Source organism: Flavobacterium sp. W21_SRS_FM6 (assembly GCF_052119645.1).
Lineage (GTDB): Bacteria > Pseudomonadota > Gammaproteobacteria > Enterobacterales > Alteromonadaceae > Paraglaciecola.
Genome location: NZ_JBGQOM010000011.1, coordinates 115,343 through 159,555, shown reverse-complemented (window position 1 = coordinate 159,555; position 44,213 = coordinate 115,343). Strand labels below are relative to the sequence as shown.

The 44,213-nt window shown below is 41.4% G+C and carries 35 protein-coding genes and 1 pseudogene (1 of these 36 cut by a window edge); 17 read left to right on the top strand and 19 right to left on the bottom strand.

Translation table 11 applies throughout. The features are described 5' to 3' along the window. Window positions 1–77: 77 nt before the first annotated feature. A pseudogene (locus tag ACEN2L_RS17310) lies at window positions 78–341 on the bottom strand (transposase); the annotation flags it as partial. A gap of 110 nt (window positions 342–451) precedes the next feature. Here ACEN2L_RS17310 and ACEN2L_RS17305 point away from each other — a divergent pair. Then, a complete protein-coding gene (locus tag ACEN2L_RS17305) occupies window positions 452–1,156 on the top strand; it encodes an alpha/beta hydrolase family protein (RefSeq protein ID WP_441745366.1) in 705 nt (234 codons plus the stop codon). Window positions 1,157–1,420: 264 nt separating this feature from the next. On the opposite strand, the gene ACEN2L_RS17300 is transcribed toward ACEN2L_RS17305, so the two are convergent. Both ACEN2L_RS17300 and ACEN2L_RS17295 read right to left on the bottom strand, forming a co-directional pair. Beyond that, window positions 1,421–2,500, bottom strand: a complete 1,080-nt coding sequence (locus ACEN2L_RS17300) for a metalloprotease (RefSeq protein WP_441745365.1) — start codon at window positions 2,498–2,500, stop codon at window positions 1,421–1,423. 1,114 nt (window positions 2,501–3,614) lie between these two features. Then, window positions 3,615–4,211: a TetR/AcrR family transcriptional regulator gene (locus ACEN2L_RS17295; RefSeq protein WP_441745364.1), complete on the bottom strand. Its 597-nt coding sequence runs from the start codon at window positions 4,209–4,211 to the stop codon at window positions 3,615–3,617. A 105-nt stretch (window positions 4,212–4,316) separates the two neighbouring features. Between ACEN2L_RS17295 and ACEN2L_RS17290 the strand changes: the two genes are divergently transcribed. From ACEN2L_RS17290 to ACEN2L_RS17275, 4 genes are all read left to right on the top strand, one after another. Then, the gene (locus ACEN2L_RS17290) at window positions 4,317–5,393 is read left to right on the top strand and encodes an aldo/keto reductase (RefSeq protein WP_441745363.1); all 1,077 of its coding nucleotides are present in this window, start codon (window positions 4,317–4,319) and stop codon (window positions 5,391–5,393) included. A 363-nt stretch (window positions 5,394–5,756) separates the two neighbouring features. Further along, window positions 5,757–7,184, top strand: coding sequence for a 30S ribosomal protein S12 methylthiotransferase RimO (gene rimO, locus ACEN2L_RS17285; RefSeq protein ID WP_441745362.1), 1,428 nt, complete (start codon window positions 5,757–5,759; stop codon window positions 7,182–7,184). Window positions 7,185–7,210: 26 nt separating this feature from the next. Beyond that, window positions 7,211–7,660 (top strand): DUF2721 domain-containing protein, encoded by a 450-nt coding sequence (locus ACEN2L_RS17280; RefSeq protein WP_306023076.1) that lies wholly within the window; start codon window positions 7,211–7,213, stop codon window positions 7,658–7,660. Between the two features lie 354 nt (window positions 7,661–8,014). After that, window positions 8,015–8,755, top strand: coding sequence for a FlgO family outer membrane protein (locus tag ACEN2L_RS17275; protein WP_441745361.1), 741 nt, complete (start codon window positions 8,015–8,017; stop codon window positions 8,753–8,755). A gap of 101 nt (window positions 8,756–8,856) precedes the next feature. Here ACEN2L_RS17275 and ACEN2L_RS17270 read toward each other — a convergent pair whose 3' ends face one another. The 3 genes from ACEN2L_RS17270 to ACEN2L_RS17260 form a co-directional block, all read right to left on the bottom strand. Further along, a complete protein-coding gene (locus ACEN2L_RS17270) occupies window positions 8,857–9,519 on the bottom strand; it encodes a FlgO family outer membrane protein (RefSeq protein ID WP_441745360.1) in 663 nt (220 codons plus the stop codon). A gap of 119 nt (window positions 9,520–9,638) precedes the next feature. Beyond that, window positions 9,639–13,427 carry an autotransporter assembly complex protein TamB gene (gene tamB, locus ACEN2L_RS17265; RefSeq protein ID WP_441745359.1) on the bottom strand — a complete coding sequence of 1,263 codons (3,789 nt, stop codon included), beginning with the start codon at window positions 13,425–13,427 and terminating at the stop codon, window positions 9,639–9,641. Continuing rightward, the gene (locus tag ACEN2L_RS17260) at window positions 13,424–15,145 is read right to left on the bottom strand and encodes an autotransporter assembly complex protein TamA (protein ID WP_441745358.1); all 1,722 of its coding nucleotides are present in this window, start codon (window positions 15,143–15,145) and stop codon (window positions 13,424–13,426) included. Before ACEN2L_RS17260 ends, tamB begins: the two co-directional genes overlap by 4 nt. A 331-nt stretch (window positions 15,146–15,476) precedes the next feature. Between ACEN2L_RS17260 and ACEN2L_RS17255 the strand changes: the two genes are divergently transcribed. Both ACEN2L_RS17255 and ACEN2L_RS17250 read left to right on the top strand, forming a co-directional pair. Further along, a complete protein-coding gene (locus ACEN2L_RS17255) occupies window positions 15,477–16,235 on the top strand; it encodes an SDR family NAD(P)-dependent oxidoreductase (protein ID WP_441745357.1) in 759 nt (252 codons plus the stop codon). A 46-nt stretch (window positions 16,236–16,281) separates the two neighbouring features. After that, window positions 16,282–17,142 carry an amidohydrolase family protein gene (locus tag ACEN2L_RS17250; protein ID WP_441745356.1) on the top strand — a complete coding sequence of 287 codons (861 nt, stop codon included), beginning with the start codon at window positions 16,282–16,284 and terminating at the stop codon, window positions 17,140–17,142. Here the strand turns inward: ACEN2L_RS17250 and ACEN2L_RS17245 are convergent. Next, window positions 17,139–17,750 carry an outer membrane beta-barrel protein gene (locus tag ACEN2L_RS17245; protein WP_441745355.1) on the bottom strand — a complete coding sequence of 204 codons (612 nt, stop codon included), beginning with the start codon at window positions 17,748–17,750 and terminating at the stop codon, window positions 17,139–17,141. The two genes, ACEN2L_RS17250 and ACEN2L_RS17245, sit on opposite strands and share 4 nt — an antisense overlap. Before the next feature lie 216 nt (window positions 17,751–17,966). On the opposite strand from ACEN2L_RS17245, the gene ACEN2L_RS17240 reads away from it, so the two are divergent. The 3 genes from ACEN2L_RS17240 to fghA are packed head-to-tail and all read left to right on the top strand — an operon-like array spanning window position 17,967 to window position 20,437. Further along, window positions 17,967–18,392: a hypothetical protein gene (locus tag ACEN2L_RS17240; RefSeq protein ID WP_441745354.1), complete on the top strand. Its 426-nt coding sequence runs from the start codon at window positions 17,967–17,969 to the stop codon at window positions 18,390–18,392. A 54-nt stretch (window positions 18,393–18,446) separates the two neighbouring features. Continuing rightward, window positions 18,447–19,565: an S-(hydroxymethyl)glutathione dehydrogenase/class III alcohol dehydrogenase gene (locus ACEN2L_RS17235; RefSeq protein ID WP_306023084.1), complete on the top strand. Its 1,119-nt coding sequence runs from the start codon at window positions 18,447–18,449 to the stop codon at window positions 19,563–19,565. Between the two features lie 14 nt (window positions 19,566–19,579). After that, a complete protein-coding gene (gene fghA / locus ACEN2L_RS17230; RefSeq protein ID WP_441745353.1) occupies window positions 19,580–20,437 on the top strand; it encodes an S-formylglutathione hydrolase in 858 nt (285 codons plus the stop codon). A 73-nt stretch (window positions 20,438–20,510) separates the two neighbouring features. Here the strand turns inward: fghA and ACEN2L_RS17225 are convergent, their stop codons facing one another. Further along, window positions 20,511–20,870 (bottom strand): PilZ domain-containing protein, encoded by a 360-nt coding sequence (locus ACEN2L_RS17225; protein WP_441745352.1) that lies wholly within the window; start codon window positions 20,868–20,870, stop codon window positions 20,511–20,513. 213 nt (window positions 20,871–21,083) lie between these two features. Between ACEN2L_RS17225 and yghU the strand changes: the two genes are divergently transcribed. Then, entirely contained in the window at window positions 21,084–21,953 is an 870-nt protein-coding gene (gene yghU, locus ACEN2L_RS17220) for a glutathione-dependent disulfide-bond oxidoreductase (protein ID WP_441745351.1), read from the top strand. 92 nt (window positions 21,954–22,045) lie between these two features. Here the strand turns inward: yghU and ACEN2L_RS17215 are convergent, their stop codons facing one another. From ACEN2L_RS17215 to ACEN2L_RS17205, 3 genes are all read right to left on the bottom strand, one after another. Beyond that, a complete protein-coding gene (locus tag ACEN2L_RS17215) occupies window positions 22,046–23,254 on the bottom strand; it encodes a hypothetical protein (protein ID WP_441745350.1) in 1,209 nt (402 codons plus the stop codon). Window positions 23,255–23,262: 8 nt separating this feature from the next. Then, entirely contained in the window at window positions 23,263–23,964 is a 702-nt protein-coding gene (locus ACEN2L_RS17210) for an outer membrane lipoprotein-sorting protein (RefSeq protein WP_441745349.1), read from the bottom strand. 91 nt (window positions 23,965–24,055) lie between these two features. Beyond that, entirely contained in the window at window positions 24,056–26,332 is a 2,277-nt protein-coding gene (locus ACEN2L_RS17205; protein ID WP_441745368.1) for an efflux RND transporter permease subunit, read from the bottom strand. 447 nt (window positions 26,333–26,779) lie between these two features. Between ACEN2L_RS17205 and ACEN2L_RS17200 the strand changes: the two genes are divergently transcribed. Together ACEN2L_RS17200 and ACEN2L_RS17195 are read left to right on the top strand one after the other, a co-directional pair. Next, window positions 26,780–29,035 (top strand): acyl-CoA dehydrogenase, encoded by a 2,256-nt coding sequence (locus ACEN2L_RS17200; RefSeq protein WP_441745348.1) that lies wholly within the window; start codon window positions 26,780–26,782, stop codon window positions 29,033–29,035. A 192-nt stretch (window positions 29,036–29,227) separates the two neighbouring features. Next, entirely contained in the window at window positions 29,228–30,640 is a 1,413-nt protein-coding gene (locus ACEN2L_RS17195) for an MFS transporter (protein WP_441745347.1), read from the top strand. Between the two features lie 42 nt (window positions 30,641–30,682). On the opposite strand, the gene ACEN2L_RS17190 is transcribed toward ACEN2L_RS17195, so the two are convergent. Further along, on the bottom strand, window positions 30,683–31,858 hold the full coding sequence (locus ACEN2L_RS17190; RefSeq protein WP_306023091.1) for a mandelate racemase/muconate lactonizing enzyme family protein: 1,176 nt from the start codon (window positions 31,856–31,858) through the stop codon (window positions 30,683–30,685). A 33-nt stretch (window positions 31,859–31,891) separates the two neighbouring features. Continuing rightward, the gene (locus tag ACEN2L_RS17185; protein WP_441745346.1) at window positions 31,892–32,668 is read right to left on the bottom strand and encodes a class II aldolase/adducin family protein; all 777 of its coding nucleotides are present in this window, start codon (window positions 32,666–32,668) and stop codon (window positions 31,892–31,894) included. A 171-nt stretch (window positions 32,669–32,839) separates the two neighbouring features. On the opposite strand from ACEN2L_RS17185, the gene ACEN2L_RS17180 reads away from it, so the two are divergent. Then, window positions 32,840–33,934, top strand: a complete 1,095-nt coding sequence (locus tag ACEN2L_RS17180) for a Gfo/Idh/MocA family protein (RefSeq protein ID WP_441745345.1) — start codon at window positions 32,840–32,842, stop codon at window positions 33,932–33,934. Window positions 33,935–33,949: 15 nt separating this feature from the next. Here ACEN2L_RS17180 and ACEN2L_RS17175 read toward each other — a convergent pair whose 3' ends face one another. Then, complete coding sequence (locus tag ACEN2L_RS17175; RefSeq protein ID WP_441745344.1) at window positions 33,950–34,783, bottom strand: phytanoyl-CoA dioxygenase family protein; 834 nt, start codon at window positions 34,781–34,783, stop codon at window positions 33,950–33,952. A 32-nt stretch (window positions 34,784–34,815) separates the two neighbouring features. Then, entirely contained in the window at window positions 34,816–36,378 is a 1,563-nt protein-coding gene (locus tag ACEN2L_RS17170; RefSeq protein WP_441745343.1) for a sensor domain-containing diguanylate cyclase, read from the bottom strand. 287 nt (window positions 36,379–36,665) lie between these two features. Here ACEN2L_RS17170 and ACEN2L_RS17165 point away from each other — a divergent pair, with 287 nt between their 5' ends. Beyond that, entirely contained in the window at window positions 36,666–37,346 is a 681-nt protein-coding gene (locus tag ACEN2L_RS17165) for a hypothetical protein (protein ID WP_441745342.1), read from the top strand. Window positions 37,347–37,445: 99 nt separating this feature from the next. Here ACEN2L_RS17165 and pnp read toward each other — a convergent pair whose 3' ends face one another. Continuing rightward, window positions 37,446–39,557, bottom strand: a complete 2,112-nt coding sequence (pnp, locus tag ACEN2L_RS17160; protein WP_306023097.1) for a polyribonucleotide nucleotidyltransferase — start codon at window positions 39,555–39,557, stop codon at window positions 37,446–37,448. A gap of 366 nt (window positions 39,558–39,923) precedes the next feature. Here pnp and ACEN2L_RS17155 point away from each other — a divergent pair, with 366 nt between their 5' ends. Next, window positions 39,924–40,319 (top strand): DUF3718 domain-containing protein, encoded by a 396-nt coding sequence (locus tag ACEN2L_RS17155; RefSeq protein WP_441745341.1) that lies wholly within the window; start codon window positions 39,924–39,926, stop codon window positions 40,317–40,319. A 139-nt stretch (window positions 40,320–40,458) separates the two neighbouring features. Here the strand turns inward: ACEN2L_RS17155 and ACEN2L_RS17150 are convergent, their stop codons facing one another. After that, window positions 40,459–41,085: a flavin reductase family protein gene (locus ACEN2L_RS17150; RefSeq protein WP_441745340.1), complete on the bottom strand. Its 627-nt coding sequence runs from the start codon at window positions 41,083–41,085 to the stop codon at window positions 40,459–40,461. Window positions 41,086–41,537: 452 nt separating this feature from the next. Here ACEN2L_RS17150 and ACEN2L_RS17145 point away from each other — a divergent pair, with 452 nt between their 5' ends. Next, the gene (locus ACEN2L_RS17145) at window positions 41,538–43,109 is read left to right on the top strand and encodes a sodium/sugar symporter (protein WP_441745339.1); all 1,572 of its coding nucleotides are present in this window, start codon (window positions 41,538–41,540) and stop codon (window positions 43,107–43,109) included. A gap of 224 nt (window positions 43,110–43,333) precedes the next feature. Here ACEN2L_RS17145 and ACEN2L_RS17140 read toward each other — a convergent pair whose 3' ends face one another. Both ACEN2L_RS17140 and rmuC read right to left on the bottom strand, forming a co-directional pair. After that, the gene (locus tag ACEN2L_RS17140; protein ID WP_441745338.1) at window positions 43,334–43,672 is read right to left on the bottom strand and encodes a divalent metal cation transporter; all 339 of its coding nucleotides are present in this window, start codon (window positions 43,670–43,672) and stop codon (window positions 43,334–43,336) included. Between the two features lie 216 nt (window positions 43,673–43,888). Continuing rightward, window positions 43,889–44,213 carry the 3' end of a DNA recombination protein RmuC gene (gene rmuC / locus ACEN2L_RS17135; RefSeq protein ID WP_441745337.1) on the bottom strand. 1,157 nt of this gene lie beyond the right edge of the window, so only the last 325 of its 1,482 coding nucleotides appear in the window; the start codon falls outside the window, past its right edge — the gene reads right to left on this strand; its stop codon occupies window positions 43,889–43,891.

The following is a 44,213-nucleotide window of genomic DNA, read 5'->3' as shown; positions in this document are numbered from 1 at the left end:
CAAGAAAAACATTGAAATTTAAAACACCATCACACATGATTGAAAAGAGTGTTGCGCTGTTAGCTTGAATCCTCAGCCGCTTTTTTTAATATCTCACGCTCCATTTCAAGACGCTTTACTTGCTCCTTCAAACGGCGGATTTCCGCTTGCTCGGGGGTTAGCGTGCCATTACCACGAAAAGCCTGACCATTATCATCTTCAGCCTCTTTAAGCCAACGACCGAGTATCTGAGGACTCAGACCTAAATTCCTGGCTGCCTCGGCTTTACTGTATTTTTGCTCTACCACCAAGGAAATAGCATCCAGTTTGAATTCTTTTGAATATGTCTTACGTGTTGTCATTATAAATCTCCAGTTAAGCTATTATGTCTTAACTGGGGTGGTCGTATCTATTCAACCACGTCACTATCTTCAAATACCCAGTAGGTGACCTCATAGTATCGGGGTACGTCATGAAACCGAAGGGTCAAACAGACCTACCTGTTCTCGTATACAACAGAGGCGGTAATGGCCGTTATGTAGCAGTTGTATTTGGATCAATGATGGCATCCTTGTTTCCCATGGCTGAACAAGGCTTTGCTATTATAGGTAGCCAATATCGAGGATCCTTCGACAAAGAAGAGATAATTGGAAAGTCTGATGAATTTGGTGGTGAAGATGTGTTGGATGTGGTCAAACTGGCAAAATACATTCCTTATATTAAAGATGTCGACTCGACAAAAGTTGGTATGTACGGCTCTAGCCGTGGTGGCATGCAGACTTTTTTAGCCATGCAAAAAATGCCTGAGATAAAGGCTGTTGCTACCATTGCTGGCGCTTCAGATTTGTTACGGGAATTGAAATTCAGGCAAGCGATGGAAAAAGTCTACGAAAATAGAATACCAAACTACGCCGCTAACAAAGAAGTAGAGCTAGACAAACGTTCAGTGCTTAAGTGGGCAGATAAATTAAATAAGAATGTGCCAATACTCATACAACATGGTGATAGAGATACCCGTGTATCAGTAGAAAATGCTAAATGGCTAGCTGCTACTCTAGCTAAATTAGAGCACCCCCATAAACTTAGTATTTATAAGGACGAAGGGCATGGTTTCAGCCCAAAAACTAGGCCCACAGCTATCAAAGAGCTAGCCGACTGGTTCCATCAACATTTATAGATTTAATTGCTAGAATTTTTTTCGTTAAAAAGCAATCAAGGTGGTTTTACTCTTAAGTTTAGCCGTTGCATTTCTATGTCTGAAATTGGCACATTTCAGTCAATCAGGCTGAGTTCTAAGTAATACAAAACACAGTTAATTTATCTGCTTTACCTTTGTGTACTCTGTGAACTCTGTGGTTAAAATGCTTTTGATCTTTCCGGTTGCATCTGGCAATAATTTGCCCTGCAACTAAAACCTGACCTCACAGGTCCGAGAGTCACCTTAACTACTCAATATTCTAAGCGGTAATGACAACGCACCGTTATCTGTTTGACCCAATAGCCAAATAATGGCACTTAAACCACCCAAAGTGATGACATACCACAAAATGGAAACGATTTGAGCATAACGGTTAAGGGGCAATAGCTCACTGAGATGTCGGCGTTTATATTCAAAGAATATTTCCACACTACCTATAGCAAGTAAAAAACCTAACAAAGCCAAACCAAAATGATAACTAACATAAACACCTAGCGCGGCCCCCAATGCACAAGCGACGATTCCGACTCGGGAGTTAATTGAAAAAGCGATACTTTTCAGCACATGCCCACCATCTAAAGGCAATACAGGTAACATATTAAATAAATTGAGCAAGGCGTTAAATACCGCTAGACCTGCGAGTATTTCTATATCGGTAAACCAATATCCTACTAAACAAGCAATAGACAATATCAAGCCAAAAAATGGCCCCATAATTGAAATGACAATATCCTGCCAGCGTGTATTAATTTTGTCTTCGCTGAGCGCTAAACCGCCCACAAAAGGAATAAGGTAAATACCTTTGGTTTTCAAACCAAAGTACTTCATCGCCTTGATATGACCATATTCATGAAACACCAGACAAAGTATCAGGGCAATGGCAAACTCAATAGAAAACAACCAGCTATATGCGGCTAAACTGCCAGCAGCAAACAACACTTTAATCACTTTGGCACTTTTAAATAGTTTTAACCCCAAGCCCGCCATACCAACGACACTAAATTTCATCGCTTGCTTTTCACCCTGGACCACTTGCCTTTGCTCTATGTCTTTTTCAGTCAGTGTATTTTCATGCAATAGCTCATCATTAACTAAAAGCTGGAATTGCAGATCAAAAGGCTGCCATTGCAGAGCACCATTCAGCTTCACTTGAATCTCGCCCTGCTCACTTTGTAGGGAAAATTGATGTGAAAATTTATCATTGTCAGCATTGGCACTAATTTGCGAAACGCATTGTTCCCCCCAAAACAGTTGTTGCCACCCAGCCATTGAACCTTCTAACTTAAGTGTTTTACCCAAACACTCTATTTCTAACAATTGCACTATATAAATCCAATAAATAAAACCTAGGCTGATTATTGCTATATTTTTTGATGGGACAAGGTTTATCGACAACAAAGGTTAAAAAGCAAATAAATGCAGTGACTACTTACTAATAACTTGGAGCACAGAGAAGTAATTTTAAAATAGGCTGACTTAAAACCTACCGCAAGCTAGTTCCTAACAACATCAACAATTAATAACACATTGAATTAATTAGTTATTACTTTATTTAACGCAGTAAAAATGATGAAAAATACCAATTTAGTTATGCTAACTAAGTGCTCTGTCCCCGCCATTATCTAGTTTATGTCTTCGGCCCAGAAGTTCGGCAACCTCGATTCGATTGAATGAAAGTCCAGAACAAAGCTCGAAGGTACCATAGAGCAGTCGATCTTCAGTGAGAGTAATGGCAGCAACTTCCCCGACGTCTCGATAATCGACCCGAGAAAATCGCGTCTCGTTAGACCAAGGCTCTGCCAATTCTCCCGACGTAACAATCCGCTTCCATGCTCCAGCATAGTTTTGAAAACACAGCGCCGGATGAAGGAATGTGTCCTCGAGATCAGAGTTGAAGACCGCCTCCTCCACTAAACTCATCCGGTTAGTGGCGTATGTGAGTCAACGCTCTTGGGTGGATATTTTTTAACCAGTGCGACGCGGAGTTGCTTAAGTAATGGTTTTACTTTAACTGAAAGAGAAAACTGGTGTACCGTCAGAAATAGGCCACCAATAAGTGTCTCGCTGGCAACGGAGGCGTGTGAATTTATAGGAACTTTATAGCGCTAGAATACGAATATTAACGGTTAAAAAACTTATTATCTCAACGATCACTTATCACCAAGGTTTGCACGTCAGATTAAAACCTTGACTGTTTTCAATCTACTTTTTGGATCGTTCACTTAACTCCCATTGACGATCAACTTGCTGAGAACGCAGACGTATAAACTACAATTAAATAGTGATAAGTTGCCGCCAACACTGGTGCTTCTTAAGACATTTTTATGTCGGTGTGAAAAAGAAGATACATTTTTACAGCTTAAGTTAATCGTTTATGTCGATTTGACACTGTTTCAAACTAAGTACTTTTACGCTTTCAGCTGGTTTATTTTGGATATTAGTTATTTTCAGGCCACGCGTTCAAAGCTTGCTTACATAGTAAAATCAAACTTTCTTGTTTGACGCCATCGCGGGCTAAAACAGACATGCCTTGGATAATAGCAAAAACCAAATCGGCAAGCGCAAACGCAGATGTGTCGCTTGGCAATAACCCTTTTTCAATATCTTGATCAATCCGCAACTTCAAATTAAGGCGCATCTCATTGCGGATGTCAGTAACGTAACGACGCACGTCTTCTGAATTAGCCGATCCGCTAGCGGTCGAGCTCGCCATAAAACAACCTAGTGGTGTATTTTCATTGGTAAATATGCTGGCTGACGTTTGCAACAATAGCCAAGCGGTATCTTTTGCTGTCGGCGCATTGTCAATTTGATTTATCACTTCAGGATCAGCGCATACGTAAAGCCGAATCGCTTCCAAAAAAAGTTGTTTTTTGTCGCCAAAAGCAGTGTAAAGACTCGGTGCGGTAATCCCCATTGCAGTTGTCAGATCGGTAATAGATGTTGTCTCATAGCCACTTTTCCAGAATGTGGTCATTGCTTTTTTGAGCACTTCATCTCTATCAAATGAGAGGGGTCTACCCACTTTTTTCATATCAGTGTTACCAAAACAAGTATTTCATAGTATTCATTATGTAATTATTGACAAAGTAAATCAACGGTGTAGCGTATATCATAGTAATCACTATGGAATTAAAGAATGAATTTAACATCTTATCGACCACTGGGCCGCTCGGGTCTAATTGTCAGCCCTCTGACTCTCGGAACGATGACATTTGGTGGCACTAACTGGGGTTCGACTGAACAGGACGCGCAAGCTGTTTTTAATGCTTATCGTGAAAATGGAGGTAATTTTATTGACACTGCCGATATCTACGGCCAAGGAGCAAGTGAAGACTTGCTTGGTAAGTTTATTGCCAAATCCCGCTGTCGAGATGAGATTGTATTAGCCACAAAATTTGGCTTTAATTTTTCAGCAAGTCCATTGGCAGAAAAGACCGGGGGCACGATAGCCAATCCAAATGCAGGTGGGAGCGGTACAAAAAACATATATAGGGCATTGGATAATTCGCTCAAGAGACTTGGTACTGACTATATAGATCTTTATTGGATGCATATTTGGGATGGCGTCACTCCTATTGAAGAAATATTACAAACCTTAGGTGATTTAGTTAGGTCGGGTAAAATTCGCTATTTTGCTTTTTCAGACATGCCTGCTTATATTGCGATGAAAGCGGCAACGTTGGCGAGTGAACGCAGAATTCCAGCACCTATTGCCATGCAATTAGAATACTCATTGGTCGCCCGCGAGGTAGAAAGAGAACACTTCCCCGTTGCCCGCGACACTTCAATGGCCGTCATGCCTTGGAGTCCATTAGCCGGGGGCTTTTTAACTGGTAAATACAACAAAGAAGGACAGCGCGGTGAGGGGCGATTAACTAAACCCAATCCCTTTGGTGATTCGAAATTTAGTGATAGAAACTGGCATATACTGGATGCTTTGCGCGAAGTTGCAAATGAGTTAGACAAACCACTTGCTCAAATAGCGCTTGCTTGGACATTGTCTAAGCCTGAAGTCACTTCAACTATTATCGGCGCTTCGTCTTTGTTTCAATTGCAATCCAATATTGCCGCACTGGATATTCATTTAACTGCTGAACACCTTGGAAAACTGAATCAAATAAGTCAACTTAAACCTGAGTTTTCAGACATGCTAGACAGCTCAGTAATTCGAAAAATGGTGTATGGAGGATATGATGTATTAGGTGCCGAATAATACTAAGCAGTAGCAGGCAATGACTTAATTTGATTAACAGCTATTAATGACCTTCACATCATATTCACTCTTCAAATGGTTCTGAATATATTAATTTAAAGCAAGAGCAATTTTATAATGTTTCCAGGATACCCAATAGGTCATCCTGGAATATCTGGTTATTGAGCGTTCGGCATCATGTTAATATGCACATATACTGATGTTTCACTTTTGTATAGTTGGTCATTGACGTTGTTTTGGTAAAATGGCAAAGACAGATTTTAAATCCTCTATTAACTATTTAGTGACCCACAGCTGCTGCCAAGCGTTTTACCTTAGTGTATAATCGCTGCAATTCCTTGTTGTCCTGTTTTTGAGCGCCAAATGACTGTTGAAACCTATATCCCCAATCGCACCACGACTTTAGAAACACCTGTTAAGGTGCTTGAATCAGGTTCGCCTATTAAATCTGCTGAAGGCACGCGCATTGGGTTTGTCAGCCTTGGCTGTCCGAAGAACTTAGTTGACTCAGAGCGCATTCTGACTCAATTACGTACCGAAGGTTATGACGTAGTACCCACCTACAATGACGCTGATTTGGTCATCGTTAATACTTGCGGCTTTATCGACTCTGCGGTGCAAGAATCCTTGGATACGATAGGTGAAGCCTTGGCTGAAAACGGCAAAGTGATCGTAACGGGTTGTTTAGGTATCAAAGAAGATGAGATCCGCGAAGTCCATCCTAATGTACTGGCCATTACTGGCCCTCATGCCTATGAAGAAGTGGTGAATCAAGTGCATACCCACTTGCCACAACCGGTGCATAATCCCTATTTAAATTTGGTTCCTGACATTGGTGTTAAATTGACCCCGCGTCATTACGCCTACTTAAAAATATCCGAAGGCTGTAACCATCGCTGTACCTTTTGTATTATTCCTTCAATGCGCGGTGATCTAGTGAGTCGACCTATCGGCGATATCTTAGACGAAGCTCAGCGCCTTAAAAATGCCGGTGTTAAAGAGTTACTGGTTATCTCGCAAGATACCAGTGCCTATGGAGTAGATGTAAAAAACAAAACCGCATTTTGGAATGGCATGCCAGTAAAAACTGACATGAAAGCCTTATGTGAGAAATTGGCTGATTTGGGTATATGGGTGCGTTTGCATTATGTTTACCCTTATCCTTCAGTTGATAAAATTATGCCCCTGATGGCTGAAGGTAAAATATTGCCTTATTTGGATATTCCCTTTCAACATGCAAGTCCGCGTATTCTCAAACTAATGAAACGCCCAGCTGCAGCGGAGCGCACCATGGAGCGCATTAAAGCGTGGCGTGAAGTGTGTCCAAGCTTGGTAATTCGATCTACTTTTATTGTAGGTTTTCCCGGTGAAACCGAAGAAGATTTTCAAATGTTGCTCGACTTTTTAGATGAAGCGCAACTTGATCGCGTAGGCTGTTTTATGTATTCAGATGTTGATGGAGCTAAAGCGAATGATCTACCCGATCCAGTCAGTGAAGACATCAAGCAAGAGCGACATGAGCGTTTTATGCAAAAACAAGCGGCCATCAGTGCGGCTAAACTGCAAGCCAAAATAGGTTTGGAGTTCCAAGTACTAATTGATGAAGTGACGACTGAGGGCGCAGTGGGCCGATGTTATGCCGATGCGCCAGAAATCGATGGTAATGTGCATTTGACCGATGAATTTGATGTACAACCAGGTGATATTATCTGGGCGCAAATTATCCATGCTGATGAACATGATTTGTGGGCCGTGAAAGTGGATGATGACGTGGAAGTAGACAATGAATAGACTTATTAGAATAGGAAACACTTAATATGGATGTATCAGGCTCTGATCTCGCACAAGTCATTCAAATTGTAGTGGCTCCCGTATTTATGTTAACCGGCATAGCGGGCTTTCTTAATGTCATGTCGGGACGACTTGGTCGCATTGTGGACAGAGCGCGCATTATGGAGCGTCGGATCATGATGTTAAAAAATCCGGCTTATCTAGAAATGTCGCAAAAAGAACTTAAAAACTTGTGGCGCAGGGTAAAGCTCATTAACCGTGCAATAGGTTTATGTGTTGCGTCAGCCCTGTTTGTCTGTGGTGTTGTGGTTTGTTTATTTGTGGGTGACTTGTGGCAAATTAATTTTCGAAATGTTGTGGTCGCTCTATTTACTATTTCACTCGTATTGTTGATCTTTGCCCTGCTGACATTTTTAAAAGAAGTACAACTGGCCACTCGCACACTGCAAATGGGTAAAGAATTTATTGAAGAATAAATCCTTTTATCCATAGCAGTTCATTCTTCTGGGAGGATTGGATATTATTCGTTTAAATCAAAAAACGGCTGATGTCGTATTTAACTTATTCCTGCATAACCTATCCCTGCTTTGATGCTTCTATTGGCACTTTAATTGCAAAATCCTTCACAAGTAATAGTTTGGTAAAGCAACATAGGGTTGTTAATGCCTTTAAGCATGCAGCATCAATTTTGGACTGGGCAAGTCACTGCCTTATGTTTCGGATATGCGGTAAACTATTGCCGTTTAAACTGGTCCAGTTGCGCTGTTGTTACTGACACGATTCGTAAAATAACGACTTAATAGTCGAGCCATATTGGTTAGGAGAATTACATGAAGATTCATTGTTTAAGTTTATGTGTTGGCATCGCATTAGGTGGCTGTGCAAACTATCCTAACGAGGCCTACGTAACGTCAAATTCGGACCAAGATAAGCAATACTTTATCGAAAGTGGCCAAGGTCAAGTTGTTCAACAACAAACCAATCCAAACATGAATCAATTGGAGGCCAGCACCAAGTTCCAAAACCAATTTAAGCAACAGTTTAATGCACAAAACCAAGCGAACAATTACAGTAAAATGAATAATGTTGATCCTAAAAACTTCAATATTAACCATTATGTTCGGGGCATGATGCAAGATTTAGTTAGCAATTTACAATACGTCAACGCCGAAACCCCAATGGCTGTTACCAGCTTTGTCTTTTTAGACAGTAACTTTGAAGAAGCCGATGTGTTGGGTAATCAGATTGCCGAAAGTTTTATTCACGAAATACATAAATTTGGTATTCCTGTTATTGATTTCAAAACCACGGATTACGTGCGTGTTACCCCCACTGGTGATTTTGTGCTAAGCCGTGATTTTTTAGAATTACCCAACAATTTACCGGTGCAATACGTTTTGTTAGGTACCTTAACCAAACACCAAGACGGCGTATTGGTCAATGCTCGAATTGTGGGAATATCCAGTAAAGCGGTAGTGGGTTCGGCGCAGAGTTTTTTACCTGCTGAGATCACTCAATCAATTAATTCTAACGGCTTAAAAGACGGTATTAAACTCGTCAGCAGCCAATAAACCAAGCGAAAAAAACGCAGTATTAATTAGGCTGCGCATTTGTTCTAGATAAGGCATATTTCTCCCTCACTTAACGCTTAATATAGCGTATCATTATTACGCTACTGCAATTCTGTTAGCATTATATTAGGGATTAGTTTTGAGGTTGCAGCCACGACAACATTGCTACTTACGCCAACAATCCTAGCGTTAATCATCATGCCTTTATTGTTCTTTACCATGGTACCGGTTAACACGTAGCCAATGTTTTGCGCAGACTTTAGTTGCATAGGATCCCGACTTAAGGCGAAATCACCCGTGGGGCTGACCGCGATATTGCCAGTGACCTTATGGTCATTTACCAACAACCCCACCTTGCGCAATTCAGTAATAAAACTTTCGGCAAGCTGATTACCTAAGCTATCAGCGTTATCTAGGGTCGAATCAAGCTGTACAAACGAGGTCACCGCGATGGGATATTCCATACTTAAATCCACTAACTCGCGACTTAAGTCTATGGCCATCTGCTCCACGTAATTGTCTAACATTTGAAAATGCACTGGTGTTGAAAAAGCAGTTGGTACTGAGTGCGCGCGATATTGAGACAAATCGAGTGTGTCCTCGTTTGACGGCTCTTCAACCACTGCGCCACCACATGGATGCCCATCACTGCACGCTGCTTGAAGGGAGCTTGCGACTGCAGCGGGTTCAAATATAGAACAAGCCGATAACGCCATGCTCATGGCCAAAATTACACTGTAGCTAAGTTTGTTGTGATGCGTCATTTTTATGCTCAATTACCGATTAACTTTAGATCTAACAGCAAATAGTAGGCCAAAAATTTAAGCTTTATCAATCATCAGTATAAGACGTTTTACATGGCAAACCACTGCACTAACGGAGTTTATTGTTGCGCTTTTAACTCTTTTTGCTCTTTCACTTTTTCGTTTTGGCTGCCTTCGATACTGAAACTGTAATAAATATCTATGGCAGTGCCTACACCGTTGACGGCCTCAATGTATAACTGTGGTAACAGTTCATAGCGTATTGCTACCTCTGACACTGAATCAAATACACCAATACCGTAACGTAATTGCACACCTGGGGCGACATAGCCCGATACGGATAATTGGGTTCCATCGCCTTGACCACTGGTATCTAAGGCGACATCTTTAAAGCCCAATTTTTGGCCTATATTGGTCACCATATTTTCACTTTGCCCTAGGCCAAATCCGAGTAACATGTTGGTTAAGATTGTATCTTGACTGTCACCACTCGACTGCCCTAGACCTCGTCCGGTTAACATATAGGACAAACTTTGTTGCTGCTCCATAGAAGGCTCTGAAAACACTTCAACTTTGGGATTCTCCGCCACACCACTTACCCTAATACCGGCAACAACATCATCTGCAGTTAACTTCGGATCGCGTACCGCCTCAATATTCAAATAAGGGCTATCTAAGGGGCCATTAAAAGCAATGTCACCCTCACGGATCAGTAAGTTTTGCCCATAGGCGCGGTAACGACCATTGATTAATTGCACATCACCATTGGCCACCATACCTAGTTTACTGCTTTCAAGTTGCATGGTGCCGCGTAAGTCCGTGGTTAAACCAAAGGCATCGAGTTTTACCTCGTTACTTTGTTTGGGATCAACTGAAACAAGTACACGTAAATCGATGATCTGTTGTTCTTGTGATAGTGCTTTTTCTTGCTCAACCAATACAACATCCTTGGAAGGAGAAACAGTGCCTTGAGGCAAGTCACGTAATTTGAAACGCGCATAGGGTACAATTACTTCTCCACGGACTTTGACCGTATCGGGCGAAAACTGAACATCAATGTTAGGGCTAACCTGTGCTCTTAACATGCTTTGGTAATCGAGCTCTAAATTTTGTCCAGCTATGTTGATTTGACCACTTACATCAGGGCGCCACGCCAATTTACCGTTGATGGTTCCTTTGCCCTTACCTAATAAATAGGTTCCACTGAGCGAAGCTTTATCACCTTGCAACTCTAGTGTTTGGTTAACATCGCTCACAATTAAGGGAATATTCTGCCCTTGTACTGCGCCGTTGCTGAGCACAATAGAGCCATTCACTAAAGGTTGTTTTAGGGTGCCACTTATTTGTGCATCACCGGCTAGTTTTCCCTCCAACTTATCAAGTTCGGGAATAAAGACCCTCAATGGCGCAAGGTTAATTCGGCTGAGATTAAGCTCGCCTGTGATGGGTCTGTCTAGTTGGTCTGCATGAGTCCCTGCCTCTCCCTGTAAACCTAGCGCTACCAAACCAATTTCTGGCCCTGATAAGGTAACCTGGGCATTCACATTCTGTTGAGAAATTTGGGCATCGAGGTCAAATTCTTCAATGACCAGTTCAAGGCCTTTTTTATCTGTGTAACGCCAAGTAGCTGGACTCAATTTAGCATGAAGCTGGGCTTCGGGGAGTTCACTTAACAACCATTGACCTTTTACCGACAAACTTAATTGACTAGTAGAGTCAATTGGTGGAAACGCCGGCACCACTCGCTGTAACAAAGGAATAAAATTGAGATCATGTAAGGCAATATCCCACTTGGCTTGCTGGCCTACAAAACTAGCTTGTTTGATACACAAATCACTTTTTTCTTGCTGCCAGCAATGCGGAGAAATTGAATAAGCCTGCTCCTGCCAATCCGCAGAAATCGTAAAAGGCTCGGCTAACTGCAAGGAAGCGTAGGTGGATTCGATTTGTCCTTCTAACCAGCGTCCTTGCCACGACGTGCTTTGTAATGAACCTTGGATTTTCGCCAGCAAATTGGTTTTATTACTGGTGGTATCAAGCAGTAATTCATGAGCCGCGGCATTGCCGCTTAGGCTTAGTCGAGCTTGATCGATCTGATTATTCACGCCGATAATATTTTGCACGTTCAGTTCAAGAGAAACCGGTTTGATATCGTTCCAAATAATCTGTCCTTTTCCATCAAAGGCTTTAACGTTGATATCGGCAAATGCCAACTCTTGACCTTGTAAGCTATACTGCAATGAAGGTTGTTCAAGACTACCGCTAAGCTTAGCATCAAGTGAAAAGCTACCTTGCATTTCGGCAATACTTTGCCCAATGTTAGCGGCGTTGACCATCACATCCACATCAAGCTTTCGCTCACTGTCTAGCTGACCATTAAGTTGAATGGAGTTTTCACCATTTCGAATACTGAGTTTGTTAAGCACCACAGCGGCAGAATCGTCAAGCTTGGCACTCCCTGTGATATTAAGTGGATAATTTCGCCACAGACCATTGATATCTAGCTCACTTAATTCTGCCTGCCACTGTCCAGCTGAATTAAACACTCTGGCTTGCATTCCACCATTAATATCTGCTTGGTAATCAGGTAACATGACGCCAGGATTGATATGTTGCATATCAATACGACTGGTAATCTCTAGACTATTGGCAAACGCCACCTTGCCCTTAGCAACAATATCTCCACCTAAGGTGTTGAGTTTTAGTAAGTCAAGCACCAGTTGCTCTCTGTCCGCCTTACCTTGTAAGGTAAATGAAGTGCTAGGAATACCCTGGCCCGCTATTTTACCATTGCCCTGTAAGCTAAGCCTGTCGAGATCGCCCACTAAACTTATTTGTCCTTGTGTTGATTGAAATTGCTCTGCCAACTGCGTTTGATGACGTAAAGGCCAAGTGAGATTTTGCCACGATATTGTGAGGTCAAGAGGGAGCTTGTCTTTAGCCAATTCTGCCTGAAGAGCTATAGTAGCATTTACGAGCCCGCTGGCTGTCACATCAGCATTAAGCTGTTGCAAATCGCCTACTGAGGATACGCTAAGATTGACGACTCCGCCCTGAGGTTCTTTGTACTTTGCGCCTAAATTCAGTTCATGTTGTAAGTTTCCCTCAAGGCCTATATCGGCAGTAGCAGAAACCTCTCCTAGCTTATGGCGAACAATGAACTGCCTGACACTTAAGGTTTTATCATCGGCCTTAGCGGAAAGCTGAACTGACGATAACTGAAGCCTCGTTTGGCCATTAGTGCTCAAGGTAAAGGGGCTGATGTTAAGGTCAGCTAGGTCAAAAACCAGCGGCAAATCAATCGCAAATTGCGTAATTGGCTGATACTCAAATGCCGTCCACTCAGTTGGTTTACTGGCGCCAGCAGCATCATTTGACAAGATATCAAACTGTAGAGCATTGATATTAAGGGTTTCAACTTCAAGTTCTTGCTCAAAGTTAAGGGAGGCGCTGAGGCCTCTCCAACTTAGGTTTAATTGATCTTGTACTGTAAGGTCTAAGACGCCAAGTTCGAGTCGTTTCACCCGTAAATAAAAGGGTAAGGTAAGCTTTTCTAAGGGCTCTGCGGTAGATTTTTCATTGGCTATAGGGACAATATTAACCTGAATATTGCCAGATTTGAGATGTTCGATACACACCGATAATGACCAAAGACAGCCCCAATCAAGGTCTAATTGCACGTTTTCAATATGGATATTTATCGCGTCTTGCTGCCACTTCACCTGGTTCAATTGCAGTTCGGAGCCTAAGCCACCACTTTTGTAATCCAGACTTAATTCGTCAAGCCAAGCATCTGCACCATTAAGCAGTACGTGGCTCCCCCAAGGTGTAAATGCAAGTAAACCTATAAGCATCAGACTGCATAAAAGGGCTAAAAATGTCATGCCTGTCCATTTGAATATTTTCATAATGCTGGCCCCATCGAAAAGTGCAAGCGCGTGGTTGACTCGTAGCTGCTATTGCCCCAACCAAGATACATGCGTACCGGACCAACGGGGCTTAACCAATTGACACCGGCGCCAATACCAGTAGCGTAGTCGCCAGAAAAATCATTGGTCGCAGTACCGGCATCAACAAAAAGAGCCAAACGCCAATTTTCAGCAACGGGATAACTGTATTCGGCACTGCCCACTGCCAAATAACGCCCACCGGTTAACTCTGTATTGTTGTTTTCATCCAAAACGAAAGGCGATAAATCTCGATAACCAAAGCCTCGAATACTTTGATCGCCACCGGCAAAATATCGCAAACTTGAGGGCACTTGATCAAAATCACTGGTTTCAATTGCACCTAGGTCAGCCCGCAATAACACCCTATGTTCGTCCCAGCTGCGCAACCATTTTGTTTGAGCGGTAATCCGAAGTAGGTTTATATCTGAAAACAAGGCATCAGCTGCGCCTTCTACGGTGAGGGTTTGTTTATCCCCCCAATAGACGTCTAATCCCCCTTTAGTTCGCAGTCGACTAAGCGTAAATCCGGGGGTTAATAAACGCGTGGTCTCTTCATCGTCTAAGCCTTGGGTAAAGGTCTCTTGTTCTAATCGTAAAAACACGGCCCTTTGCCAGTCGGAATCTGGCACAGTCCAATAACGAGTCGCTGACATGGTATAACGTTTACTGTTGGTATCATTATCATCTTGGGACTGAAAACCGACCTGAAAACTTGCGTAGTTTTTTACTGGATCTTCAATCGGAACACGATAATCCAGGCTAATTGATTGCTCTGGGCCTGAGATAAAAAGCTCTGTCCCCATTGAATGACCGAGACTATTTACCCACGGACGCTGCCATTTTGCAGTAAAGCGCGGGCCAATATCAGAAGAAAAACCAGCACCTAAATCAAAGTTATCTCGGGGTTTGTGAGTCAAAATAATTTCTATTGGCACGGCATAGTCCTCGGCATCTTTAACAAGCGGGCGCACGAGTACATGTTGAAAATATTGGGTTTGTTTTAAACGCTGGTTAAGTATCGATAACTTATTTGCCTCATAGGGTTCCCCTTCACTAAACGGCAACGACTCTAAAACTAGGGATTGGGCGCGCTGATCCTCAGGAAAACGTAATTCACCAAAGTGAAACCGCTGGCCCGTTTGCATCTTTAACGTAATAGTGGCCGTGGCTGAAGATTCGAATACTTTTATGCTGTGTTCGGTAAACTTAAAATCAAAGTAACCAAGCGACAAAGCCACGTTTTGTAGCTTCGATTTACTGGATTCATAGTCTGCGTGATGTAAGGGTTTATTTGCCGACAACGGTAAATTGGCCAACACTTGTTGAATAATGGGATCTTGTTTGCCCTCCCCCTCCAGCCCAATATCTAATTGTTTTATAGTAGTAACAGGACCTAGTTCTACCTCGATTTTCCAGCGACTATTTTTGAGCTTAGTATCGGGCAAATTGACCCGTATTAGACTTTGATAATATCCATAAACTTCAACCGCTAATTTCACTTTTTCAACTAACTGCAACTGATACTGTTCAAACTGATACGTTGCTACGGGCGGCTCTATACTGTCAATATGGGCATTGACATTAGTCAGGATTTTGTCATTTTTAATGCCTTTAACATCAACGTTTGCAGCCCACAGCGCTGAACTGCCTACAGATATTGTGACAAATAGCAGCATATTGTAGAAAAATCTTTTCAAACTTAAAGACAAATCATCTCTCTCTGTATTTAAAGTAATCGTTAGTGGAATAGTATGTTGAAACAGCAGCTTTTGAACCTAGGAGGCGGTGCAAGTTCACTATTTTTGTTGTTAATCCAACTGAGTAAGGGCAGATTTTACAATATTCAACCAAGCATGTATGCCAAGCCTAGCAACTTTTTAGTGTAAAGTTGTAAGCAATGATTCTGTTCAGAGCATTCGTTTATTCGTATTTAATTATCACTTGGTAGCACATTAACTTTGCTTTACCCTAAGCCTTCTTTGGTAATTTTCATGGTGCAATTAAATTATGACTCAACAACCCTCACCTTTTCCTGTCTGTATTGTAACGGGAGGGAGCGCAGGCATAGGTGAAGCCATATGTGAACGATTTGCCCTTAATGGCTACCAAGTAGTCAATTTGGATATTCAAAAACCAGCACTAAAGCAATGTAATATTGACTGGTGGCCCTGTGATTTGAGTGATAGCGCTGAAACACGCACAGTGTTGAATAAGGTATTGCAACAATACCAAAGAGTAGACGTACTGATCTCGAATGCCGGCATTCATTTTTCTGGTACCATTGAAACGACCTCCGATGCTGAGTTTGAGCGAGTTTTTGCCTTAAATGTTAAGGGGGCTATCAATGCGACCAAAGCCGTTCTTCCTTTGATGAAAGAACAGCAAGCAGGGGTTATTTTATATATGGCTTCGGATCAAGCTCTTATTGCTAAGCGTAACTCCTTTGCCTACAACATGAGTAAAGCTGCCCTTGCTTCGTTAGCAAAAACCACCGCATTGGATTACGCCAGTTTTAATATTCGTGCAAATGCCATTTGCCCCGGCACCATCGAGACGCCATTGTATCATCAGGCGATAGCGAGATACGTTGAGAAATCCGGAGCAGATGAACAACAAGTTCATAGTGAAGAAGCCGCATTACAACCCTTGGGTCGATTAGGGCAATCAAAAGAAGTCGCCGCGATGGCATTCTTTTTAGCCAGTGAGGATGCCGCATTTGTTACCGGAAGTTTGCACGTTATCGACGGTGGGTATACCGCACAGTAAGGTAGATGTCACAACACGTAATTAAACCACAGCAAATAGAGCTGACATGACACAAAACATTGTTGATCCCCATCTCCATTTATTTGCCTTAGACTTAGGTGACTACGGCTGGCTAAAACCAGATAAACCACCCTTTTGGCCTGATAAAAAAACCATCGCAAAAAATGTTGGTGAAGCGGATTTACGCCTGACTGCGGGCCTAAATTTAGCAGGTTTTGTGCATATTGAAGCAGGCTTTGATAACGAGCATCCTTGGCGAGAAATTGATTGGCTTGAGTCAACGTGCAAGCTTCGATTTAAATCGGTTGCTTGCGCTAATTTATATTCAACTGACTTTGCTCATACTATGCAAATTTTAGCTAAGCGAAAATCAGTAGTTGGGATCAGGCATATATTGGATGATGAGGCTTTAGCTATTTTAAGCCATCCACAATGTGCACGAAACTTTGCCGTTTTAAATGAAATGAACTTAAGTTTTGATGCACAATTCCCAGTGCATGATACTGGCGCTGTGCACGAATTAATTAAGCATGCAAAGCAACATAAAAACCTCAGAATAATTATCAATCACGCAGGTTGGCCGCCAGTTTCAGGCACAATTGAAGATAATAAATGGCAGGACAATATTCACTATTTACGGGATTGTGAAAATATTGCGATTAAATTGTCAGGCTGGGAAATGGCCAATCGGCAGTGGTCTTTTCAAGCTATAGAAAAGCCACTTAAACAAGTAATTACGTGTTTTGGCTCGCCTAGAGTGATGTTAGCCAGTAACTTTCCACTTTGTACCTTGAGTCGTCCCTACCTAGAGTTATGGCAAGGCTACAAAACTGAATTACATCTAAGCGCTAACTTATTCCAACAACTTGCATACAACAATGCGGCTCATTGGTACAAATTAAATTAAAAATTGTAGCGTAAACCTAAATATGCAGCGCTCGCAGTAAAATTATTCTCGCCTTTGATATATTCAATTTCAGTTCTAAGCATCGTTCTTGGACCAATAAAAAAATCAAAACCAATACCAATTACACCAGCTATACCGCCCTCGTCAAATTCACAAAACGTATAGGTTTCTTCTGCACTTAACGCAATTGAAGTGCCCTTACCTAATGCACAGCTCTGCTCACCCTGCAACACTTGTTGCCCCTTGGTATCTGTTTTGAGTAGGCCAACTCGATAGAATAATTCACCAGCCGGCCCTGCCGCTTTACCTAAAAACGCGGCATAAAGCGCCGAGGCGTCTAAGGGCATACTACCATCTTGTAATTGCGCCATGGAGCTGGGCAATTCAGTGGCCAGCGAGTCATTCGCTAACTTTTGAAAACCTGCTTCAAAATACCATTGACGCTCAATCTGATAACCGATACCCAATTTATACGACATGGACGTCAAATCGGCACCACTAAACTCTGTGTTTGCGGCGCCAATAGTCGATACTCCGTATAAGCCTTCTACCGCTCTGCTATGCCCTGCGACTACGCACAACAATACGGCAAAAATTGACATTCTCATTTTCAAACTAAACGCTCCTTTAACCTACTTAAGGCAAGACTACAGAGACAACAATGAATTAAATATTGCAACATAACATATTGAAATACAAACAAAGATAGCGTCAACTTGATAATAGTTTTAATTCGCTCAGTACGTGATGTATGCGATTAATGTTTGTCACTGCCATTGACAATTCGTTAGTATAGAGCGAATCACTAGCCCTTGGATGAACCATTGAGACATTTAATAAAAATAGGCCTTGTTAGTTTGGCTTTAACAGCCTGTGCGGCCAGCGAACCTGAACCCATTATGACCGATGAAAAGTTTGAAAGTCGTACCTTGGCCGATGGCTCCATTGAATTTGTGTTTGGTCTCTCATGGCGAAATACTTCTCAGGATTCCTTACGCAGTAATAATCAACGAGACTATGAGCGCAGCGACTCCCGCGATGGTTCGCGCATGGAAAGGGCTGACCGCGATCAAAAAGCCAAGCGTTTTGCGGTATTAGCAGATAATCAAACCAAACTAGAGCTAGAAGATAAAGCGGCAGAAAGCTTACAAAAAAGACTCAAAAAAGAAAAGTTATGTGCTGATGGTTACCAAATAGATGATGTATTTTGGCGCGATGCAGACATTCGATTATTGGGTAGTTGTTTGTAACTATTTGCTGACGCCCACTAACATTCACCAAAATTAATTGCTAAGGAAAATAAAATGCAAAGTATAAAAACAAGAGCGGCTGTTGCATGGGCTGCGGGTCAGCCTCTAAAAATTGAAGAAGTGGATCTGGCGCCCCCCAAAAAAGGCGAAGTATTGGTCAGGATTGTGGCCACGGGTGTATGCCATACCGATGCCTACACGCTGTCTGGCGATGATCCTGAAGGTTTGTTTCCCGCCATTTTAGGTCATGAAGGTGCTGGTATTGTTGAAGCAATAGGGGAAGGTGTGACCTTAGTTGAAGTAGGTGACCACGTTATCCCTTTATACACACCAGAATGTGGTAAGTGTAAGTTTTGTTTATCAGGCAAAACCAATTTGTGCCAAGCAATTCGAGCAACGCAAGGCAAAGGATTGATGCCAGATGGTACGAGTCGTTTTTCAATCAATGGTCAACCCATTTATCATTACATGGGCACATCAACCTTTGCAGAACATACTGTAGTACCTGAAATCGCCTTAGCCAAAATCCCGAAAGAAGCACCACTTGAAAAAGTTTGTTTACTAGGATGTGGTGTGACAACAGGTATGGGTGCTGTAACCAATGCAGCTAAAGTCAAGCCGGGAGACACCGTTGCGGTATTTGGTCTTGGTGGCATTGGACTTTCTGTTCTTATCGGCGCAAAAATGGCGCAAGCCGGACGTATTATTGCGATTGATATTAATGAAGATAAGTTTGAAATTGCTAAACAGTTAGGCGCAACGGATGTGGTTAATCCAAAAGACTACGATAAACCTATCCAAGATATCATTGTTGAAATGACGGACGGTGGTGTCGATTATTCTTTTGAATGCATTGGAAATGTCAATGTGATGCGCTCAGCCCTTGAATGTTGCCACAAAGGCTGGGGAGAGTCTGTGATTATTGGCGTAGCAGGCTCGGGGCAGGAAATTTCAACTCGTCCTTTCCAATTAGTTACTGGCCGAGTTTGGCGCGGCACCGCGTTTGGCGGTGTAAAAGGTCGCAGCCAATTACCCGATTACGTGCAGCGCTACATGGATGGAGAATTTGAGTTAGATACCTTTATCACCCACACCATGGCCTTAGAAGACATCAATGACGCGTTTGATTTGATGCATGAAGGTAAATCGATTCGTACTGTTGTGCATTATTAATAAGGAGATATATCATGGCAAATGCCACTGAACTTGCTGAATTAAGTGCCAATAAATGTTTTGGTGGTTGGCAGAAGCGCTATAGTCATCGTTCGAAAACACTCAATTGTGAAATGCACTTTAGTGTATTTTTACCTCCTGCTGCTGCAACCAACAACCGTTTACCCGTGTTGTACTGGTTAAGTGGCCTCACCTGTACTGATGAAAACTTTTCAACAAAAGCAGGTGCACAGCGCGTAGCGGCTGAGTTAGGTATTATGTTAGTTATGCCAGATACGAGTCCCCGCGGTGACCAAGTGACTGACGCTGCAGATGGTGCTTACGACTTAGGTTTAGGTGCAGGGTTTTATGTCAATGCGACGCAAACACCTTGGCAAGAGCATTACCAAATGTACGATTATATCGTTGAAGAATTGCCCGCCTTAGTGCAAAAAGAATTTAAGGTAAAAGAAAAAGCGGCGATTGCGGGCCATTCTATGGGCGGCCATGGAGCATTAACCATTGCCCTATCAAATATGAAACGTTACTGCTCTGTGTCGGCATTTGCACCTATCGTTAATCCGCTTGAATGCCAATGGGGACAAAAGGCTTTTACTCATTACTTAGGTGATAACAAGCAAGATTGGCTTGCTTACGACAGTTGCAATTTGATGCGCCAACAGGGACAGTTTTTACACATCCCTATGCTAGTGGATCAGGGTCTAGATGATAATTTTTATCTGAGTCAAAAATTAACCAAACCTTTAGAAGATGTAGCCAAAGAAATCGGTTACAAAGCAGATTTTAGGTATCACCTAGGCTACGATCATAGTTATTATTTTGTCTCTAGTTTTATCGAAGACCATCTGCGGTTTCACGCTAAATATTTATAATAACCACTCTTATTTGTTAGCTACAATCGAGTCAAACTTCTTTTTAGGATGACTCGTTTTGATTTTTATCGCCTTAAACCGATGCGTTGTGCGGTACTTTTCGTATACATTCAAAAAGATATTCACCGACATTTGAAGCCCCGTTTTCTGAGGAAAAGGCAATACCGCATTCATTCTGTTCCGATGTATGTTTTACCATGCCTTTGATGGTCATGGGGGTGGATAAACTTGCGCTGGTTAACACGATGCTTATTTTGCTTAAAGACGGAATATTGGGAAGTGCTGATCCTAACTTAATTTTAATACCAGAATAACTCATGTCTACGACACCACCCGTTAACACTGTCACATGGTCTGAATCAGGATCGGTGAAACAGATATCTGCCTGTAAATCCTCTACTAAGACTCTTGAATGCTGTCGTTTTTCGAGCATTTTACCCTCTATCCTTGATAATATGACCCTAGTATAGGCTGCAATACCCGAGATAGGTAGAGAGCTAAGGCATAAAATAGAAAGTTACTATTTGATCTTTTAGCGTCGTGCCCCAATCAATGAAATAGCAATAATCGGGGTGATCTAGATAAGATACTAAGAATGATTCAAAGTTTTCATTATTTATAAAGACAATAATAAGGAGCTAACATTTTGAATAATAATTATACGCCTCCCAAAATATGGGAATGGGATAAAGAGTTCGGCGGCAAGTTCTCAGGGATCAATCGCCCTACTGCCGGAGCTAGAGAAGAGAAGGCTTTAAAAGTAGGTGAACATCCTTTCCAGCTATATTCGCTTGCGACCCCCAATGGGGTAAAAGTGACTGTTATGTTTGAGGAACTATTATCCTTAGGTATCAAAGAAGCTGAATACGATGCTCATTTAATCAATATCATGGAGGGAGAGCAATTCACTAGCGGTTTTGTGGCAGTCAATCCAAATTCGAAAATTCCGGCACTAATGGACCATAGTACAACTCCCCCTACTCGTTTGTTTGAGTCAGGAGCAATGCTGTTGTACTTAGCTGATAAATTTGATGTGCTGATACCCAAGGAGCCAGTCAAACGAACAGAGTGTTTGTCTTGGCTGTTTTGGCAAATGGCTAGTGCACCTATTTTGGGTGGCGGCTTTGGTCACTTTTATGCTTATGCTCCAGAAAAATATCAATACCCTATTGACCGCTATGCTATGGAAATAAAACGTCAGCTAGATGTGCTCAATCAACATCTTGCGAACAATCGGTACATGTGTGGTGATGAATACAGTATAGCTGACATTGCAATTTGGCCGTGGTACGGCGCCTTGGTGACCAATAAAGTTTACGAAGCGGCTGAGTTTTTACAGACTCATGAATACACACATATATTGAGATGGAATGATGAAATAGTCCAAAGACCGGCTGTGCAACGAGGCCGGATCGTCAACCGCACGTGGGGAGAGCCTTCGAGCCAATTGCATGAGCGTCATGATGCCAGTGATTTTGAAACAAAAACTCAAGATAAACTGACCAAATATCAATAAAAGAAGGGAAAATAAGGGGCAAGGATGCCCCTACTATTAAGAATATACTGGTGATAGGCAGAATAGAAATTACGCTATTTTATACTCGTGACTTAGAAGTAGTACTCTAAACTGAATTGAGCATAATCGTCTCTGCGCAAAAAGTAAGAAATATCAGTTGGCTCATCACTTGAAAATAAATAAGCATCTACTCGCCATTTCCAATGATCATTAATCCGACTCGAAGCTTCAATAAAACCAGAGCGCACACCTGAATAATCTAAATCTTGAACCATGCCAAAAAGCACTTCGGTTCCATCAAAATCATTCAGTACCCACCTTGCACCAATTAAAATGTCATTTTGAGCAGTAGTTGTAGCTAACTCTTGGCGATCGTCATATTGATATTCTACCAACCATCCGATGTCATATATAGAATCGAACACTCCAACAGAGGTGTATTCAAATCCACCTACCATCGCCCAATAATCTTGCATATTTCCTGAACGTTGAATCGCTTCAAATTTTATAATCCAAGCTTCAACAATAGCAAGTACATCGATACCTACTTGTTGAATTTGTGAATAATAAGGGCGAAGTACAAATTCATTGTCGCCTTTGATTGAGGGGATAAAATCAGGCTCTCGAGAGGTTCCGTCAAAGTAAGACAAACCCACTTCCCAATCACCAAGGGTATGTTGCCAGCGAAGCGCCCAATCGAGTTTTTTTTCCTCATCACTTGATTCGTATAAGGCATTATCAGTATCGATTTCTAAAGGGCCACGCAAACGCCCATCCATTCCGGCAAAGGTGCGTTCTCTAAAATAAGGTAATACAAATGCCGTAAAATTTCCCCATTCTTTGTACAAGGATAAAGACACCATCGCTTGTCCCAGCTTATCTTCACCGTCTATGGCTTCGATAGCATCGGTTTGATTAATAATATCAACCAAATGTAATGATTCTGCTTGGCCCCAAAAAACCTTACCAATACCAGTTTTAATTTCCCAGTCATCACCGATATGCGCCCATAAGAATTCTCGGATGTCACCATGGGTTCGTTTCTGGTCATTTTGATCAAGCCTGACAAAACCACGAAACAAAATAGTATCTTGACCATCGTTTAACGCGGTATACAACTCAGGGCTGAAATATACAGACGCATTATCTCGGCTTTGCTGCGGATACAGCGCATCTTGCAAAAAATAACGTTGTTCAAATGCAGCAGTTCCAGTGTACTCAATATCTAACTCGGCCTGAGAAGCACCAGCAACAGAAAAAACCACTCCGCTAAGTAGATATTTTATTAATGTATGTTTCATTAGTTCCTCTAACGAGCTCGCATTAAGCTGTCTTTATCAAAGTCATTTTCAGACAAACCTGTTTTAAACTCTAAAGAGTGGGTAATTAGATCGGTGCTTTTGCCGTTTTGACGATTGTCCATTCTTAATTCCATTGGACGCCAGAACTTGTCTAAAAAAAGCTGATAATCGTGCATGGTCAATACTTTTAATAAGCTACCCTTACGATCGTAATATTCAGACTTAAATACGCGATAATGCTCTTTATCAACCCACGTGATATTTTTGCTATAACCTGAATCCTCTTCTAAAGGCACCTGTTCTACCACATAACAGTCCATTCCCTGATACTGCTCGTCACGCAGATAAGTAAATTTAAATTTTTCAATTTCAAAAGAGCTCATATCTTCAAATGCAAACTCGCTGCCCATAAATGGGCCCGATTTATTTTTTGATTGAATACGTTTTACCTTTTTTAACTTAGGCAAAAACATCCACTGATCGTCGGGCTCAAGAGGATGGGAAAAGTTCAGGAATGCGGTACCTTTAACATCCAAAGGCTGGTCAAATATCGTCAGGCCTTTATCACCGTCATCAATGACTTCAAGTGATTTAACCCGCATTTTACGCTCTGTTTCGTCTCCTTGCCGATTCCGTAAAATCATACTTGTTTCAGCGACTGAGTCAGACCAACCTTCATCACGAGATTTTTGTTCTTTTGCTATTGCCAAGCCTTTCTCTTCGGCACTCTGAGAAAAAGCGCTTGTACAAAACAACATTGTTAACAATAACAAGCTAAATGATGTTCTCGTAGTTTTCTTTCTATTCAGTAAAATTTTCATTGAGCGACTGTCCTTTAGTTTGTTCTTTTCTATCAAAAACCATTAAAAAAGCGGGTAAAAACAATAGATCGACCGCTAACGCGACCAAAATAATTACGCTGGTTAACATTCCCATATCGGCATTCAAAGCAAACGGCGACAACATTAAAACCGAGAAACCTAAGGATAACACAAGAGTCGTAATCACCAGCGCCTTACCTACTGTTGCAAAAGCATAACGCACAGCTTCATCCGCGTTTTTGCCAGCTTGTCGAGCATGTTGATATTTGCTTAGAAAGTGAACCGTGTCATCGACAATGATACCGAGAGTCATACTCAAGACAACCGAAAGGCCAAGATTTATTTCAGCAGAGTAGGCTCCCCAAATACCAAAGCCAATTAAAGCTGGCAGTAGATTTGGCAATAAGCTTATAAAGCCAAGACGAAAAGATTTAAGTGCAAAAATCAATAGACCTGAAATGAGCACTAAAGCAACCAGAGTACCTTCAATCATACTCGCCATATTAGCTTCACCAATATGTGCAAACATTAAGCCTGGACTCGACGAAATTATAGTAAAAGTAGGCGCGTTTTCTTCAAACCAAACTTTTACTTTTTTCTCAAAATTGGTCATCTCCTTACTGCCGAGATTTTTAAGCGTTAACATTATACGCGTGCCTGATTTGTCCATATTTATTTGGTTATTAAGATCTAATCCATAGGGTAAAGACATCTCATACAATAATAAATACTGGGCTGCTAACTCCCTATCACCGGGCAATGAATAAAATTCTACAGCATCACTGTGCATATTTTTATTTAATCGCTTGAACGTATCACTAATTGAAGAAACATGATCAATTTCAAGTTGTTGACGAAGCCATGTTGTAAAATTGTCAACCGTTGTTAGAAACTCAGGAGCATTAATACCACTCTCTTGCTCACTGTAGATCGCAACATCGATATTTGTCATGCCACTTAAATTATCTTGTTGAAAATCAGTTGATTGACGGAAAGCGGTTGATTGATCAAAATATTGAGTAGGAGAATCATTTAATTGGTTTTTTGATGCCAGGATTGTAACTAACACTGTCACACTCAGACTCAAAAGTAACAACTTCCGATTATGTTGAATTACCCATTCACCTAGAGCCTCAATGCGCCCTGAATTTTTAAGAACAACGCTTCTAGGGTTAATAGGTAACAACATAACCAAAGCAGGTAATACAGTAAGTGAAAAGAAACAGGCCAATAACACACCGATTGTTGTCAAATTACCTAAATCCGCTAGTATGGGCACCTCAGCAAAATTCAGTGTTAAAAACCCTGCTCCTGTTGTAAGAGTCGTGATTAAAACCGGTTTGAAATTCGACTCCAAACTGCTAAGTAAGGCTTCAGACTTAGTCTTTTTTTGACGCATGCCAAGTAACATTGAAGACACCACATGAATGCAATCGGCTACGGCCAATGTCATCACCATAATGGGTACATTAACGGTTGCAGTACTTAAAAAGATTCCAAGCCACCCGGCTATGCCCATTGTGCTTACAATACTGACTATAATGACGATTAGTGTCGAAACTGTTCCAACAAGAGTTTTCAAGGCCAACCACATAACAATAATAATAGTCAAAAACATTAGCGGAACTAACGTTGAAGCATCTTTTTTTGCAGTGATATTAAAAGCATCATTCATCGTAACGATGCCTGTATGGTAGAAATCGAAATCTGGATACATCATTTTGTATTGAGTGGTAATCGATTTGACAAATTGCGTCGCTTCTGACGCTTCTTTTGTCTGGTCACCATCTGGTAAATTAACGCTGATGTTGATCATGGTGACATGCCCTAGGGGCGATATCATCCTGTCGAGTAGATTAGGTTCGTCAAGAGCGATCTGTTTAATGTTAGCTAATTGACTCGGTGTTAGATCATCAATATTTTCTACTAAATCTTCAACAATTAAATCGTCATCTTCTGACCACGTGTGTTGAAAATTTGTAATTGAATCAACCCGCGTGGACAGCGGTGTTTGCCAAGCTTCTTCCGTTAATTCCTGCACTAATTTGAGAGTGCTTTTTTCGAAAACATTGCCAGAATGTGGCGCAATAATAATACTGACATTGTCATTTTTACTGAAACTATTTTGCATTTTTTCGTATGCGACAAGCTGGGGATTATCAGCTTCAAAAAATACTCTAAAATCACCTCGAAAATAAAGATTTTTACTCCCTATGGCCGCTACAACAACTAATAGAAAACACAGAAACAACACCATTTTGGGGTATCTAACAGGCAAACTAAGCAGAGTGTTTTTCAAAACATATCCTTTTTAAAAGGTCGTTACTAAATGTCGATATTAAGCTTACTATGAAAAGAGCGACTTAAACGTCTATTTAAAGATACGTTGTTGCTATCTAAACAGTGCATTTATTGTCTACTTTGCCCCATTCGAAATCACGTTAAGGCGTTAAGTTCGATTAATTATAACCAATTCTCACTAGATCTGATGTAAAACAGTATCATATTTCGTCATTTATTCCTCCTTATGTAAAAAAATGTTAGGCCTTAAAAATACACTTAGTCAATTGATATAATTAACTTTTATTTGAACCCTCAGTACAAACCACCCACATTTTATTTACAAAATCACAAAACAGTTTTGATCTATTTTGGAAAAGCAGTATTATAAACATCAACTGGTCAGATGAGCGGATGAGTAAAAATGAGTATTAGAACTAGCCTTAAAAAAGTATTACCCCCTATTTCACTAACTGAACAAGAAGCCTTAGACGCTGGTGATGTTTGGATTGAATCTTCGATATATCAAGGTAAGCCAGACATGGCTGCACTGCGCGCCATTCCCGGTGCAAAATTAAGTGCTGAAGAACAGGCATTTTTAGACGGTCCTGTCACCACTTTGCTAAATATGGTTGACGACTTTGCCTTACAAAACGGTAAACACATTCCACAACATATCCTTGATTACCTGTCAGTTAACAAATTCTTCGCGCTTATTATTCCGAAGAAATTTGGTGGCTTAGAATTTTCACCGTATGCAAACTCAACAATTGTAGCGACAATAGCAGCTAAAAGCGGCGCGATTGCTGTGACTGTTATGGTGCCCAACTCTTTAGGCCCCGGTGAGTTACTTATGCATTATGGAACTGCAGCGCAGCAAGAGCAGTGGTTACCGAATCTTGCCGTGGGTAAAGATATTCCTTGTTTCGCCCTAACGAGTCCTGAAGCTGGCTCTGACGCAGGGTCTATTCCAGATGCAGGTATTGTTACCAAAGGTATGTGGAACGGTGAAGAAGTACTTGGATTATCGGTATCGTGGGACAAACGTTACATCACGCTTGCCCCTATCGCCACAGTACTTGGTTTAGCCTTTAAAGTCTTTGATCCAGACCAGCTGTTGGGAGAAAAATTAGAGCTCGGTATTACCTGTGCATTAATTCCTAAATCTCATCCTGGCGTTCAACTTGGCAACCGCCATGATCCAATGGGGATGCGTTTTTACAACGGAACTACCCGTGGAGATAAGGTCTTCATACCTATGGACTTTATCATCGGCGGTCAAAAAAATATCGGGCGTGGCTGGCAAATGCTAGTGAGCTGCTTAGGTGCAGGACGAGGTATTTCATTGCCCGCAATGGGCGTGGCATCTGGCCAATCTGCGCTTAAGTCAACCGCTGAATATTCGTTTGTTCGTGAACAATTTGGCGTACCAATTGGAAGATTTGAGGGTATTCAAGAAAAACTAGCTGACATTGCTGGTAAAACATTTGTCCTTGAAGCCATGCGTGTTCTTACTACTGAAGGGCTAGGCCTTGGTTTAAAGCCATCTGTGGTAACCGCTATTGCCAAGTACCACATGACAGAGTTGGGCCGCGATGTGAATAGCAGCGCAATGGACATCCAAGCAGGTAAAGCCATTCAGCGTGGGCCGCAAAACAATCTGGCAGATGGTTATGCCGCTCAACCTATCGCAATCACTGTTGAAGGTGCAAACATACTGACCAGAAGTTTGATGATTTTCGGTCAAGGTGCAATGCGCTGTCACCCTCATTTAAAAGAGATGGTCGATTTAATCCACAGTAACGATAACAATGCTGACGCAGAATTTAACAAAGTATTGATGAAAACAGTTGGTTTCAGTGTCAAAAACTCGCTACGTAGTATAAGTAAAAGCTACTTACCGTTTTTACGTGGCTCGCAAACCGCTTTGCCTGAAGTTAAAAAATACGAAAAACGAATTAATGCATTATCAGCAAAATTAGCGCCTTTGGCTGATTTGTCATTGCTCGTACTTGGCGGCGACCTGAAAAAGGCTGAAATGTTGTCTGCACGTTTAGGTGATGTAATGAGTTATCTATACGCATCTATGGCTGTTGTGCGTTTTTATGAACAAAAGGTCAGCAACCGAAATGAAGCGAAACCTTTCTTCGAGTATGCAATTCAGTGGACTTTACAACAAGGTGAGCAAGCACTTGTCGATTTTGTTGATAATTTTCCTAATACAGCCACTCGAGGCCTCATGCGTGTTTTAACTAACACCTACACTCGTTCAGTTAAAAGTATTTCAGACAAACTAAAAAGGGAATTGTCTGATGCGACCATGCAACAAAGCAGCATAATGCAAGAGTTGACTCACTTGATAAAAGTGACTCCAGGTGATGCAAATGACATTAACGAGCGTGCCTTTGTTGCTAAACACGCAGTAATGCCGCAACTGAAAATAATTCAGAAAGCATTAAAAACTAACCCAGTTGTGCCATTTATCTCATTTGAACATGCCGTAAATAAACTGCACGAAGCAGGTCAATTGAGTGGTCAAGACTTAGCGCTTGTATTGGATTACAATGAGAAGCGTAAAATAGCGGTTCGGGTAGACGAATATACGTTTGATCTTGAATTACTCGATACCGAGTTAAATGTAGTTAAAGAACAAACAGCCCCACAGGCGAATGCGGCATAACTAAAAACGGTTAAACTATGCCAAGGGCGATAAGGTAACTTCATCGCCCTTTTTTATATTACAGTAATTTTCAGAGTAAACATTGTCTCTTGGTTTGCTTCAAAAAAATTTAGTGAAAAGCATACTTAAAACTTGTTCTAACAAGGCTTTTGCTTTTTACTAGCCATTCAATGAAAACTTGCTTATCAAGTCATGTTACGAGATAAATCAGAAGCCACATCTTTAAGCAGCCGTCGCGGCACACGACACATTTGGCTGCGCACCACACTTCGTTATTCACAAAAAGAAGCCTTGGCGTCCTCTGCCATGACAGCCACCAGTGATAACTTTTTTAATGCCTTTGCGATATTTATCCAAGCGAGTATGAGTCAACTCGGTTTATTAACCGGCTTTCCTCAACTCTTTGGTGCATTAATGCAATTTCTATCTCTTGGCATCAGCCGTTTTTTTAGCCGTAAAGACATCATAGTGTTTGGCGCAACTTTGCAAGCAACTGGACTTTTAACCATGTCGCTGTTAAGTATTTGGCGACCAGATAATGCCGTTTGGCTTTTTATTTTATTAGCGATGCTGCACCATGGATTACTTAATTTAGTGCAACCTCATTGGCGAGCTTGGATGGGTAACATCGTCCCCCCAAGACGTCGTGGAAAGTTTTTTGCCTCACGTAGCAGAATTACTATGCTGGCATCACTTGCCGTTTTTGTGATCGGTGGCGGCTTACTGACCATCAGTAATAAACTTGAACTTGCGTGGCTGGGATTCAGTTTACTCTTTTTAATCGCCGCAGTGGGACGCTTTAGTTCCGCTTGGCTGCTTTGGAAAATGCATGATCCTCAAGTTCAAGTTATACAAAGAATGCCCGGTAATACTTGGCTAAAACTTCGAGAAGCGTGGCAAGAGCCTGTCTTTAAACAATACAGTTTACTTGTTGCCACAATGCAATCCATGGTGGCTATATCAGCACCTTTTTTTGCCGTTTATATGCTTAATGATCTGCAATTTACTTACATTGAGTTTGTTTTGTCCGGTGTCGCTTCAATCGCCACTCAGTTTATTACACTGAAATTTTGGGGTAAATTTAGCGACAAATTTGGTAATCGTCTTGTTATGGTTTTAACGTGTAGCATGATACCTTTTGTTCCTTTGTTGTGGTTGTTTTCCGGAGATTTTACCTACATTCTCATTATTCAGGCCATTTCAGGCCTGTGGTGGAGTGGATTTACTTTAAGCACAGCAAACTACCTATATGATATTCGTCCACATCAAGCAGATTTTGCAACTTACGCCGCAATGCAAGCCGGTCTTAGCGCCGCACTGGTATTTATAGGCTCCATTATTGGCGGAGTTATCGCCTCCTACGCATTGCCATTTGCTAAAAGTAGTGGGCTGGATAACCTGCTAAGCCATACTATCTTTGTGGTCTTTTTAGCATCCAGTATTGGCCGTTTATGTGTTGTAGCGTATTTCATCCCTCGCCTGCAGGAGCCAACGATACGCCAACGCCCTAAAATGCTCGATTTGGTCTTGAGGGTATCTCGGTTTAATGCAATTTCAGGGGTCAATTTTGATTGGTTGACGGTGACTAAAAAGCGCAAAAATTAAAAAGGAGCATCGTGCTCCTTTTTATTTTAATCTTAGATATCCTTATTTGACTTCCATGTGGGGTGAACGGTAAACCACTTCGTCATTCAAATCGATACCAATGCCGGGGACTTCAGTCACTTCAAAAAAACCATTCACTGGTTGTGGATCTTGCAAACATAGCTCACGGTTCCACTCTTTTATGGCATAAGTATGGTGTTCATGGATCAAGAAATTAGGAATAGCCGTTTCTAAATGCAAACTTGCCGCAGTTGCTACAGGCCCACCACACACATGGGCTTGAACACGCACATCATACACATCTGCATAATCACATACCTTTTTGGTTTCGGTAAAACCGCCACACAAGCCGATATCAGGTTGGAGCACGTCAATTGATTGGTCTTCCATATAAGGGCGAATCCCCCAGCGATTATACAAACGTTCTCCGCCAGCAATAGGCACATTAACCCGTTTAGAGACTTTGTCGTGTACCTTAGAATTTAGATAATTCACCGGCTCTTCGTAAAACAAGCACCCTATATCTTCAATCATTTCACCTAATTGAATTGCACTTGCTGCGCCAGCTAAGCTATGACATTCAAAAATAATATCTACATCATCACCCACCGCATCCCGTATCGCTTGTAAACGGGCTTTAAAAAGTCGTAACTCAGGCTGGGTAAACAACTTGGTTCGATCAAAATGGCTTACGCCTTCTTTGTCGTACACAATAGGATCAACTTTTACTGCGTCATAACCTTCTGCAACGGCCTTTTCTGCAGCCTTGCCGTAGTCCACAGGATGATTTAAGCGCGTGACTTCTTTGTCCCAATCAAATTGTAATTGGCTGGCGTAAGTCCGTAATTTAGCGTTAGTTTTACCACCTAATAATTGATACACCGGCACACCTAAGGCTTTACCTCGAATATCCCATAGGGCGGTATCAATAGCGCTCATAGCAGCATATATAATTGGACCGCCACCTAAACCCCAAAAACTTTCACGTAACATTCGACTCCATAGTGCTTCCGTTCTAAAGGGATCCCAACCTATCAACATCGCCTCAGCAATTTCTTTGATCATGTGAGCGGCAGCGCTGTGCCCTAAGTCATAGGCTAAACCAGCTTCACCTACGCCACTGATACCCTCGTCTGTATGAATACGCACAAAAACAGGATTCCAAACCGTACGTTTTGGACAATGAATATCAAAAATTTCAACACGAACTATTTTCATAATTATCCTAAAAAAGACTCAACTTAAAAAAACTTAAAGACAAAAACTAGGGTCAAGTTTGTAGGCCTTACGCAACATAGCTGGCCAAGCTAATTGCCCACCGGTAATGCCACTATGAACGACATTTGCTTGCTGATATATACCTTCAACGATAGCTGGCGGAATTGTGATCACCGGTTTACCTGTTTGCATTAGTTCCATTTGAATTTCACAAGCACGTTGTAAATCATAAAAACGCATGAATGCATCCCCAACCGTGGGGCCCACGGCCAAGCCGCCGTGATTATGCAACAGCATGTGATTGGTTTGGCCTAGGTCTTTCTGCAAACGGGCTTTTTCATCCGCGTTAACTGCTAAGCCCTCATAACCGTGATAACTGAGTGATGGAAGTGAAAACAACGCATACTGACTCCAAGGTTGTAAGCCACCTTCAATCGTTGCGACACCAATAGTGGCCTTTGTATGTAAATGAATCACACACTGCACATCATGACGCACTTCATGAATAGCGCTGTGGATAGTAAAACCCGCCGGATTTATCCCATAAGGGGAACCATCAAGTATCTCTCCTTCGAGGTTCACCTTAACTAAATTTGAAGCGCTCACTTCTTCGAATGTTAGACCAAAGGCGTTCACTAGGTAGTCATCGGTCTGAGGGATACGAGCAGAAATATGCGTGTAAATTAAATCACCCCAGCCAAAACTAGCAACCAAACGATAACACGCGGCAAGATCGACCCGAGTTTGCCATTCCTTCTCACTCACCTGCCCTTTTAGGCTCCTACTCTTTAATTCATAATCATGCAGCATGGTATATTGACCGACTTAAATAACTCTGTGCTTAGTCTACATGAATATTAATTCCTATCTAAGCTGGCATACTAAATTTTCTAACAAGTGCGTTATGACATATAACCGAAGGCTTGCTAACGCTCATATTTTGTTCAACACTGAATTTACGTACTGCAAGGAACAATAAATATGCCAGAGATAAATCGAAGAAAGTTTATGCAACTAAGTGGTGGTTTAGGTTTAAGCACACTTCTCAACGCTAAAGGAACTTTGGCTTCACAATCAGGTAGTTCAAAGCTTGGGGTAGCCTTAGTCGGTCTAGGACAATACAGCGAAGGCTTGCTTGCTCCTGCACTGGAGCTCACCACACATTGCGAGTTACGTGGCATTGTGACCGGCAGTCCACAAAAAATACCTAAGTGGCAACAGCGCTATGGAATAAAGAACAACAATATTTATTCCTACCGCAACATGCACGAATTAGCCAACAACCCTGATATCGATATAGTTTACGTTGTTGTTCCCACCGCTCTGCACCTGCAATACTGTGAGATCGCTGCTAATGCGGGAAAACATGTTTGGTGCGAAAAGCCAATGGCACTGACTGTTGAACAGTGTCAACGTATCATCGATGTATGTCACAAAAATAAAGTAAAACTAAGTATTGGTTACCGCATGCAACATGAACCCAATACAAGGCGTTTTATGCAATATAAATCCACCGCCCCTTACGGTAAATTAACCCACATTGTCGCTCAAGCAGGTTATGGGGGTCAGGGCTTACCTGCCGATAATTGGCGTATGCAGAAAGCCATGGGAGGAGGAGCTATGTATGATATGGGTGTCTATCCCCTAAATGGTTGTCGGTTTATGACTGGGCTTGAACCCGTCGCCATAACTGCCAAACATGAAAAATCTCATCCGGATATTTTCAAGGAAGTAGATGAAACCACCTATTTTACCCTCGAGTTCCCTGATGGGCTGATCGCGGAATGTGCCACCAGTGTAGTGAAATCTTTTAGTCAACTGACTATGAATTGCTCGAATGGCTGGTATAGCTTGCGGCCGATGTCAAATTACACAGGCGTCACCGGGTACACTAGCGACCAACATATCTATTCTGCAATAAAACAGATTCAACAAGCTATTCAAATGGATGACGATACCTTAGCGTTACTTGGCAAGGGACCTCTTCTAGTTCCCGGTGAAGAAGGTATGCGGGACATTCAAATTGTTCAAGCGGCCTTTGCTTCGGCCGCTAAGGGCCAGCGAATTTCGCTTTAAATTCATATCCCACAATCAATATAAAGCACTAGGCTCTGCTCTTAGCCAATTTTCTTTTGCATACTGACTGCTTGCGCAAGTCATGTGCAGGGTAAAAGCATGTCTGGACTTATCGGATAAATTAGGCGCACTAAAGTGGGGTAATAATCCATTAAATATAACCAAGCTGCCCTTTTTGACTTCCAGCGGTTTGGCGTCTTCATCTGCAGGCCAAGGCTTATCACTTAATTTAACTAATTCGGTATTGTCATACGCATCCCGCTTAAATTGCTCAATCAAGGGGTAGGCTTCTGGCTCAGCTTGGACCTGCAAACAACCGTTGGCAAGCGTGGCATCCTCCACTGCAAACCAAAACGTTACAACAGTGATAGGATCGCTATAAAAATAGCTCGCATCTTGATGCCAACGGATTACTCCACCAATTTTGGGTTGTTTGAAAATATACATTGATTGGTGGATCTGCGGTTTAACTAAACCGACATCGAAAGCTAATTGTGCAATAGTTTGACTATGACTAAATGCTTTAAACACGGGGTTAAGGACATGCAAGGCATGGCCAATTTTATTGATACTCAATGATTTTTCTTGCTTAAGTTCACCTCTCTCATCAAATGCGTTCTCTTCAAAAAAGCAGCGCACTTTGTCATCAGAAGTAAGAAAATAGTCATCGCGACTTTTACTTTGATCTTGAGTAGAAAACACAGCGCGGGTTGAGTTTGGGTCAAAGTTATCAACGATTTGGGCTGCAGCTTCTTTGAGCTCATCCATCCGCTGCGCAGTAAAAAATTCATTTAGAACCACGTAGCCTTGATCAGTGAATTGTGTTTTTTGTTGGTTTGTTAACATCATTATCCTTACATTTTTTATTGTTATCTTGCGCTCTAAATAGGATTAATACTGTGATAAAAATTGAGTTTTTCTGCGTACATCGCTTTATCACCATCTCTAAGTAACTCACTAATATCTTTGGGTATTGTCATAAAATCAACAGCACCAACACTGGCGCTAACAGTGATATTGGCCTCTTCGGTATGGATCGGGATAAGCTGCAAGCGGGTAGCAACGCGTTGATGTAAATGATGAAATATACTTTTATCAGAAAAATGACCGAGCACAACAAATTCGTCCCCTCCGATACGCCCTAAAGCATCAATGTCTCGAATTTGGTGTCGAATTATCTTCGCCACAACCTGTAAGACCTTATCGCCTACATTATGACCATGTACATCGTTCACGTGTTTGAATTTATTAAGATCAATATACAAGACACCTAGCATGCCTCCTTTGTGCCTTTGCTGTTCCACTAAACTTTCGGCTTTTTTAAGCCAACCGCGGCGACTAAGTACATCACATAATAAATCATAGTTTGCTTCAGCTTCAGCCAATAATTTACTTTTTTTCAGACGCTTAATACGTTCAGATACCGCAACAGCTAACAAAAATGACTCAAAGGCAAAAGCAATAATAAGACCATATCGATTTAAGGTGGGGCTCATATCTGACAGCACAACTCTGAACACCATGGCAAGCAACAAAACACTTAATGCGACCAATACCAATAAGGCATCAGGCACTCTTCGATAGGCTTGAATCGCCACTAAACTCACCATTACAAGGATAATACCCAAGGTAAGATAAGCCATAACAGTGCCCAACAACGCGGACAACTGATTGTGCTCTAACAGCGTAATGAGGACTGACAAGCCCAGCACTAACCAAGCACTTGGAAATAAAAGCCGATTTATGATCTTTGGCCATTGTGTTCGTAAACCAGTTAAACGAACAATAAACAATGTCGCACTAAAAACCGTGAGCCCTGCGCTCATTAGATACAACTGATGACTCAACCAATAAGATTGGGCATTTAAAAATAAACCTAACTGCCCTTCTTGAAGTAAGAAAAACAAACTAGCACAGCTGATATATGCACTGTAAAGCCTAAAAGTATTATCTTTTAAACTGCGTCCTAGAATGAAAACATAAAAGATAAGGGTCAAACACAAGCCGTAAAAACTCCCCATAACAAGATTAGTCTTTTGGCTTTGTTCAATATATGTATTGACTTCGAGTAACTGAAAATAGGGAATATAACCATGATGCGTGATAAAACGCAGTTCTGCTAATTGAGAACCTCTCGATAAAAAGTAAGCGGGTTGAGTCCCTTGCAAAGGCGTTTTAACTTCATTATCCGCTGAACGCCATTCGAATTCGATCAATTCACTTTTTAGAAACGTAAATACCCTATCTTGATGCAACTCACACTTCAGTAAAAAGTGGCTTTCTCCAGTAGGTATTTTCACTGCACTTTTTTGTTCGAGTTCGATTAAAGATTGCTGTTGCGTTTCAATTTGTTGAATAACACATTGATTGTCTGGTGCTGATTTGACTGCGGCGAAAACATGCACTCCCATCAGTAATAAACATAAAACCAAATACTTCTTCATTACTCAGACCTCGTTACATTTCAGTTTAGATTAAGACCACGAAGTAAATAACAGCAATTAATCGCCCAATCTACCATTATGGCTTGGGTGCATCTAATCAATTTTGCAGATAATCTTTAATAAATTAGCAATTGGCGAATTATTAGTGTTTTTCACCATATTTCAATTAATCACCACCCACATTTATACGACAAAAAACCGAAAAACATAACTTTATCAATAAGTTAAATAGATGGCATGTAACTTGATTAACTGTAGATATAATCAAAAATTAAAGGGAAAATACTGTGAAAATAAACCCTCTCGCCTCACTAGGCATTATTACGCTACTAACCTTATCTACGTCAGGCTGCATTATTCATATTGGCGGTCATGACGATGAATATTCTCATCATAAAGGTGATGTGAGTCATGTGCTAGGCGATATAGACATTGATGCAGACAGTCAAATGCAAGATCTATCCGTGGTTAATGGCGACATCAATCTTGAAAATAATGTCAGTGCCGAAGATATCGATACCGTCAATGGCAGCATTTCTCTTGGTAAAAGAGTCAGTATCTTTTCTGCCTCAAGTGTTAATGGTGACATCGAAGCGGGCTCTGAACTCACCGTAAAAAACGATATTAGTACCGTAAATGGTGATATAGAGCTGGGAGAATACTCTGAAGTTGGGGGCGATATATCCACGGTTAACGGTGATATTCAATTAATATCAGTTACCGTTCAAGGCGAACTAGAAACCAAAAATGGCGACATTAGTTTAGTAAATGGAACAACCATTAAAGGCGATCTCATCTACCGAGCCAAAGAACAAAAACGATGGTCAAACGACGAAGTTCCAACACTTAAAATTGATGAATCATCGAGTGTCAATGGAAAAATCATACTGCATAGAAAAGTCATTCTGGAAATCGATGATCAAACATTACTTAACAAAGTAGAAAGACTATATTCCTCTGATAAATAGGGCTTAGTTTTAAAATCTGCTTAGTTGGAAAACCCGAAAAATAAAAAGCCCTGCAATAGCAGGGCTTTCTTATTTGAACTTTATAAATTAAATAATAACTTACTCTGCGCTTGGTGCTTCAGAAGCAGGCTTTTCGACTAAATCTTTAATGCTTAAACGAACACGATTTTGACGGTCAATTTCTACTACTTTAACGTCAACAATCTGCCCTTCAGCTAAGAAATCAGATACTTTATTCACTCGTTCATGAGCGATTTGAGAAATATGTACGAGGCCTTCTTTGCCTGGTAAAATTTCAACAAAGGCACCAAAATCAACGATACGAGTTACTTTACCAGAGTAAGTTTTACCCGCTTCAACTTCAGCAGTCACTTGCTTGATTTTCTCAATCGCGATATTTGCTTTAGCCATTTCAGTTGCAAAAATCTTAATTGTACCGTCATCTTCGATCTCGATATTACAATCAGACGCTTCAGTAATAGCACGGATCATTGCACCGCCTTTACCGATTACGTCACGAATTTTATCTTGATCAACTTTCATCGTGTAGATACGTGGAGCAAACTCAGACATCTCTTCACGGTGTCCAGTAATCGCTTGGTCCATCACACCTAGAATATGCAAACGAGCTTCTTTAGCTTGCTTCAAAGCCATCTGCATGATTTCTTTGGTGATACCTTCGATTTTGATATCCATTTGCAAAGCAGTAATACCGTTAGTGGTACCCGCTACTTTAAAGTCCATATCACCCAAGTGATCTTCATCACCTAGTATGTCAGACAATACCACGAAGTTGTCGTCACTCTTAACCAAGCCCATTGCAATACCAGCAACAGAAGCTTTAATTGGTACACCAGCATCCATAAGCGCTAACGACGTACCACAAACAGACGCCATTGAAGACGAACCGTTTGATTCAGTTATTTCAGACACGACACGCACAACGTAGGGGAATTCTTTTTCAGTTGGCATAACGGCTTGAATACCGCGTTTCGCTAAACGACCGTGGCCGATTTCACGACGCTTAGGTGAACCTACCATGCCGGTCTCGCCCACACAGTATGGTGGAAAGTTATAATGCAACATAAAACGGCTGTCTGATTTGCCGTTTAAACCGTCGATCATCTGTGCATCACGCTCAGTGCCTAAGGTGGCTACAACAATAGCTTGTGTTTCACCGCGAGTGAATACAGCAGAACCGTGCGTACGTGGCAGTACACCAGTAGCCACGTTTAGTGCACGGATCATCGCAGGATCACGGCCATCAATCCGTGGATTACCGGCAAGAATACGTGAACGTACTACGTCACTTTCAAGCTCATGCATCAATTCCGATACTTCTTTTGCATTTTGATTTTCATCAGCAGCAACGATTTCAGCTACTGTTTTTTCAGTTAAGGCAACGATGGCGTCTTTACGCTCCATCTTGTCTGAAATCTGATACGCTTCAGTCATCGCAGCTTCAGCGAGCTCTTTAACCTTAGTTTTTAATGCTGTGTTTTCAGCAACTGGTTGCCAATCCCACTTAGGTGTATTCACTTCAGCAGCAAATTCATTGATTGCACCAATAACAGTTTGCATTTGTTCGTGACCGAACATCACTGCACCTAACATGATTTCTTCAGATAGAATTTCTGCTTCTGATTCAACCATTAATACTGCACTTTGTGTACCAGCAACAACGAGGTCAAGTTTGCTAGTTTCAAGTTCTGAGGTGCAAGTATTTAAGATATATTGGCCGTCTGTATAACCAACACGTGCAGCGCCAACAGGACCATTAAATGGCATACCAGAGGTAGCAAGTGCAGCTGAAGCACCAATCAACGAAATGATATCGGTAGGAATTTCAGGGTTAGCAGAAAGAACAGTAACAACAATTTGTACTTCATTCATGAATCCGTCAGGGAATAATGGACGGATTGGACGATCAATTAGGCGTGAAGTTAGTGTTTCAAACTCAGAAGGACGACCTTCACGTTTGAAGAAACCACCAGGGATTTTACCTGCTGCGTAGGTTCTTTCTTGATAATTCACGGTCAATGGGAAGAAGTCCTGCCCAGGTTTCATGTCTTTTTTACCAACAACAGAAACTAAAACGCAAGTATCATCCATACTTGCCATAACAGCTGAAGTGGCTTGACGAGCAATTACACCCGTTTCTAAAGTGACAGTATGTTGACCATACTGAAAAGTTTTTGTAATAGGAGTCATTTTTTTCCTTTAATTTGCTTTATGTCTATATCGCTTTCAAATGCGGCGCACAGTATAGCGGTTCATGGGTGGAAAAACAGTAATTGAATACAATAAAAATAGGAAACACCTCCCAATAGCAGGGTAATCAGACACTTTTTGTACATTGAACAAAAATCAGCACGCGTTTCGTTTTATTTTTAGACAGCCCCTTCATCAACTCAAACAGACACCTACGTTTTCAGTTATAAACCAACATACCTAAGTATCACCTTGTAGATTTTTCAATCAATTTTAATGGGGTTTAATAGGTTCATCGAGACAGGCCAAGACATTAGCTTGTATCAAACCTAAACCTAACTACTTTACCTATTTGAGGAATTGACCATGTTGAAAATCGTTAAAACTTCTATCGCTTTAGCCGCCGCTTCTTTCATTGTTGCTGGTAATGCTCATGCTGATATCAACGAAGCACTACAAAACATCTGCACTATCGTGAAAGCTGACGATAAAGGCGAATTGCGTAAAAAAATGAAAATGGTCCAGTCTGACTACCGTTTACAATTACAAGATTATTACTCAGGGATTTCATGTGGCGGTCAAAGCTTAATTCGTACGGCCATGTTAAACGGCGCAGTAGAAACCGGCACCTTGATGGTTAAGAAAATGCCTAAAGGTGACTTAAGCTCTCCAGAAGCTGACGGTAAAACCGTGGTGGCTTGGGCGGCTGAAAACGGCTTAGATAGCTCACCTATCGTTGCCGCATTAAACGAAAGAATCTAATACTAGTAACGAGATTAGCGCCGCGGGCTGCGAGCCTCGCTACTGATTTAACCATTCAACATGGTGGGTGAAGCGTAACACCTTCTCCTAAAAAAACGGCCTCAATTGAGGCCGTTTTTTTATGGCATGTGGCTAAACCTTATCCTTGGTTTGGTCGAAACATTTGAAACTTTGCTTCATCATTAAAAGTAAAATAATCGCCAGGTCCTCCCCCTCTCAATATCGGCTTCGCTGCGCTAGTACTGTAAACGCCTTGTTGAATTAAGTGTTGTTGAATATGTACGCCAACCACTTCACCAATCACTAACCACGAATCACACTTTTCACCCGACGCGCCTTTTAGCTGAATAATATCACTGAGCAAACATTCCATGGCCACAGGGCTTTGTGCCACAAAAGGAACATCAACCCGTTTACCTTGTTGCTTTATTAAATTAGCTAACTCAAACTCATCAACGTCAGCACCCACGCTCGCACTGGTGGTATTCATTCTTTCAGCTAAGTCTTGCGAGACCAAACTCCAACAAAATTGCCCAGTTTGTTCGATGTTACGCACAGAATCTTTGTAACCAACACTAGAAAATCCAATAAGAGGAGGATGATAGTTGAAGGCATTAAAGAAACTATAAGGGGCTAAATTGACCTGACCTAGTTTATCTTTGGATGATATCCAGCCAATTGGACGGGGGGCAATAATACTATTGAAAGGATCATGACTCAGTCCATGACCAAGTTTAGGTTCGTAAAAATACTTTTCTGATGACATCTGTTTGATTACCTCGTTTGAGCCAAGAAAAATTTATTGGCTACATGGATCGTTTGTTTCGTTTGTTTCGTTTGTTTCGTTTGTTTCGTTTGTTTCGTTTGTTGGTGACTAAAACACAATTAAGAAAGAACGTTCAACCCTAATCTGAGACCTGTATTACCTAGCATGTTGTCACTAACGTTTATTTTTCAAGCGCACTCGCATTACTATTTGGATTTTATTGCGCGTATTTATTTAATTTCCATCACGCAATTGTAAAAAATATGATAAAACACCTCGTCTTTTTAACGACGGCTCTATTTTTAACTTTCGTCGCTTAAACAGTCTAATAACACTATTTATGTATGAGCTGATCCGCTTTTAGGCTCATGTAATAAACAAAGACTTATCATTCTCGTCAACTGAGTCTTATAAATTTACTAGTCACATTTGAAATAATTGGAACTTTGCAGATGAATCTATCAACGATTGATATCGCTATATTTATCGCGTACGTACTGGGACTACTCGCCCTAGCTCTGTACATTTCGCGTGCAGAAAAAAATCATGAAAGAAATACCCAGGATTACTTTTTAGCCAGTAAATCCTTACCTTGGTGGGCGATAGGTGCTTCATTAATCGCGTCTAACATTTCTGCTGAACAAATTATTGGTATGTCTGGATCTGGTTATGTATTGGGTTTGGGTATCGCCTCTTATGAATGGATGGCCGCGATCACGCTTATCATCGTCGCAAAATTTTTCTTGCCAATTTTCCTTAAAAACGAAATTTATACCATGCCGCAATATTTAGAGCAGCGCTTTGATAGTCGTGTTAAAACGATTATGGCTGTTTTCTGGTTGGCGGTTTATGTATTTGTAAATTTAACCGCCGTATTATGGTTGGGTGGCCTCGCCATTACCACCATCACCGGTGTAGATTTAGCTTATGGGATGATCTTTTTGGGTATTTTCTCTATTGCTTATTCATCATACGGTGGCTTAAAAGCAGTAGCCTATACTGACATCATTCAAGTAGTTCTGTTGGTGTTTGGCGGCTTTATGTTGACTTATATCAGTTTAGATCTCGTTGCTGACGGACAAGGGGTCTTAGCTGGTTTCTCCATTTTAACGGAAACAATGCCTGAAAAATTCGACATGATATTCAGCCCAGATAGTCCTCACTATGCTAACCTTCCAGGCATATCCGTGTTGGTAGGCGGTTTGTGGATCATGAATATTTCTTATTGGGGATTCAACCAATACATTATTCAACGCGCCCTAGCCGCTAAAGATTTAGCTGAAGCACAAAAAGGCTTAGCCTTCGCCGCGTTTTTAAAACTGCTTGTACCGTTTTTCGTGGTAGTACCAGGCATTGCCGCCGCCATTTTATTTACAGATTTGGAGCGGCCCGACGAAGCTTACCCAAGTTTAATGAACCTCATGCCGGTTGGTTTAAAGGGCTTAGTATTTGCTGCACTTGTGGCGGCCATCGTGTCATCACTTGCATCAATGTGTAACAGTGTATCAACTATTTTCACCATGGATTTGTATAGCAAGTTTAAACAAAATGAAAGTCAAACTCACTATGTAAAAGTAGGCCGAATTGTCAGTATTGTGGCATTGGTTATTGCGATGGTTTGTGCCAAACCATTATTGGGCAGTTTTGACCAAGCCTTTCAATATATTCAGGAGTTTACTGGCTTCTTTACCCCAGGCATTGTGGTTATTTTCTTACTCGGTATGTTTTGGAAAACCATGAATTCAAACGGCGCTATTATTGCCGCAGTGGGTTCAGCGGCACTTTCCTTTGCGTTTAAATTTTTGTTACCCGAAGTACCGTTTATAGACAGAGTAGGTCTGGTATTTCTAGCCTGTGTTGTTTTAGCGGTTGTCGCGTCTTATACCACTAAAACCAGCCATATTGATGGTCATAAAGGTGTGGTCTCTCTTGATACTGTCGACTTCAGAACGAAGCCATCGTTCAATGCGCTTTCAGTTGCCATGGTATTAATTCTAGCGGCGCTGTATGCAACGTGGTGGTAAATAGTACTTCCTTGTAAAACGAAGGCTTCTTTTTAGAAGCCTTTTTTATTGATAAAACACGAGCAAATACATTTATAGCATCGCGATAGCGCTCATTATCAAGCGCAAGCCTAAACCAGCAGTCACCAAAACCGCCACCATTGCCTATTCCAACAACTCGTAAGGCTATGAGTCTAAACGCTAAATGTGCTGGTTGAGTTTTTAGCGAGAGTCTTTCGCTCACATCATAGGCTGTTGCTAATGGCGCAGCCAGAGCACTCCGTAAAACCGCTGCCAGTAACCCTAAACCAAACTACTCGATGAAAACGTACCAATAAAACTTCAAGCTGCACGGCCATATCGATGCTGCCCTCAACCTTTAGGTTGTGACCAAAGATACTCGCTGTAGCATTTGAGGTAATGATAATAGTGATCAGGTCACCCAAACTAATTGATGCAACAGTATCGAGCCTGACATCGTTTAATTCATTGCTTGATTGCCACTTAGACTTTATTGCTGATGCATGAAGAAGCAAATTGTAAGACACGATAGTGGTTCCAATTAAGGCAATAGCCGTTAGCAACTGTCGGCATGAATTCGCGGCTTTGTTAGGCCTTGCAATAAAGCGGATACATCCGGTTTCACCGCGATAAACACCAACGCCATCAATATGACGAAAACCAGTAACATTTATTCAATGCAACAGTAGGCGCCAAACTACAAAATACGTGATGCAACTATCGCTAAGCCGATAACAGTATAAGATTTTTAACTAGCCAATCGTTTATCGTGCATTAAGTCACTCTTCATCATCGTCTACCTGCGCTAACAGTTGTTTGTCGAGTTTTTTATTGGTTTGTACGCCAAGTTTTCTAAATTGCTCGGTTTGCCTGATTAGGTTACCTTTGCCCGTTGATAATTTATTCATGGCACTATCAAAGTTCTTCTGACTGGACTCTATCGCCTTACCTACCTTATCCATATCGGTTACAAAACCATGAAACTTGTCATAAAGTTTGGCGGCATTTTCAGCTATAAGTTGAGCATTTTGATTTTGATACTCATACTGCCAAATGTTATTTATGGTGCGCAGGGCGACCAATAAATTGGTGGGGCTCACCAAC

Bases quoted from the DNA above. Each gene is read 5' to 3' on its own strand.
- ACEN2L_RS17305 (WP_441745366.1), top strand. From the start codon at position 452: ATGAAACCGAAGGGTCAAACAGACCTACCTGTTCTCGTATACAACAGA.
- ACEN2L_RS17295 (WP_441745364.1), bottom strand. From the start codon at position 4,211: ATGAAAAAAGTGGGTAGACCCCTCTCATTTGATAGAGATGAAGTGCTC.
- ACEN2L_RS17290 (WP_441745363.1), top strand. From the start codon at position 4,317: ATGAATTTAACATCTTATCGACCACTGGGCCGCTCGGGTCTAATTGTC.
- rimO (WP_441745362.1), top strand. From the start codon at position 5,757: ATGACTGTTGAAACCTATATCCCCAATCGCACCACGACTTTAGAAACA.
- ACEN2L_RS17280 (WP_306023076.1), top strand. From the start codon at position 7,211: ATGGATGTATCAGGCTCTGATCTCGCACAAGTCATTCAAATTGTAGTG.
- ACEN2L_RS17275 (WP_441745361.1), top strand. From the start codon at position 8,015: ATGAAGATTCATTGTTTAAGTTTATGTGTTGGCATCGCATTAGGTGGC.
- ACEN2L_RS17270 (WP_441745360.1), bottom strand. From the start codon at position 9,519: ATGACGCATCACAACAAACTTAGCTACAGTGTAATTTTGGCCATGAGC.
- tamB (WP_441745359.1), bottom strand. From the start codon at position 13,427: ATGAAAATATTCAAATGGACAGGCATGACATTTTTAGCCCTTTTATGC.
- ACEN2L_RS17260 (WP_441745358.1), bottom strand. From the start codon at position 15,145: ATGCTGCTATTTGTCACAATATCTGTAGGCAGTTCAGCGCTGTGGGCT.
- ACEN2L_RS17255 (WP_441745357.1), top strand. From the start codon at position 15,477: ATGACTCAACAACCCTCACCTTTTCCTGTCTGTATTGTAACGGGAGGG.
- ACEN2L_RS17250 (WP_441745356.1), top strand. From the start codon at position 16,282: ATGACACAAAACATTGTTGATCCCCATCTCCATTTATTTGCCTTAGAC.
- ACEN2L_RS17245 (WP_441745355.1), bottom strand. From the start codon at position 17,750: ATGAGAATGTCAATTTTTGCCGTATTGTTGTGCGTAGTCGCAGGGCAT.
- ACEN2L_RS17235 (WP_306023084.1), top strand. From the start codon at position 18,447: ATGCAAAGTATAAAAACAAGAGCGGCTGTTGCATGGGCTGCGGGTCAG.
- fghA (WP_441745353.1), top strand. From the start codon at position 19,580: ATGGCAAATGCCACTGAACTTGCTGAATTAAGTGCCAATAAATGTTTT.
- ACEN2L_RS17225 (WP_441745352.1), bottom strand. From the start codon at position 20,870: ATGCTCGAAAAACGACAGCATTCAAGAGTCTTAGTAGAGGATTTACAG.
- ACEN2L_RS17215 (WP_441745350.1), bottom strand. From the start codon at position 23,254: ATGAAACATACATTAATAAAATATCTACTTAGCGGAGTGGTTTTTTCT.
- ACEN2L_RS17205 (WP_441745368.1), bottom strand. From the start codon at position 26,332: ATGGTGTTGTTTCTGTGTTTTCTATTAGTTGTTGTAGCGGCCATAGGG.
- ACEN2L_RS17200 (WP_441745348.1), top strand. From the start codon at position 26,780: ATGAGTATTAGAACTAGCCTTAAAAAAGTATTACCCCCTATTTCACTA.
- ACEN2L_RS17195 (WP_441745347.1), top strand. From the start codon at position 29,228: ATGTTACGAGATAAATCAGAAGCCACATCTTTAAGCAGCCGTCGCGGC.
- ACEN2L_RS17190 (WP_306023091.1), bottom strand. From the start codon at position 31,858: ATGAAAATAGTTCGTGTTGAAATTTTTGATATTCATTGTCCAAAACGT.
- ACEN2L_RS17185 (WP_441745346.1), bottom strand. From the start codon at position 32,668: ATGCTGCATGATTATGAATTAAAGAGTAGGAGCCTAAAAGGGCAGGTG.
- ACEN2L_RS17180 (WP_441745345.1), top strand. From the start codon at position 32,840: ATGCCAGAGATAAATCGAAGAAAGTTTATGCAACTAAGTGGTGGTTTA.
- ACEN2L_RS17175 (WP_441745344.1), bottom strand. From the start codon at position 34,783: ATGATGTTAACAAACCAACAAAAAACACAATTCACTGATCAAGGCTAC.
- ACEN2L_RS17170 (WP_441745343.1), bottom strand. From the start codon at position 36,378: ATGAAGAAGTATTTGGTTTTATGTTTATTACTGATGGGAGTGCATGTT.
- pnp (WP_306023097.1), bottom strand. From the start codon at position 39,557: ATGACTCCTATTACAAAAACTTTTCAGTATGGTCAACATACTGTCACT.
- ACEN2L_RS17155 (WP_441745341.1), top strand. From the start codon at position 39,924: ATGTTGAAAATCGTTAAAACTTCTATCGCTTTAGCCGCCGCTTCTTTC.
- ACEN2L_RS17150 (WP_441745340.1), bottom strand. From the start codon at position 41,085: ATGTCATCAGAAAAGTATTTTTACGAACCTAAACTTGGTCATGGACTG.
- ACEN2L_RS17145 (WP_441745339.1), top strand. From the start codon at position 41,538: ATGAATCTATCAACGATTGATATCGCTATATTTATCGCGTACGTACTG.